The 57671-nt window shown below is 61.3% G+C and carries 48 protein-coding genes and 1 pseudogene (2 of these 49 running past the window's edge); 36 read left to right on the top strand and 13 right to left on the bottom strand.

What is annotated here, in order from left to right:
• On the bottom strand, positions 1 to 185 hold the 5' end (the start) of the coding sequence (locus BMOU_RS00950) for an aldose 1-epimerase family protein (protein ID WP_034873886.1). 769 nt of this gene lie to the left of the window's left edge; the window shows 185 of its 954 coding nt (coding positions 1–185); it begins with the start codon at positions 183 to 185; the stop codon falls past the left edge of the window.
• A 239-nt stretch (positions 186 to 424) separates the two neighbouring features.
• Between BMOU_RS00950 and BMOU_RS00945 the strand changes: the two genes are divergently transcribed.
• Complete coding sequence (locus BMOU_RS00945; RefSeq protein ID WP_034873884.1) at positions 425 to 1444, top strand: 4-hydroxy-3-methylbut-2-enyl diphosphate reductase; 1020 nt, start codon at positions 425 to 427, stop codon at positions 1442 to 1444.
• 23 nt (positions 1445 to 1467) lie between these two features.
• On the opposite strand, the gene ybaK is transcribed toward BMOU_RS00945, so the two are convergent.
• From ybaK to BMOU_RS00930, 3 genes are all read right to left on the bottom strand, one after another.
• Positions 1468 to 2001, bottom strand: coding sequence for a Cys-tRNA(Pro) deacylase (ybaK, locus tag BMOU_RS00940; protein WP_034873883.1), 534 nt, complete (start codon positions 1999 to 2001; stop codon positions 1468 to 1470).
• Between the two features lie 109 nt (positions 2002 to 2110).
• Positions 2111 to 3166 carry a type I glyceraldehyde-3-phosphate dehydrogenase gene (gap, locus tag BMOU_RS00935; RefSeq protein ID WP_034873880.1) on the bottom strand — a complete coding sequence of 352 codons (1056 nt, stop codon included), beginning with the start codon at positions 3164 to 3166 and terminating at the stop codon, positions 2111 to 2113.
• A gap of 159 nt (positions 3167 to 3325) precedes the next feature.
• A complete protein-coding gene (locus tag BMOU_RS00930; RefSeq protein ID WP_034873878.1) occupies positions 3326 to 4075 on the bottom strand; it encodes a thiamine diphosphokinase in 750 nt (249 codons plus the stop codon).
• A gap of 158 nt (positions 4076 to 4233) precedes the next feature.
• On the opposite strand from BMOU_RS00930, the gene asnB reads away from it, so the two are divergent.
• The 16 genes from asnB to BMOU_RS00850 all read left to right on the top strand — a co-directional run bounded on the left by asnB (position 4234) and on the right by BMOU_RS00850 (position 21997).
• Positions 4234 to 6120 carry an asparagine synthase (glutamine-hydrolyzing) gene (asnB, locus tag BMOU_RS00925; RefSeq protein ID WP_034873876.1) on the top strand — a complete coding sequence of 629 codons (1887 nt, stop codon included), beginning with the start codon at positions 4234 to 4236 and terminating at the stop codon, positions 6118 to 6120.
• A 252-nt stretch (positions 6121 to 6372) separates the two neighbouring features.
• The gene (gene infC / locus BMOU_RS00920) at positions 6373 to 7071 is read left to right on the top strand and encodes a translation initiation factor IF-3 (protein WP_034873874.1); all 699 of its coding nucleotides are present in this window, start codon (positions 6373 to 6375) and stop codon (positions 7069 to 7071) included.
• Between the two features lie 18 nt (positions 7072 to 7089).
• A complete protein-coding gene (gene rpmI / locus BMOU_RS00915) occupies positions 7090 to 7284 on the top strand; it encodes a 50S ribosomal protein L35 (RefSeq protein WP_034873872.1) in 195 nt (64 codons plus the stop codon).
• 52 nt (positions 7285 to 7336) lie between these two features.
• Entirely contained in the window at positions 7337 to 7720 is a 384-nt protein-coding gene (rplT, locus tag BMOU_RS00910; protein WP_003839491.1) for a 50S ribosomal protein L20, read from the top strand.
• Positions 7721 to 7827: 107 nt separating this feature from the next.
• The gene (gene xerD, locus BMOU_RS00905) at positions 7828 to 8784 is read left to right on the top strand and encodes a site-specific tyrosine recombinase XerD (RefSeq protein WP_034873870.1); all 957 of its coding nucleotides are present in this window, start codon (positions 7828 to 7830) and stop codon (positions 8782 to 8784) included.
• A 97-nt stretch (positions 8785 to 8881) separates the two neighbouring features.
• Positions 8882 to 9721, top strand: coding sequence for a ParA family protein (locus tag BMOU_RS00900; RefSeq protein ID WP_034873868.1), 840 nt, complete (start codon positions 8882 to 8884; stop codon positions 9719 to 9721).
• Positions 9722 to 9847: 126 nt separating this feature from the next.
• Positions 9848 to 10645, top strand: coding sequence for an NUDIX hydrolase (locus BMOU_RS00895; RefSeq protein ID WP_034873865.1), 798 nt, complete (start codon positions 9848 to 9850; stop codon positions 10643 to 10645).
• Between the two features lie 66 nt (positions 10646 to 10711).
• Positions 10712 to 11992, top strand: a complete 1281-nt coding sequence (gene nadA / locus BMOU_RS00890; RefSeq protein WP_034873863.1) for a quinolinate synthase NadA — start codon at positions 10712 to 10714, stop codon at positions 11990 to 11992.
• Entirely contained in the window at positions 11989 to 13701 is a 1713-nt protein-coding gene (locus BMOU_RS00885; protein WP_081738442.1) for an L-aspartate oxidase, read from the top strand. The genes nadA and BMOU_RS00885 overlap by 4 nt, the downstream gene beginning before the upstream one ends.
• A gap of 18 nt (positions 13702 to 13719) precedes the next feature.
• Positions 13720 to 14604 (top strand): carboxylating nicotinate-nucleotide diphosphorylase, encoded by an 885-nt coding sequence (gene nadC / locus BMOU_RS00880; protein WP_034873858.1) that lies wholly within the window; start codon positions 13720 to 13722, stop codon positions 14602 to 14604.
• Complete coding sequence (locus BMOU_RS00875) at positions 14604 to 15845, top strand: cysteine desulfurase family protein (RefSeq protein WP_034873856.1); 1242 nt, start codon at positions 14604 to 14606, stop codon at positions 15843 to 15845. The genes nadC and BMOU_RS00875 overlap by 1 nt, the downstream gene beginning before the upstream one ends.
• 55 nt (positions 15846 to 15900) lie before the next feature.
• On the top strand, positions 15901 to 17259 hold the full coding sequence (locus BMOU_RS00870) for an MFS transporter (RefSeq protein WP_034873854.1): 1359 nt from the start codon (positions 15901 to 15903) through the stop codon (positions 17257 to 17259).
• 118 nt (positions 17260 to 17377) lie between these two features.
• Complete coding sequence (typA, locus tag BMOU_RS00865) at positions 17378 to 19306, top strand: translational GTPase TypA (protein ID WP_034873852.1); 1929 nt, start codon at positions 17378 to 17380, stop codon at positions 19304 to 19306.
• Positions 19307 to 19433: 127 nt separating this feature from the next.
• Complete coding sequence (locus BMOU_RS00860) at positions 19434 to 19901, top strand: alcohol dehydrogenase (RefSeq protein WP_235143628.1); 468 nt, start codon at positions 19434 to 19436, stop codon at positions 19899 to 19901.
• Between the two features lie 63 nt (positions 19902 to 19964).
• Positions 19965 to 20978, top strand: a complete 1014-nt coding sequence (locus tag BMOU_RS00855; RefSeq protein ID WP_051428839.1) for a prephenate dehydratase domain-containing protein — start codon at positions 19965 to 19967, stop codon at positions 20976 to 20978.
• The gene (locus BMOU_RS00850; RefSeq protein ID WP_034873848.1) at positions 20939 to 21997 is read left to right on the top strand and encodes a prephenate dehydrogenase; all 1059 of its coding nucleotides are present in this window, start codon (positions 20939 to 20941) and stop codon (positions 21995 to 21997) included. Before BMOU_RS00855 ends, BMOU_RS00850 begins: the two co-directional genes overlap by 40 nt.
• A gap of 17 nt (positions 21998 to 22014) precedes the next feature.
• On the opposite strand, the gene BMOU_RS00845 is transcribed toward BMOU_RS00850, so the two are convergent.
• Genes BMOU_RS00845 through BMOU_RS00835 form a run of 3 tightly spaced genes read right to left on the bottom strand, consistent with a single transcriptional unit; the run spans position 22015 to position 25973 of the window.
• Positions 22015 to 22272, bottom strand: coding sequence for a DUF6725 family protein (locus BMOU_RS00845; protein WP_034873846.1), 258 nt, complete (start codon positions 22270 to 22272; stop codon positions 22015 to 22017).
• A 39-nt stretch (positions 22273 to 22311) separates the two neighbouring features.
• The gene (locus BMOU_RS00840) at positions 22312 to 25158 is read right to left on the bottom strand and encodes an ABC transporter permease (RefSeq protein WP_034873844.1); all 2847 of its coding nucleotides are present in this window, start codon (positions 25156 to 25158) and stop codon (positions 22312 to 22314) included.
• A complete protein-coding gene (locus BMOU_RS00835) occupies positions 25155 to 25973 on the bottom strand; it encodes an ABC transporter ATP-binding protein (protein WP_034873842.1) in 819 nt (272 codons plus the stop codon). The genes BMOU_RS00840 and BMOU_RS00835 overlap by 4 nt, the downstream gene beginning before the upstream one ends.
• 105 nt (positions 25974 to 26078) lie before the next feature.
• Between BMOU_RS00835 and xerA the strand changes: the two are divergent.
• From xerA to acnA, 13 genes and pseudogenes are all read left to right on the top strand, one after another.
• Positions 26079 to 27000 (top strand): annotated as a pseudogene (gene xerA / locus BMOU_RS11735) (site-specific tyrosine recombinase/integron integrase).
• A gap of 125 nt (positions 27001 to 27125) precedes the next feature.
• Positions 27126 to 28760, top strand: coding sequence for a peptide ABC transporter substrate-binding protein (locus tag BMOU_RS00825; RefSeq protein WP_034873840.1), 1635 nt, complete (start codon positions 27126 to 27128; stop codon positions 28758 to 28760).
• A gap of 237 nt (positions 28761 to 28997) precedes the next feature.
• Positions 28998 to 30641, top strand: a complete 1644-nt coding sequence (locus BMOU_RS00820; protein WP_034873838.1) for a peptide ABC transporter substrate-binding protein — start codon at positions 28998 to 29000, stop codon at positions 30639 to 30641.
• A gap of 331 nt (positions 30642 to 30972) precedes the next feature.
• On the top strand, positions 30973 to 31899 hold the full coding sequence (locus BMOU_RS00815; protein ID WP_034873836.1) for an ABC transporter permease: 927 nt from the start codon (positions 30973 to 30975) through the stop codon (positions 31897 to 31899).
• A 17-nt stretch (positions 31900 to 31916) separates the two neighbouring features.
• Positions 31917 to 32885 (top strand): ABC transporter permease, encoded by a 969-nt coding sequence (locus BMOU_RS00810; protein ID WP_034873834.1) that lies wholly within the window; start codon positions 31917 to 31919, stop codon positions 32883 to 32885.
• A gap of 20 nt (positions 32886 to 32905) precedes the next feature.
• Entirely contained in the window at positions 32906 to 34915 is a 2010-nt protein-coding gene (locus BMOU_RS00805; RefSeq protein WP_034873831.1) for a dipeptide ABC transporter ATP-binding protein, read from the top strand.
• 67 nt (positions 34916 to 34982) lie between these two features.
• Positions 34983 to 35843 (top strand): exodeoxyribonuclease III, encoded by an 861-nt coding sequence (locus BMOU_RS00800; RefSeq protein ID WP_034873829.1) that lies wholly within the window; start codon positions 34983 to 34985, stop codon positions 35841 to 35843.
• 99 nt (positions 35844 to 35942) lie between these two features.
• The gene (locus tag BMOU_RS00795; protein ID WP_034873828.1) at positions 35943 to 36770 is read left to right on the top strand and encodes a DUF3710 domain-containing protein; all 828 of its coding nucleotides are present in this window, start codon (positions 35943 to 35945) and stop codon (positions 36768 to 36770) included.
• A 23-nt stretch (positions 36771 to 36793) separates the two neighbouring features.
• Positions 36794 to 37522: a DUF3159 domain-containing protein gene (locus BMOU_RS00790; protein WP_034873826.1), complete on the top strand. Its 729-nt coding sequence runs from the start codon at positions 36794 to 36796 to the stop codon at positions 37520 to 37522.
• Positions 37522 to 38787 (top strand): class I SAM-dependent RNA methyltransferase, encoded by a 1266-nt coding sequence (locus tag BMOU_RS00785; protein ID WP_034873824.1) that lies wholly within the window; start codon positions 37522 to 37524, stop codon positions 38785 to 38787. The genes BMOU_RS00790 and BMOU_RS00785 overlap by 1 nt, the downstream gene beginning before the upstream one ends.
• Entirely contained in the window at positions 38784 to 39359 is a 576-nt protein-coding gene (locus BMOU_RS00780; protein ID WP_034873822.1) for a type 1 periplasmic-binding domain-containing protein, read from the top strand. The genes BMOU_RS00785 and BMOU_RS00780 overlap by 4 nt, the downstream gene beginning before the upstream one ends.
• A 104-nt stretch (positions 39360 to 39463) precedes the next feature.
• Positions 39464 to 41926: an HAD-IC family P-type ATPase gene (locus tag BMOU_RS00775; RefSeq protein WP_034874412.1), complete on the top strand. Its 2463-nt coding sequence runs from the start codon at positions 39464 to 39466 to the stop codon at positions 41924 to 41926.
• 71 nt (positions 41927 to 41997) lie between these two features.
• The gene (gene acnA, locus BMOU_RS00770; protein WP_034873820.1) at positions 41998 to 44697 is read left to right on the top strand and encodes an aconitate hydratase AcnA; all 2700 of its coding nucleotides are present in this window, start codon (positions 41998 to 42000) and stop codon (positions 44695 to 44697) included.
• 91 nt (positions 44698 to 44788) lie between these two features.
• On the opposite strand, the gene BMOU_RS00765 is transcribed toward acnA, so the two are convergent.
• Positions 44789 to 45778 carry an AraC family transcriptional regulator gene (locus BMOU_RS00765; RefSeq protein WP_235143627.1) on the bottom strand — a complete coding sequence of 330 codons (990 nt, stop codon included), beginning with the start codon at positions 45776 to 45778 and terminating at the stop codon, positions 44789 to 44791.
• A 160-nt stretch (positions 45779 to 45938) separates the two neighbouring features.
• Between BMOU_RS00765 and BMOU_RS00760 the strand changes: the two genes are divergently transcribed.
• Positions 45939 to 46589 carry a sugar O-acetyltransferase gene (locus BMOU_RS00760; RefSeq protein WP_034874408.1) on the top strand — a complete coding sequence of 217 codons (651 nt, stop codon included), beginning with the start codon at positions 45939 to 45941 and terminating at the stop codon, positions 46587 to 46589.
• A gap of 43 nt (positions 46590 to 46632) precedes the next feature.
• On the opposite strand, the gene BMOU_RS00755 is transcribed toward BMOU_RS00760, so the two are convergent.
• The 3 genes from BMOU_RS00755 to BMOU_RS00745 are packed head-to-tail and all read right to left on the bottom strand — an operon-like array spanning position 46633 to position 50168.
• Positions 46633 to 47928, bottom strand: a complete 1296-nt coding sequence (locus BMOU_RS00755) for an ABC transporter permease (RefSeq protein WP_034873818.1) — start codon at positions 47926 to 47928, stop codon at positions 46633 to 46635.
• Positions 47915 to 49171: an ABC transporter permease gene (locus BMOU_RS00750; RefSeq protein WP_034873816.1), complete on the bottom strand. Its 1257-nt coding sequence runs from the start codon at positions 49169 to 49171 to the stop codon at positions 47915 to 47917. Before BMOU_RS00750 ends, BMOU_RS00755 begins: the two co-directional genes overlap by 14 nt.
• Before the next feature lie 16 nt (positions 49172 to 49187).
• The gene (locus BMOU_RS00745; RefSeq protein ID WP_034873815.1) at positions 49188 to 50168 is read right to left on the bottom strand and encodes an ABC transporter ATP-binding protein; all 981 of its coding nucleotides are present in this window, start codon (positions 50166 to 50168) and stop codon (positions 49188 to 49190) included.
• A 197-nt stretch (positions 50169 to 50365) separates the two neighbouring features.
• Here BMOU_RS00745 and BMOU_RS00740 point away from each other — a divergent pair, with 197 nt between their 5' ends.
• Both BMOU_RS00740 and BMOU_RS00735 read left to right on the top strand, forming a co-directional pair.
• On the top strand, positions 50366 to 51532 hold the full coding sequence (locus tag BMOU_RS00740) for a sensor histidine kinase (protein ID WP_034873814.1): 1167 nt from the start codon (positions 50366 to 50368) through the stop codon (positions 51530 to 51532).
• The gene (locus BMOU_RS00735; RefSeq protein ID WP_034873813.1) at positions 51529 to 52200 is read left to right on the top strand and encodes a response regulator transcription factor; all 672 of its coding nucleotides are present in this window, start codon (positions 51529 to 51531) and stop codon (positions 52198 to 52200) included. Before BMOU_RS00740 ends, BMOU_RS00735 begins: the two co-directional genes overlap by 4 nt.
• A 27-nt stretch (positions 52201 to 52227) precedes the next feature.
• Here BMOU_RS00735 and BMOU_RS00730 read toward each other — a convergent pair whose 3' ends face one another.
• On the bottom strand, positions 52228 to 54336 hold the full coding sequence (locus BMOU_RS00730; protein WP_034873812.1) for a GmrSD restriction endonuclease domain-containing protein: 2109 nt from the start codon (positions 54334 to 54336) through the stop codon (positions 52228 to 52230).
• 280 nt (positions 54337 to 54616) lie between these two features.
• Between BMOU_RS00730 and BMOU_RS00725 the strand changes: the two genes are divergently transcribed.
• Both BMOU_RS00725 and BMOU_RS00720 read left to right on the top strand, forming a co-directional pair.
• The gene (locus BMOU_RS00725) at positions 54617 to 55480 is read left to right on the top strand and encodes a Bax inhibitor-1/YccA family protein (RefSeq protein ID WP_034873811.1); all 864 of its coding nucleotides are present in this window, start codon (positions 54617 to 54619) and stop codon (positions 55478 to 55480) included.
• Positions 55481 to 55576: 96 nt separating this feature from the next.
• Positions 55577 to 56602, top strand: a complete 1026-nt coding sequence (locus tag BMOU_RS00720; RefSeq protein ID WP_034873810.1) for a DMT family transporter — start codon at positions 55577 to 55579, stop codon at positions 56600 to 56602.
• On the opposite strand, the gene BMOU_RS00715 is transcribed toward BMOU_RS00720, so the two are convergent.
• A complete protein-coding gene (locus BMOU_RS00715) occupies positions 56603 to 57331 on the bottom strand; it encodes a GTP pyrophosphokinase (RefSeq protein WP_235143656.1) in 729 nt (242 codons plus the stop codon).
• 135 nt (positions 57332 to 57466) lie between these two features.
• Here BMOU_RS00715 and miaB point away from each other — a divergent pair, with 135 nt between their 5' ends.
• Positions 57467 to 57671, top strand: partial view of a tRNA (N6-isopentenyl adenosine(37)-C2)-methylthiotransferase MiaB gene (gene miaB, locus BMOU_RS00710; protein ID WP_034873807.1) — the beginning only. It continues 1250 nt past the right edge of the window; the window shows 205 of its 1455 coding nt (coding positions 1–205); it begins with the start codon at positions 57467 to 57469; the stop codon falls past the right edge of the window.

Here is a 57671-nt window from a genome sequence, read left to right as displayed (position 1 = left end):
GGGATGAGAATCTGACCGTGGCAGCAGGTCACCACATCATCCGGGCCGAGGGAGACGATGAGGTCCTCGCCTCGATAGGTCAGTTTGCGCAGCGTTGCGCCGAGTTCCGTGACGACCGCCTTATAGTCGCCATGGGAGATGGAGAATTGCTGCCCGGAGCGGGCAGGCAGGTTCTTGCAGGTCATAGATCACTCCATAGTGCCGCTAAACGTATCGATAACGGTTGTTATCGCTAACGGTCAAGTCTACTTCTCTTGAAGGTCGCCACGTCCGTTCGTCGGCGTGTTTTACCGTCCATCCGTTGCCGGGCGGGGAATCGCCGACGATATGGTTGTGCAATGGTCGTGTGTTCATGTGGCCGTGCGCATTGCGCAGGCGGCCGTGCTCTAGTATTTGGTGAAGATGATAGGAAAGGCGGCGACTTATGACCAAACGCATCGTATTGGCGGACCCTCGCGGATTCTGCGCCGGTGTGGATCGGGCGATCCTTACCGTGCAGACGATTCTGAAGGCCGCATCCCCCGCTCGTGGGGATGGTCTGCCACCGGTGTATGTCCGTCGTCAGATCGTGCATAACCGACATGTGGTCGAGGACCTGTCGTCCCAGGGCGCGGTCTTCGTGCAGGAGCTTGCCGAGATTCCGGATGAGGCCGCTTCGGCGGGCATCCCGATCGTGTTTTCCGCCCATGGCGTGTCCCCGGCGGTCAAGGCCGAGGCGGCGGCCCGTGGCATGCATGTGATCGATGCCACCTGCCCGCTGGTGAGCAAGGTGCATCGTGAGGTACTGCGCTTCGTCAAGGAGGGCTTCGAGATCGTCTATATCGGCCATAGGGGGCATGACGAGGCGGTCGGCGTGGTCGAGGAGGCTCCGGAACATGTGCATCTGATCGAACATGAGGACGACGTGGACTCGCTTGATTTTGCCGAAGACACCAAACTGGTGCTGCTTACGCAGACCACGCTGAGCGTCGATGAGACCGCCGGCACGATCGCCGCGCTGAAGCGCCGTTTCCCGTGGCTTGAGATGCCGCCGAGCTCCGATATCTGCTATGCCACGTCGAACCGTCAGGCCGCGGTCAAATTGGTGGCCGGGCAGTCGGATTGCGTGGTGATTGTCGGCTCGGCGAATTCCTCGAATTCCGTGCGATTGATGGAGGTCGCGCAGGAAGGGCTGAACGCGCGTTTCGCACCCGATGCCGCCCCGGATGCGGCTGACGGTCGCGGGCGGGCGCATCGTGTCGATGATGCGGCCGAACTCGACCCGTCATGGTTCGAGGGCGTGGAATCGGTGGGTATCTCGTCGGGCGCCTCCGTGCCCGACGAGCTCGTCTCCGGCGTGATCGAGACCTTGCGGGGCTTCGGCTACACCGATGTGTCCACCATCGAGACCATCAAGGAGAACATGCACTTCGTGCTGCCGTCGGAACTGCGCAAGGCCCGGTGACGTCGCCTTCCCGCCAATGGCGCCTACCAGGTGCCGATGGGGGCGGCCACGGCGCCCAATACCGCGATGAGATCGTTCGGATTGATGCCGATGGAGAATCCGCGTTTGCCTCCGGACAGTAGGATCTCATCATATTGCAGGGCGCTTTCGTCCAGTACGGTCTTATGATGCGTGCGCTGGCCCAGCGGAGAGATTCCGCCCACCACATAGCCCGATTCGCGCATGGCCACCTTCGGGTCGGCCATGGAGGCCTTCTTCGCGCCCACGGCGGCGGCCAGCGCCTTCAAATCCATATGGCCGCTGACCGGAACCACGCCGACCACGCGTTCCGAGCCGGTGTCGGCCATCAGCGTCTTGAATACCCGATGCTCGTCGAAACCGAGTTTGGCGGCGGCCTCAACCCCATAGCCGTCGTCCATATGATCGTTCGAATGTGCGTATTCATAGGTTGTGAATGCGATTCCGGCCTTGTCCAGCTGCACGGTCGCCGGTGTGGAACCGGTGCCCCTCTCATGTTTTTTTCTTACCCATAGCGCTCCATCATAAGGCTTGCGCATGTCCGGTTCCGGCGGGCTGCGAGAGGCGGGGCATACGAAAGGGGCCCCCGCCGCGAAGCGGAGGCCCCTGCAGGAGTTCCTAGGAGCCTAGCGGACTAGCCGCGATCGTTCACTCGGAGATCTCGGCGAAGTACAGCAGGGTACGCACCATGTTGCAGGTGAAGCCGTACTCGTTGTCGTACCAGGAGACGGTGCGGGCCATGGTCACGCCGTCGACGATGTTGACGTCGGTCTGGGTCGGATCGAACACGCCACCGTGGGTGTCGCCGATGATGTCGGAAGACACGATGCCATCCTCGTTATAACCGTAGAAGTCGGTGGCGGAGAAGGCGGCCTTGAATGCGGCGTTGATCTCGTCAGCGGTGACTTCCTTGTTCAGAACGGTGGTCAGCTCGGTGACGGAGCCGTCCGGAACCTGGATGCGCTGGGCATGGCCCTGCAGCTTGCCGTTCACGGACGGAACGACCTTGCCGATGGCCTTGGCGGCGCCGGTGGAGTGAGGAATGGTGTTGATGGCGGCGGCGCGGTTGTTGCGAGCCTTCGGGAAGCGCGGGCCGTCGAGGATCATCTGGGTGCCGGTGTAGGCGTGGATGGTGGTCATGAAGCCGGCCTTGATGCCCCAGTTCTCGTCCAGCAGCTTGACCATGGCGGCCATGGAGTTGGTGGTGCAGGAACCGGCGGACACGATGGTGTCGTCGGCCTTCAGGATCTCGTGGTTCACGCCGAACACGACGGTCGGGGTGGTCTCGTCCTTGGCCGGAGCGGAGATCAGGACCTTCTTGGCGCCAGCGTTCAGGTGGGCCTGGGACTTCTCGGCGGAGGTGTAGAAGCCGGTGCACTCGAGCACGAACTCGACGCCGTCGTTCTTGACCCACGGGATGTTGTTGGCGTCCTTCTCGGCGTAGACCTTGTATTCCTTGCCATCGACCACGATGGAGTCTTCGGTGGAGGTGACCTCGACCGGGGTGCCATCGTCATGACGGAAGGTGCCATGGGTGCTGTCGTACTTCAGCAGGTAGGCCAGCATGGACGGGGTGGTCAGATCGTTGATTGCAGCGACCTCAATGTCACCGGCCTGGCCGCCACGGGCCTGCAGCTCGAAGATGCGGCGGAAAGCCAGACGACCGATACGACCAAAGCCGTTGATACCAATCTTAACTGTCATGTAATTCTCCCTTTGGGGTAGGCCACACATGCGCGGGGCGCAATGAAGCCATTGTTTACCAACACCGCCCACTTTAGTGCGTCACCTGTACTTAGGGCAACGCATGGCGGGAGTGTGTTTCAGAAAACGACGCCATTTGCGTGAACGCTAACGGTAGGTTTATCGGCGTCGGCATCGTTCGGACAGAACGGAGGAGACCTCCGTATCGAGCGCACCCAGGTCACCCTCGAAGTCATGCAGCCGGGTCACCTGCGGCAGCGGGGCCTCAGCCGGGAACGTCACGATCAGCGTACCGTGTTCCACTTCGATGCGTGCGGGTGCACCATCTAGGAACTCGTTGCTGACGCCATTGACGCGGACGTTGCTCATGGTCGCATGCTCAAGTTCGTATTTGAGTCCCGGCTCGCTGACCCCCGTGGACACGTCGGAATGGGAGAACACCGAGACCATGCGGCCAGGCTTCACGTCGTTGGCGGGAAAGGAGAGCGTGCCATCGCAGATCGCGGTGATGATCGTGCCGTCGCCATGCAGATAACCGCTCGCCCCACGCTCGGCGAGCAGCGCCATGAGCTGGATGTTCGAGATGGTGTGGTCGATGCGCCCGCCGAGCGCACCGAAGACATGGAACTCGCGAGCGCCGTGGGCCCAGCCGATCTTCAGGGCCGACAGCAGGTCGGGGTCATCCTTTTGCGCGGGCAGGGCGACCGTGCGTCCGCCGTCCGCGGGCCGTGCGCCCTTGAGGGAGTCGAAATCGCCGACGACCACATCGATGCCGATGCCGAGGTCGCGTGTATGGTCGAGACCGCCGTCCGCGGCGATGACGAAGGCGCCGTCCGGAACGAAGGGGGTCTCCCGGTAGTATTCCCCGGCGGCGAAGATGACGCAGGTGCGCGAATCATGTGTGGTCATATCCGACAGTGTAGCCAGTCGTTGCGTCGGATACGGTGGCGGGTGGCTATCATGGGAGCGCGCATACCTTTCGGGAGGTCCTGAGGTCGGAGCGACACAGCTTGCGCACATACGTTTGGTAGCCTGTTATCTAGTTTCTTCGAAGGGATTATGCAGTTATGTGTGGAATCGCCGGATTCGTCAACGACATGCCTATCGATGTCAAGTGCCCGACCCTGCAGCGGATGACCGATATCATCGCGCACCGTGGTCCGGACAGCGAGGGGCATTACATCGATGAGCATGTGGCTTTGGGCCACCGCCGCCTGAGCATCATCGATCTGGGCGGAGGCCGGCAGCCGATCTACAACGAGGACGGTTCGCTGGTCATCACCTTCAACGGCGAGATCTACAATTACCAGCCGTTGCGTGACGAGCTGGTCGCCGCGGGCCACACCTTCACCACCAAAAGCGACACCGAGGTGCTGCTGCATGGCTATGAGCAGTGGGGCGTCGATCTGCTGCAACGCGTCCGTGGCATGTTCACCTTCGTGATCTGGGACAGGAACAGGCGCGAACTGTTCGGCGCCCGCGACCATTTCGGCATCAAGCCGTTCTACTATGCCAAGATGAACGGTACGTTCATGTACGCCTCGGAGATCAAGAGCCTCCTGCAGCATCCGGATTTCGTCAAGGAGCTGAACGCCGAGGCGCTGAAGCCGTACATGACCTTCCAGTATCCGGCGATCGGCGAGACCTTCTTCAAAGGCGTCTACAAGCTGCCGGAAGGCCATTACTTCACCTATCGCGACGGTGAGATGAGCATTCACCGGTACTACGACGAGAACTTCCGGGAGGGCGGTCAGAAGCTGGGCGAGCTGGTGGATTCCATCGACGACACGGTATGCGGTTCCGTCAAGGCCCACCAGATCGCGGATGTGGAGGTGGGGTCCTTCCTGTCCAGCGGCGTGGATTCCAGCTATGTCGCCGCCGTGGCCCGCCCCGAGCACACCTATTCCATCGGATTCGGCAAAGGTACCTATAACGAATCGCAGCAGGCCGGCGAGCTGGCCGAGCTGCTCAGCCTGAACAACACCGCCGAGGCGCTGACCGATGAAGAGGCGTTCGCGGCGTTTCCACGCATCCAGTGGCATCTGGACGAGCCGGACTCCAACCCAAGCTGTGTGCCGCTGTATTTCCTGTCGGCCCTGGCCGCAAAGGATGTCAAGGTCGTATTGAGCGGTGAAGGCGCCGACGAGCTGTTCGCGGGATATATCGATTACGGCGTGCATACCAAATACAAGCCCATCAAGGTGCTGACCCGCTGGCTGACCCATCTGCCGGCCGGTGCGCGCCATGCGATCGCACGTTTCTGCAAGGGCAGGACGTTCCCGGGCGCATGGCATTTGTATGCGAACCTCGCCCCGGCCGAGGAGAGCTTCATCGGCCAGGCGCGCGTGTTCGAGGAGGAGCAGTCGGAGCGGTTGCTCAAGCCCGAATACCGCAAGGCCCCGAGTGTGCAAAGCATCGTCGATAAGACCTACGCCCGTGTGGAAGGCAAGGGGCTGAGCGAGCTCAAGAAGAAGCAATACCTCGACATGCACCAGTGGATGCCCGGCGACATTCTGCTCAAGGCCGACAAGATGACCATGGCCCATTCGCTCGAGTTGCGCGTGCCGCTGCTCGACAAGGAGCTGATGGCGGTGGCCGAGCAGGTGCCCACCAAGTACCTGATCAATGACGAGAACACGAAGTTCGCGTTCCGCCAGGCCGCTGGCCGTCATCTGCCCAAGGAGTGGTATGACCGCGAGAAGCTCGGCTTCCCGGTGCCGATCAAGAAATGGCTGCGCGAGGAGAAGTTCTACGCATACGTGCGTTCCGTGTTCGAACGCGACTATGTCGGCCGGTTCTTCGATCAGGACGCCTTGCTGAAGATGATCGACGACAACTACGCCGGCAAGACGGACGACCGTCGCAAGATCTGGACGGTGTACTCCTTCCTGACCTGGTACGACGTGTATTTCGTGCATGACGGCACCAGGCCGGAGGTCATCGCCATCGACTGAGCGTCGTATGCGACACGCGCCGGTCCCGGGGTGTGGTATTATCTACAAGGCTTGAGAAATCAAGAAAGCGGGACATCCCCACCTGGAAGCCTTTCAAGGCCTCGGGTTCAGGCATCAGCCTTTCGCCGGTCGCCGGCGATGCGCGTGGATTGATTATCGACGCATGGTCATACGGATATGTCGTGTGGCATGGCTTGCCATGGATCGCGGAGCTTGGAACACTGCCAGTCGGGGATTTCCGTCGAACGGAACATGAGGATTGGAGTCATCATCAGCGACGAACCACGCATTAACGACGAGATTCGCGTCTCCCAGGTGCGTCTGATCGGCCCGAATGGCGAACAGGTGGGAGTCATCGCGACTTCCGTCGCACTGAACCTGGCAAAGGAAGCGAACCTCGATCTCGTCGAGGTGGCGCCCAACGCGAAGCCTCCGGTCGCCAAGCTTATCGACTACGGCAAGTTCAAGTACAACGAGAAGATCAAGGCACGTGAGGCGCGTCGTAATCAGAGCACGGCGGAGATCAAGGAGATCCGCTTCCGCCTGAAGATCGACGATCACGATTTCGAAGTCAAGAAGGGCCATGTCGTGCGCTTCCTGAACGGCGGAGACAAGGTCAAGGTCACCATCATGCTGCGCGGTCGTGAACAGTCCCGACCGATCGGCGGCGTCGAGCTGCTGCAGCGCCTCGCCCAGGAAGTGGAGGAATACGGCACCGTCGAATTCGCTCCGAAGCAGGAAGGCCGCAACATCATCATGACGCTTGCGCCGAAGGGCAAGAAGGTGCACGCCCAGTCTGAGCAGCGTCGTCGCGGCGATCAGTCCCGTGCCGAACGCCAGGCCCGTCAGGCGGCACGTCTGGCGGCCAAGCAGGAGGCCCAGGCTCAGGCGGCGGCCGAAGCCAAGGCCGCGGTGGCATCCGACAAACCGAAGACTTCCGAAACGAAGTAACAAACAAGGAGGGCAGCAATGCCGAAGATGAAAACTAATTCCGCCGCTTCCAAGCGCGTCCGCGTGACCGGTTCCGGCAAGCTGATGCACGCTGGTTCCGGCATGCGCCACAACCTCGAGCACAAGTCCGCTCGTAAGCGCCGCGAACTGAAGGCCGATGGTGTTCTGGCCGCTTCCCAGAGCAAGAACATGAAGAAGCTGCTCGGTCGCTGAGCATAGCGAGAGCTGACAAGATAAGACTTAATAGAAAGCTGAGGAATCAAATATGGCACGTGTCAAGCGCGCAGTGAACGCCCACAAGAAGCGTCGCGTCGTTCTCGAGAGGGCCTCCGGCTATCGCGGCCAGCGCTCCCGCCTGTACCGTAAGGCCAAGGAGCAGCTGCTGCACTCCTTTACCTACAACTTCCGCGACCGCAAGGCTCGCAAGGGCGACTTCCGCAAGCTGTGGATCCAGCGCATCAACGCCGCGGTCCGCGCCGAGGGCATCACCTACAACCGCTTCATCCAGGGCCTGCACCTCGCCGGCATCGAGCTGGATCGCCGCGCTCTGGCCGAGCTGGCCGTTTCCGATCCGGAGACCTTCAAGGCCATCGTCGAGCAGGCCAAGGCCGCTCTTCCGGCTGATGTGAACGCTCCGAAGGAAGCCTGAGCTTTTATGGACTGACGTCGCATCGACGTATATGATGACCTCCGCTCCACCGGGCGGAGGTCTTTGCATATCGGATCCGAAACAGGATGAAGACCGAAAGGAACGGCATGGATGGTGGTGAGCGCCTGGTCAGGCAGTTCCTCGCGCATATCGATGTGGAACGGGGACTGTCCAAGGCCACGGTCGGCGCATACGGCTCCGATCTGCACAAGTACATGACCTGGTTGGGCGAACATGGCATCCGTGATCTCGACGACGTCACCACACGGTATGTCGAGGACTATGTCGCCTCGCTCGACGATTCGGGGGAGAGCGCCCGTAGCAAGGCACGCCGACTGGCCAGCATCCACGCCTTCCACCGTTTCGCCCTCAGCGAGCATGCCGTGCATGATGACGTCGCCGCGCGGGTCAAGGCGCCTAAGGGCGCAAGCACCCTGCCGGATGTGCTTTCCGTCGATGAGGTGATGCGACTGATGGACTCCATTCCCGTCTCGCAGGGGCACGACGGAGGCCAGGACGCGTCATCCGGTGCCGCCGACGACCCGGTGATGCTACGCGACAGGGCGCTGCTCGAATTCATGTATGCCACGGGATCGCGTGTCTCGGAGGCGTGTGGCGCCAATCTCGACGACATCGATCTGGACGGCAAGGTGGCGCGTCTGATGGGTAAGGGCTCCAAACAGCGTCTGGTGCCGGTCGGAGGCTTCGCGTGCGAGGCGCTGCGCAGATACCTCGGATTCGGGCGGCCCGTTCTGCAGGCCAGGGCCAAGGGACCGGCCGAACGCAGGGCGATATTCCTCAACAAGCGCGGCAAACGGCTGTCACGGCAGTCGGTGTGGGAGATCATCCGGGATGCCGGCGAACGTGCGCACATCACCAAGCCGCTGCATCCGCATATTCTGCGCCATTCCTTCGCGACGCACCTGATCCAGGGCGGTGCGGACGTGCGCACCGTACAGGAACTGCTCGGCCATGCCAGCGTGACCACCACGCAGATCTATACGCACGTAAGTCCCGAGAATCTCATCGAGGCGTATCTGACCGCGCACCCGCGTGCGCGCTGAATATGACGGACGATGTCATTGCCGGATTGGACGATGGGCGTGCGCTAGCATGGGAGCAGTTGAACTTTGACACAAGGATGTTGGTAAGGTAAACAGTATGCCTACGGATTTGCTTGGACGTGATTATGAGACGTTTGCCGCTCCGGAACCATTGCAGCAGCATGGTCCGGCGCGGGTCATCGCCATGTGTAACCAGAAGGGCGGTGTGGGCAAGACCACCAGTTCCATCAACATCGCCGGGGCATTGAGCCAGTATGGCCGTCGTGTGCTCATCGTCGATTTCGATCCGCAAGGTGCGGCGACGGTGGGTCTGGGCATCAACGCCAATGCGGTGGAAGACACGGTGTACACCGCATTGTTCAATCCCCGCATGGATGTGCATGCCGTGATCCAACATACGGATTTCGACAATCTTGACATCATGCCGGCCAACATCGATCTGTCCGCAGCCGAGGTGCAGCTGGTCACCGAGGTCGGTCGCGAGCAGGTGCTTGCCGGTGTGCTTCGGCAGGTGAAGGACGAATATGACGTGATCATCGTCGACTGCCAGCCGTCGCTGGGCCTGCTGACGGTGAACGCGTTGACGGCCGCCGACGGCGTAATCATTCCGGTCGCCGCGGAATTCTTCGCGTTGCGTGGCGTGGCCCTGCTGATGCAGTCCATAGAGAAGGTGCAGACGCGCATCAACCCGAGTCTTGAGGTGTATGGCGTGCTGGTCACGATGTTCACGCATACCCTGCACTGCGAAGAGGTGTTGCAGCGCATCTATGAGGCCTTCCAGGGCAAGGTGTTCCATTCGGTGATCTCGCGGTCCATCAAACTGCCGGATTCCACGGTGGCGGCCGCACCGATCACCATCTACGCGCCGAACCACAAGACCGCGAAGGAATATCGCGAAGTGGCGCGTGAGCTGATCTCCAAAGGCATCGTCGCCTGATTCGTCATCTGCCGTCCAGCCCCGTCAGCGGGGCTTTTTCATATGTGGACACAACTTATAGTCATGTTGACCATAAGTGATACACTGGTGCCTCGGAACAATTCGGACTGACGAATCGAGGCCGCTATGATCATGGGCAACGTCTCGGAAAGGCGCAGGCAACCTCCACAGGTCGGCGTATCCGTGGTGATTCTTGCTCTCGGGCCCGCCGCACAGGCGGATGACCGGACCGATCAGACCCGCAATGCACTGTGGATGCCCCTGGTCAGACGCGTGCGCCAACCGTTCCTTGGGCAATGGGCCCTGCCGGGCGGCGACCTGCGCGCCGGCCATTCGCTCGAGCAGTCGGCCTATGCGGCGTTGGAATCGACCACGTCGTTGCATCCGCACTATCTCGAGCAGCTCTACACCTTCGGCGACCCATCGCGATCCCACGGAGGCCTGCCCATGGTCTCCATCGTCTACTGGGCGTTGGTCGGCAGCGTGGGTGAGGAGGTCGGGTTCGCCGACGGCGACAACGTTTCGTGGTTCCCCGTGGACCATCTGCCGGAACTCGCCTTCGACCACCGCGCCATCGTCGACTACGCCATGGAACGGCTGCGCGGCAAAATCGAATATCCCGACATCGTCGCGCGCCTGGTGGGCGACCGTTTCACCCTCAGCCAACTCCATGACGTCTACGAGGCGATCGCAGGGGAGGGCATCGACCTGGCGAACTTCCGCCGTAAGATGCTCGCCTCCGGTCTGCTCGAGGACACCGGCGACAAACTGCGCGTCGGCCGTAACCGGCCGGCCACGGTCTACCGCTACAAGCAAGGCGTGGCTCAGCCGGCACCATGGAACGTCGCCGACACGAGGCCCTATTTCGCCGCGTCCGATAGTGATCCGCAGGATGATGCGCTCTCCGCGCTCACGACGGTCTGACCTTCGGCACGGGGTCTTACGGATCCGTACCAACATGACAAGAAGGATAAGAGAGGGGAATGCAGCATGGCTGCAACACTGTCGTCGCCATCCGTCGACGAGATCATCGCCCGGCTGGGTGCGCAAGGCACCTGCGACTCCGGACTGGCGCAGGATCCGTGGCATTTCGATACCGTCCGCCCCAGCTATGGTCCGGGGGCGTCCATGTTCGATCCGCTACCGGACAATATGCCCCGACAGCGGGTGCTTCCGCAGGAATATCGTGAATCCTCCGGTGAGCAGCTGCAGGAGCGTATCAGGGATGCCAAGGCCAGACTTGGCGGGAAGATACTGATTCTGGGGCATTTCTACCAACGTGACGAAATCATAGTGCATGCCGATTTCGTCGGTGACTCCTTTCAACTCGCCAAGCATGCGGCCGAGCGACCGGATGCCGACCACATCGTGTTCTGCGGCGTGCATTTCATGGCCGAAACCGCCGACATCCTTTCCATGCCCGAGCAGAGCGTGACCCTGCCGAATCTATCTGCTGGCTGCTCCATGGCCGACATGGCGAATATCGACCAAGTCGAGGATTGTTGGGAGCAGCTCGGCGCAATCTGCGGTACCCGGCCGGATGCCGATGGCCGGCGGCAGATCGTACCGGTCACCTATATGAATTCCGCGGCCTCGTTGAAAGCGTTCTGCGGCCGTAATGGCGGCATCGTATGCACGTCATCCAATGCGCATGCCGTGCTCGAATGGGCCTTCGCCCGCGGTAAACGCGTGCTGTTCTTCCCCGATCAGCATCTGGGACGCAACACCGCCCGTGCCATGGGCATCTCGCCCGATCGGATGCCGCTGTGGGACCCGTACAAACCCTCCGGCGGTGCCGCGGATCCGGCCGTTTACGACAAGGCGGCGATGATCCTATGGAAGGGATTCTGCTCCGTGCATCAGCGGTTCACCGTGGAACAGGTGGAGCGTGCGCGCAGGGCATATCCGGGTGTGAAGGTGATCGTGCATCCCGAGTGCTCCATGAACGTGGTCGACGCTGCCGACGGTACCGGCTCCACCGCCTATATCGTCAAGGAGATCGCCAATGCCCCTGCTGGTTCGGCGATCGCAGTCGGAACCGAAATCAATTTGGTGAACCGTCTGGCCGCGCAACACCCCGACAAGACCGTGTTCTGCCTTGACCCCGTGGTCTGTCCCTGCTCCACGATGTACCGAATCCACCCGGCCTACTTGGCATGGGCGTTGGAAAGCATCGAGCGGGGCGATATCGTCAATCGCGTTACCGTCGACACCGACACGGCCGGTGAAGCGAAGGTGGCATTGCAGCGCATGTTGGAGGTGCATCCGTGATCGTCGTGATCGGATCAGGCGTGGCCGGATTGTGTGCGGCGCTCGCCGCGGCCGGTGATAAGCGGTTGGGAGGCGAAGGACTGTCCGGCACCGGATATGCGGGCATGATCCGACCTGATGACCGTGCCGCCGATGATGTGCTGTTGGTATGCAAGGACGATCTCATGGAGTCCAACACCTTTCATGCGCAGGGTGGTGTGGCTTCGGCCATCTTCGGCGACGATGCCCCCGCATTGCATGCCGCGGACACCATGGCCGCCGGTCATGGACTGTGCGACCGTGCCGCCGTCGATGTGCTTACGGATGAGGGGGCCCGGCGTGTACGTGAACTGATTGCGGCGGGCTGGCATGTGGATCGTGACTCGGAAGGTAACGTACTGCGTGGATTGGAAGCGGCGCATTGCCGTTCCCGAGTGGTGCACGCCGGTGGGGATGCCACCGGTAAAGTGCTGGAACTTGATATCTGCGCCATGGCACGATCCAATCCGCGCATCACGGTGCTCGAGCATGCGTTTTTGGACGATCTGCTGATACGGGATGGCCGAATCGCCGGCGTCAGGCTGTTGACATGCGATGGCGAAGGCGATGCCGAAGCACGCATCATCGGTACGAACCGTGTGATTCTCGCCACCGGAGGCGCGGGTGAACTCTATCCGTACACTACCAATCCGGCCGTCGCGACCGCAGATGGTCTTGCCGCCGCATTGCGTGTCGGAGCCCAAGTGGCCGACCTGGAGTTCTACCAATTCCATCCGACTGCGATGGCGGTGGGTGAGCATTTCCTCGTGTCCGAGGCCGTGCGTGGCGAAGGCGCGGTATTGCTCGACGAGCATGGGCATCGATTCATGACCGACATCGATCCACAGGCGGAACTCGCACCCCGAGATGTGGTTGCTCGTGCCAACTTCCGCGTCATGCAGGCACAAGGTGGCAAACCGGTTATGCTCGACATGTCTCCCATGGTCAAAAGACATTCCGATTTGGCGTTATTTCTGCGCAGACGGTTCCCGACCATTGACGCCTATACGCGTTCGCTCGGCTTCGATTGGAGCAAGGAGCCGATTCCTGTAGCGCCGGCCGCACATTATTGGATGGGTGGCATCCGCACCGACCTGTTCGCGCGCAGCAGCATTCCGGGTCTGTATGCGGCGGGAGAATGCGCCCGCACCGGCGTACAAGGGGCCAACCGGCTCGCATCGAATTCGCTGCTTGAAGGCATGGTATATGGATATCGGGCCGGTCTCGCCGCAGTACGGGATGAGGATGATACCGTTTGGCGACCGCAGGATCTCATCAATAGTGAAATCGTCGGACTGCCGGTTGCGCAACGGCCCATGATGTTGCGCATGCCGGTGGTCCAGGCAAGTCCGGATGCGCCTGGCAGGCACCATCCATGGAACCGCGAACGGATCGAGCATGAAATGTGGAGGCATGTCGGCGTGATCCGCGACGGCGATGGGTTCGATGAGGCGGCGAACTATCTGTCGGATGCGCTTGCCATGGCGAATGATGGAGCGACGTGCGCGGCCATGACGCGCAATAATGCGGAACGCATCACAATGCTGGAAAACCGCAATCTGCTCACCGCAGGCTACGTGGCGACCATTGCGGCACGAAACCGTTGCGAATCACGCGGCGCGCATACACGTCAGGATTATCCCAAGCGCAATCCGACCATCGCGCATTCCATCGCGTATCAGTTGGCATAGCGGAAGGGACCGTACGACATGCTGACCCGCCAGATCATTCGAAAGGCCATAAGGGCCGCCCTTGAAGAGGATGCTCCCTACGGCGACATCACCTGTGCCATGACGATTCCCGTCGAGGCACGGGGCAAGGTGCGTCTTGTAGCGCGCGAAAATGGCGTTATGAGCGGCATCTCAATATTCGCCGACGTATTCAGGGAGCAGAATCCGGGCATCGTCATCGTTCCGGCCATCACTGACGGCGATGCCTTCACCGTGGGACGGACCTTGGCGGAGATTTCGGGACCGGTACGCGATCTGCTCACCGCCGAGCGTGTGGCGCTGAATTTCGTGCAGCATATGAGTGGCATCGCCACCATGACGGCCGCCTTTGTGCACGCCGTGGCGCAGGCGGAATCCGTCCATAATCGCCACAGACCCCGCACCTATGCCCATACGCGAATCGCCGACACACGTAAGACCATACCGGGACTGCGGTCCTTCGACAAATACGCGGTTACTTGCGGAGGTGGCTTCAATCACCGGTACGGTCTTTCCGACGCGGTGATGATCAAGGACAACCATGTGGCGGCCCTCCATGACCAAGGCATCGATATGGCCGAGGCCATCCGGCATATTCGCGAGCGGGTGGGGCACACCATGCATATCGAAGTGGAGGTGGACCGCCTTGACCAGATCGGTGCCGCGCTCGCGGGCGGTGCCGACACCATCATGCTTGATAACTTCTCCGTAGAGGATATTCGCAAGGGAGTGGAACGTATCGATGGCCGCGCCATAGTGGAGGCCAGCGGCAATATGACGATCGAGCGTGTACCTGCGGTTGCGGCCGCCGGCGTCGACGTGATTTCCGTAGGAGCCCTCACCCACAGTGTGCGCAGCATTGATCTGGGATTGGACTGGGACTGATGGAGCTGTACCTGGATGCGGCTTCCACGGAGCCGGTCGATCCGGATGTCATCGGCGCGATGATGCCATTTCTGACCGAAGCCTACGCAAATCCGATGAGCGTGCATGGTGCCGGCCGTACGGCCGCCCGGGCCCTTGAAGCGGCGCGGACTTCGCTGGCAGCCGATTTGGGCGCGCGGCCGGATGACGTGGTGTTCACATCAGGCGGCACCGAGGCCGACAATCTCGCGGTCAAGGGTATTGCGATGGCGCGTATGAAGATGCTACGCGAAACCCTTGGTGGGCGGATCCGCCCTCGCATCATCATATCGTCGGTCGAACATCCGGCGGTGCTTCGGTCGGCACAATGGCTGGAACGCTGGTTTGGGTGCGAGGTGGTGACGATTCCGGTCGATGGGCAGGCGCATATCGATGTGAACGCGTTGCGGCATGCCCTGACGCAGACCGAATTACCCGATCAGGGCGGGATACGCAACCGCACCGTTCTGGTGTCCTCGATGCTGGCCAACAACGAGGTCGGTACCATCGAACCGATTGACGAGATAGTGCGTATCGCCCACGGCCATGACGTTCCCGTGCATGTGGACGCGGTGCAGGCGGTCGGGCAGATTCCCATCCGCATGCGCGAATGGGACGTGGATGCCCTCAGCCTGTCCGGGCATAAATTCGGCACGCCGAAAGGATTGGGTGCGCTATTGATACGTGCACGGGTGCCTGTGGAACCGCTTATCAGCGGTGGAGAGCAGGAGCGGGGTCTGCGTTCCGGTACGCAGAACGTGGCTGGGGCGGTCGCACTTGCCATCGCACTGCATGAATCGACCGTGCGTATGCGTAACCGATATCGGCGGCTGATTGCATCAAGGAACCGTCTGATCGACGCCGTTTTGCGTGTGGAGCCGAATGCCCGGCTCACCGGCGATCCGGAGTGCCGGCTGCCGGGGCATGCTTCCTTCGTCTTTCCGGGAGTGTCCGGAGAGGCGCTGTTGGTCGATTTGGATGCACGCGGCATCGCCTGTTCGTCGGGATCGGCCTGCGCCGTCGGACGACATGAGATCCCCAAGACATTGCTGGCGATGGGCTACGAGCCGCAAGTGGCGAAATCCGCCGTCCGTATGACCTTCCGGGAACCTTTGGAACGGGCGGAGATCAATCGGATCGCAGCTGCGGTGGAGGAGTCCTGCACAACATTGCGACGCTCATCGGAGCCTCGGGGCACCGCGCCCACCATGCAGGCGCGGTAGGCGATCGCCTGATTCGTTTTTCGGAAATAACAACCAAGGGAAGAAGAGGATATTTATGGCAACTGTTCAATCGACGGTCGTGAATTCAGCGGCAACGCTTACCCGCAACGAACGGCTTGACAGACTGCCGTTCAACAAGGCGCACCGCAAACTGCTGGTGGCCTCCGGCATCGGATGGGCGTTCGACGCCATGGACGTCGGCCTGGTATCGTTCGTGGTCGCCGCCATCGCAGCCGACCCGCATTTCGATCTGACGGCGACGGAGAAAAGCTGGGTACTGTCCATCGGCTTCGTCGGCATGGCCATCGGCGCGGCGCTTGGCGGATATGTGGCCGATCGAGTCGGTCGCAAGACGGTCTTCTCCGCGACATTGGTGATTTTCGGCCTGGCCAACGGCGGCATGGCGTTGTCGTGGTCGCTGGCGGCATTGCTCATCGCCCGACTGATCATCGGCCTGGGCCTCGGCGCCGAGCTTCCGGTCGCTTCGACGCTCGTCTCCGAGTTCTCGCCGACCAAACAACGTGGCCGCATGACGGTGCTGCTGGAATCCTTCTGGGCCGTCGGCTGGATCGTGGCCGCATGCATCGGCTACTTCGTGATCCCGAACACCGGGGACTGGGGCTGGCGCTGGGCATTGCTCATCGGCGCGCTGCCATTGCTGTACGCCATCGTGACGCGCATGCACATTCCGGAATCCGTACGATTCCTGGAATCCAAAGGCCGTGAACGTGAGGCCGAGCGGGCCGTGCGCTATTTCGAACAGGCCGGTGGCGTCGAACCGGTGGCCTCGCCGAAGGGCCGGCCGCTGCCGAAGATCGGGACCCGCGAACTGTTCGGCGGGAAGTACATCGCCCGTACCGCGGCGATCTGGGCCACGTGGTTCTTCGTGAACTTCTCCTATTACGGGGCCTTCACCTGGATGCCATCGCTGCTGGCCGACCAGTTCGGTTCGTTGACCAAATCGTTCGGCTATACGCTGGCCATCGCCATCGCGCAGTTGCCGGGCTACTTCCTGGCCGCATGGCTGGTGGAGATCTGGGGCCGACGCAAGACGCTGAGCATCTTCCTCGCCGTGTCCGCAGTGGCGGCGTTCGCATTCTCCCAGGCCGGTTCCGTGGCCGCCGTGCTCTGCTTCGGCATGCTGCTGTCCGCCTCGAATCTTGGCGCATGGGGCGTGCTGTACGCCGTAACGCCGGAAATCTACCCGACCCGTCTGCGTGGTGCGGCTGCGGGCGCGGCGGCGGCATGCGGCCGCGTGGCGGCCATCATCGCACCGCTGCTCATGCCGTGGTTCCTGACGTTGTCGGGCGGCAACAAGGCTGTGGCCTTCAGCGTGTTCGCCGTGGCGTTCATCCTCGCCTGCGTGGCGGCCCTATGCCTGCCCGAGCGTACCGGCAAGGAGCTCGAAGACTGATGTCGCGTCTGTCGTAATGCTTCGCTAGGATTGGTTCGGTTTGTGTGTAAGTGCAGATAGATAACCAATCACGTACCGAACGGTTACGCAAAGAACAGCAATATTAAGAGAGGTTTCGATGGCGGTTCGCGGCGATATTCGAAATGTAGCTATTGTGGCACACGTCGATCATGGCAAGACCACCCTGGTCAATGCCATGCTTCAGCAGTCCCACGTGTTCAACGAGCGTGAGGAAGTGCCGGATCGTGTCATGGACTCCAACGATCTGGAACGCGAAAAGGGCATCACCATCCTTGCCAAGAACACCGCCGTGCAGTACACCGGCCCGTTGGCCGCCAAGTACGGTCATCCGGAAGGCATCACCCTCAACATCATCGACACCCCCGGACACGCCGATTTCGGCGGTGAGGTCGAGCGTGGCATCTCCATGGTCGATGGTGTCGTGCTGCTGGTGGACGCTTCCGAAGGCCCGTTGCCGCAGACCCGTTTCGTGCTGCGCAAGGCCCTTGAAGCCAAGCTTCCGGTTATTCTGTGCGTGAACAAGGTGGATCGTCCGGACGCCCGTATCGAGGAAGTCGTCGGCGAGGCCTCCGACCTGCTGCTGGGTCTGGCGCAGGACGTCATCGAAGAGGGCATCGACCTCGATGAGGATGCCCTCTTCGACCTGCCGGTGATCTACTGCGCCGCCAAGGCCGGCTACGCCTCCGACAACCAGCCCGAGAACGGCGGTCTGCCGGACAACGACGATCTCGAACCGCTGTTCGAGGCCATCATCAAGAACATTCCGGCCCCGGAATACGAGGAGGGTGCGCCGCTGCAGGCCCATGTAGCCAACATCGACTCCTCCGACTTCCTCGGACGACTCGGCCTGGTGCGCATCTACAACGGCGTGCTTGAGAAGGGCAAGACCTACGGCCTGTCCCGTGTGGACGGCTCCATCGAGAACTTCCGCGTTTCCGAGCTGCTGCGTACGCAGGGTCTGGAGCGCACCCCGGTCGATTCCGCGGGCCCTGGCGACATCGTCGCCGTGGCCGGAGTGAACGACATCATGATCGGCGAGACCATCGTCGACCCGAACGATCCGCGCCCGCTGCCGCTCATCCATGTCGACGATCCGGCCATCTCCATGACCTTCGGCATCAACGACTCGCCGCTGGCCGGCACCGAGGGCAAGGACCACAAGCTCACCGCCCGTATGATCAAGGATCGTCTGGATCGCGAGCTCATCGGCAACGTGTCCATCAAGGTGCTGCCGACCGAGCGTCCGGATGCCTGGGAGGTCCAGGGTCGTGGCGAGCTCGCTCTGGCCGTGCTTGCCGAACAGATGCGGCGTGAAGGCTACGAGCTGACCGTCGGCCGCCCGCAGGTGGTCACCAAGACCATTGACGGTGCCATCAACGAGCCGATGGAGAACACCACCATCGACGTGCCGGAGGAGTATATGGGTACCGTCACCCAGCTCATGGCCGATCGCAAGGGCCGCATGGACAACATGACCAACCACGGCACCGGTTGGGTGCGACTGCAGTTCACCGTGCCGTCCCGTGGCCTTATCGGCTTCCGCACCGCCCTGCTGTCCGCCACCCGCGGCACCGGCATCGCGGCCTCCATCTCCGCAGGCTACGCTCCGTGGGCCGGCCAGATCGTGACCCGTCAGAACGGTTCCATGGTCTGCGACCGCAAGGGCGTCGCCACCCCGTATGCCATGCAGCGCCTGCAGGCCCGCGGCAATTTCTTCGTCGAACCGCAGTCCCCGGTGTATGAGGGACAGGTCGTCGGTGTGAACAACAAGCCGGACGAGCTGGATGTGAACATCACGCTCGCCAAGCACATGACCAACATGCGTTCCTCCACCGCCGACGTGCTGGAAACCCTGACCCCGCCGATCAAGATGAGTCTTGAGGAATCCCTGGATTTCGCCAACGAGGATGAGTGCGTGGAAGTCACTCCGGAGTCCATCCGCATCCGCAAGATCATCCTCAATCGTGAGGATTGGTACAAGTGGCGCGCCAAGCAGCGTCGCCAGAACAATCAGCAGGGCAAGTGATCGCTGATTGAAAGGGGAGAGATGCGCGGATGCGCATCTCTCCTTTTCCTTTCCTGTGCGAGGGGTATACAGTGAGATGGAATCGTTGCGGTGGAATGGTTAAGGAATGAGGCGGATAGTGGCGAATATGACACGGAACGATGATCGCGGACTGCTGCCATGGTCGCATCGGCAGCCGGTGCCGATACGGCTCCTCATCGATCTGCTTTCCGGCGCGGCCGTCGGCGCCGTCGGCACGATGGCCCACCGTATGGGCGCTTCGATGAACATCCCGTATGGCTTGGTGCTGGCCTTCCTCATCGTGATCCTCTCCACATGGTGCGCCCGCTCACGTGACGGCATCGTCGGACTCGCATTGCACCTCATCAGTTCGTCGCTGGTGGTATGGACGGTCATGGCAGGCTATGGTCCGGGCGGCGACGCCCTGATCCCGGTCGGTTTCGGCAGTGAGGCGAACCTGCCGTTCTTCAGCAACTACGCCGGCTACTGCTGGCTGTACGGCGTCGTGCTCATTCCATGCATCATGCTGCTGCTGCCAAAACGCTGGTTCGTCATGCCTCCTCGTACGGACGAGGACGCCCAACCGATGGAATAGCGCCGCATTGCGGGCCACCGCTACGGTAAGGTGCAGGGAGGCATGGAAAAGGAGCGGAAAGATATGAATGCACGGAAGCTGTTCTATCTTGGGCCCCAAGGCACGTTCACGCATCAGGCGGCGGTCAACGCGGCCGAACTGTTGCAATCGTCCGTACCCGAGGGTTTTGACCTCATCGCCTGTGACGGTGTGCCGCAGATCATGCAGGCCGCGCAAAATGGCGAAGGCTGGGGCGTCATCGCGTGGGAGAACAACGTCGAGGGCTATGTCGTGCCGAATCTCGATGCTCTGATCGACGCACGGGATCTGGTCGGCTTCGCCCGCATCGGCGTGAACGTCGAATTCGACGCCTACACGATGCCCGGCGCCGGATTGGAGGACGCCCACGTCGCCGCGGCTCACCCGCATGGCCTTGCACAGTGCAGGCGATTCATCGCCGAACATCGTCTTGACCCGGCGCCGGCATCATCCAACGCCGCCGCCTGCCGTGACCTTAAGCCTGGCGAGATCGCACTCGGACCACGTATCTGCGGCGATCTGTATGACATCGAACGAGTCGGCAGCGCGGTACAGGACTATCAGGGTGCGCGCACCGAGTTTCTCGTGCTGGCCCGCCGGGAGGAGGTCGCTGCTTTGCTGGAACGGCCGAAATCCCAAGCCGATGTGGATTATGAATCGGTGCTGACGCTCATCCCCTTGGTCACCGGCCCGGGCGTGCTTGCCGATCTGCTGGACGTGTTCCGCGATGCGGGACTCAACATGACCAGCTTCATCTCACGCCCGATCAAAGGGCATGACGGCACCTACAGCTTCATCGCCACATTCGATGCGGCACCGTGGGAGCAGCGGTTCCACGACGCGCTCGTGGAGATCGCCGAACATGGAGACTGGGCCAAGACCCTGGCCGTCTACCCGCGCAGGGAACGGCCAAGCCCGCCGGTGACCAGCTGGATGCTGCCGCAGGGCGGAGTACGCCTTGATGACAGGCATCTGCCCGAGGATTGGCAGAACGACGGTACGGTAAGAAGGGAGCTGATGTGGCGAAGCAACGTATCGCAATCGTGGGATTGGGCCTGATCGGAGGTTCGCTGGCACGTAGGCTCGCCAACGCAGGCTGCGATGTGACGGCCTGGAACCACAACGACCGCCCCTATGCGACCGCCGAGGCGGACGGCATCGTCTGCACACCGACGCTGGCGGCCCTGGCCGACGGCAAACCCGATGTGCTTGTGCTGTGCAATCCGCTTAAGGCCATGCCGCAGATTCTCGGCGTATTGAAGCCGCTGATCGACCAGACCGCGACCACGCTCACCGATGTCGGCAGCGTCAAGGGCATGGTGCGTGACCAGGTGAAGGCCGTCGGACTGGAGGGCTGCTACGTCGGCGCGCATCCGATGGCCGGCAACGAGCTGTCCGGCTGGGAATCCTCGGATCCCGCACTATACGACGATGCATTGTGGGCCATCACCGTGGACGACCATACTGATTATCGGCGGTTCCTTGCCGTCGCGAAGATGGTCACCGATGCCTGCGCCAATCGTCTGATCGTGCTTGACGATGCCACGCATGATCGTTGCGCCGCCTTGATCTCGCATATGCCGCACGTCATCGCCACGGCCATGATCAACGAGCTTGTGGTCAATCCGAATCGCAATATCGCCGCCGCGCTCGCCGCGGGGTCCTGGCGTGACATGACCCGTGTGGCGCTGACCGATCCGGAGCGCACGCGTGCCATGGTCGAAGAGGATGCGGCCAACGTGGAGCTGCTGTTGCGCAATATGGCCAACCGTCTGACGCTGATGGCTAATGTGCTGCACGGCGTTCAAGCTCAGGGCGTCGGAGCATTGCAGACCGTCGCCACCCAGGAAAGCGACGCCAGGGAGATGACTCGTTTCTTTGCGCAGGGGCAGCCGTTCCGCGATTACAGGGCCGCCATGCAACGGTCCGGCTCCCAGAAGGATCGCGAGACGATTCCGCTTGAGATCCCTACGGAAGGTTGGCAGCAGATGCTGCTGGAATCCGCCCGCAGGGGAGAGCACATCATCCGCTTCACCGATGACCATGCGGTTGACGTCCAGATCCGTTCCGCCGTGTGACGCTCGGCGGAACGGCGTTACGGCCGTGGACGGGTCATGGAACGTTCGGGGATCGGTTTGATCGTGACGATCGTGTCGGCGGGAATGCCGACACGCTGCGCGGGACGTGAGCCATTGGCGGTCGCGTCCCGCAGCAGCTCCAGCGTCTGACCGTCCCAGGAGCGCACGTGGCCGACGAAATCGCGGAATTTCATGCGTTGGTCGGTCGGATCCACTCCTTCGCAGATACGCACCACAATGCGTGCACCGGTAGGAATCTCATGTGGAATCGGCATATCGTCCCCTTCGTTGAACCGTTTACCGCCAGTCTAGACCTATTCGCTGGCCACGGCATCGAGGACGGGCTGCCTGAGGGCGCGGGATGCCGGCGAGATGCTGGAGACCAGGCCGACCACGATTGACAGCGCGAGGAAGATCAGCAACTGCGTCCACGGAACCGCAAGCGTCTCCAATCCTTCGGAGGCGTAGACGGCGCGAATCACCACGCCGGCAGAGACACCGACCGCCAATCCCATCACCGTGCCGAACACGGAGATGACGGCCGCCTCGATGCCGAGCATGCCACGCACCTGCCCGCGTGACGTGCCGATGGCCCGTAACAGACCGATCTCCCTGGTACGTTCCGATACATTCAACGCCAGCGTATTCACGATGCCGAAAATCGCAATGATGATCGACAATGCCAACAGCGCATACAGAATCATGAGCACCTGGTCGATCAGCGAACTCATCGTCGATTTGTATTCGTCGCGGTCGAACACCGAAATCGTGTAGTACTTCTTCACGGCGTTCTTGATGTTCCGCTTCACCGTTGCGATGTCGGTGCCGGCCTTGGCCTTGACGTACAGGGACATGGGGAACATGGTCTGCTTGTTGCCGATTTGCTCGGCGATGTCATCGTTGAGCATCACATTGTCGCGATACACGGAATTCGACACGATCGCACCGATCTTGATCGTCTTGTGCGTGGTCTCCTTCTTCGTTCTGACCAATGTCTGCGGATCGATATTCTGCGCATCGGCGGTATACTGCTGGATCTCGTTCGTCTTGGCCTGCGCCCCCGCCAGATCACCGGATGCGGCCATCCGTTGCGCCTCGTTCTGCAGCTCCTGCACATGCGCCTGTACCTGGGCCTGGTAATCGGCCTGGGCCTGCTCGGTGGCCTCCTTGTCGACCACCGTGTTCTCGGCGGAGACCTCGACCCGGTCTCCTACATGCCAACCCCGGTCTTCGGCGATGTTCTTGCCGACCAGCAGCTCGCCGTTCCTCAGTGCCTTGACGGCATCGCCTTCGGTGGTCTCCGCGGCGAACACGTCGGTGAACAGGTGCGTCTGCGTGGCGAATGTCACGCCACCGGCGGATCGGCCATCATACTTGACACCGGTCAGCAGACGGTTCGTGGTGACCGTTTTGACGCCGTCGGTGTTCCTGATGTCGGCTATGGCCTCATCGGGCAGCCGCCCGAAGGATGCGGAGGTCACGGCGAAATCGGCTTCGAAGCCGTTGTCCACCAAGGAATTGACCGAGGCCTTCGCCGACGAGGCCACCACGCCGAGGCAGCTGACGATCGCGACGCCTACGAACAGCGCGGCGGCGGTATTCGACGTGCGTCTCTTGGAACGGGAGATGTTGCGCGTCGCGAGCCGACCGGTGACGGTGAAGATCCTCGACGGCAGCCAGCCCAATATGTTGCCGGCCGGGGAGACGAACGCCGGTCCGGCCATGATCACGCCGATCACGATCAACGCCGCGCCGATGCCGAGCGGCCAGCCGATGGAGATGTGGTTCACCGCATCCCATGGCGTCGGACCATCGCCGTCCGTTGCGGCCATGGCACAGGCGAACGCCCAGCCGCCGAAGCCGAGCACCACCATGATCGTGCCGGCGATGCCACGCAGACGTACCGGCTTTTCCGGGTTCACCGTCTCGTTCATCGCCTGAATCGGCGGGGCAAGCGCGGCGTTGCGCGCGGGCAACGCCGCGCCGACCAACGTGACCAGCACGCCCACGATCAGGCCGATCACCATATCGGAGATGGACGGATCGGCGGCGCCGGTCAGTGGCAATCCCATATTCGCCAACCCCATGACGATCAGCCGCACCATGCCCCAGCCGAGCGCGATGCCCACGCCCGAACCGACCAGGCCGAGCAGCATCGCCTGCACGATCACCGTGGAGAAGACCTGTGCCGGCGAGGCACCGATGGAACGCAGCAGCGCATATCCGCGCATCGACTCACGTACAATCATCGAGAAGGTGTTCGCAATGATGAACGAGCCGACGAATAGCGCGATGACGGCGAAGATGAGGATCAGCGGCTGGATGAAGCCGAGCGAATCCTGCGTGGCCTTGGTGGAATCGTCGCGGTACTCATCCCCGGTGACGGCGTGCGCCTGGGAGTCCTTGGGCAGCGCCTTGTTGATGCGGTCCGCCAGCCGTTGTTGTTCGGACTCGCTCAACGGCGTGGTCGCGTTTCCGTAGACGCAGATCTGTGCGGTCTTGTCGGCATCGTCCGATTGCTTGTCGGATTGCGCCTTGGCCACGCTCGGATCGACGCCGATGATGATGGCGCCCGCCTGGCTTGCGGAGGTCGAGAAGATGCCGCTGACCGTCACGTCATGCGGGCCGTCGGAGTAGACGATCTTCGCCTTGTCTCCCACCTTGAGGCCGGATCGTTCCGCAGCGAAGGAATGCAGGGCGATCTCATCCTCGCCTTGCGGATACGTGCCGGAGGTGAACTTGGCGGAACGCCACGGGGCCGAGGCACTGATGCCGATCGCCATCGAGGGCGAGCCCATGGTGGTCACGGCGTCGCCATGGTTGTCGACCAATACCACGCCGGTAAGCGAGTAGACCACGCGCGCCGATGAGACTCCTTTCACCTTGGCGATGTCGTCGGCAAGGTTCACATCGATGGCGTTATAGCTTGCCATCGACGAGCCCGATGCGAGCAGCGTCGAACCGCTCTTGGTCTGTTTGGCGCCACGTACGTACACATCATGGTCGGCGTTGGTGGCCATCATCTGCGAGACCTGGCTGTCGAGCATCTCACGGAAGCAGAACGAACCGACCACGAAGCTCACGCCGAGCGCGATGGCCACGATCGACATGATGAAGCGGCTGAAATGACTTCTTGCGTCGCGCAAACCGATACGAATCATGCCTGGGCGCCTTCCGTCGAGGTGGCTTCGGTGTCGGCGTCGTCGTCCGCGAACACCTCGAGAATCTCGGCGTAGGTGGGATGGCTCATATCGCGGGTGATTTCGCCGTCCGTCAGCACCAGCACGCGGTCGGCGAAGGAGGCGGCACGCGGGTCATGCGTGACCATCACGATGGATTGGCCGTAATCGCGCACGGAATCGCGTAGGAACCCCAGAACCTCACGGCTGGAACGTGAATCCAGATTGCCGGTCGGTTCGTCCGCGAAAATCACCGAAGGACGCGCCATCATCGCGCGGGCGCAGGCGACGCGCTGCTGCTGGCCGCCGGAAAGCTGACTCGGTCGATGGGTCAGCCGCTGTTCAAGGCCGACCACGTCGACCACCTGCTTGAACCAATCGCGGTCGATGGGGCGTTTCGCGATCTGCAACGGCAGGAGGATGTTCTCTTCGGCCGACAGCGTCGGCACCAGATTGAAGGATTGGAAGATGAAGCCGATCTGTTCGCGGCGTAGATTGGTTAGCTGCTTCTGATTCATGGACGAAACCTCGAGGCCCTCCACGAAGACCTGGCCGGAAGAGGGGGAGTCGAGTCCCGCCATGCAATGCATCAAGGTGGATTTGCCTGAGCCGGAGGGCCCCATGATCGCGGTCATTTCACCGCGCATGAACTCCACATCCACATGATTGAGGGCGGTGACCTGATTGTCTTTGCCGCCATAGTTTTTCGTCAGATCGATGGCCCTTGCCACGATTCGTTCATCGACCCCGTTGCCGGAATCGCCCTGCTGCCGGGTCTGTACCGAGTGACGTGCCATGATACCGCCTGTCTGTTAGGGGGAATGTACCCAATAAAGTCTATCGGCAGAAGGTCTCATAATGGAAGGGATGTCAGAGGGAATTCACGAAAAGAGGCCATGATCATGCGATTCGCGGATACGATTAACGCCTTCGATGCCTATCTGAAGGCTAATCGCGGACTAAGCGACAATACGCGCAAAGCGTACCGCGGCGATCTCGAGGAATGCATGACGCAGCTGGAGATGTTGGGATGCGAGGATCTCAACGAAGTGACCATAGAGGACCTGCGTATGTGGATGTCGCAATCCTCGAAACGGCATGCGAGAAGTAGCATGGCCCGTAAAACCGTTGCGGTTCGGGGGTTTTTCTCGTGGGCGCATGAGCACGGCGTGACGAACGCCAATCCGGCGGCCATGCTGATGACGCCGAAGATCCCGGATACGCTGCCCGCCGTGCTCAGCGAATCGCAAGCCGAGAAGCTGATGGACTGCGTTGACGGGCGGCCGCCGGAATCGCAGAAAAAAAAACGTCAGGAGGCAGGCCGTCGGCCTGCGCGATGCGGCGATGCTGGAGGTGCTGTACGCCACCGGCATTCGCGTCGCCGAACTGGTCGGACTCGATGTGCAGGACGTGGCCTTCGACAACCGTACGATGAGGGTCACGGGCAAGGGCAGCAAGCAGCGTGTGGTGCCGTTCGGCGTGCCGGCGGAGCGATCCATCCGACGTTGGCTTGAGGACGGACGCCCCCGTCTGGTTCGGGCACGGTCGGCGGACGCGCTTTTTCTCGGCGCGCAAGGCAACCGCATCGACCAGCGTGTGGTCAGACAGGTGGTGCATGACTGCGCGCAACGTGCAGGCATACCCGACATCAGCCCGCATGCGTTGCGCCACAGCGCGGCGACGCACCTGCTCGATGGGGGAGCGGACCTACGGCAGGTGCAGGAGCTGCTGGGGCATTCCTCGCTCAAAACCACGCAGCGATACACCCATGTTTCCATCGAACAGCTCAAGTCGAGATACGGGCAGGCATTCCCCCGAGCCTGAGCCGTCGATCGGCCATGACGATGTACGCGTGCTGCGAAATCGAGCCACGGCCCATGTTCCCACGATGTATGAAAGAGCCTGCGGCCTTCGGACCGCGCTCCATGCGTATATGAATCGAGGGAATAATGAAACAACACAGGCTTGTGGCCTTCGCATCGGCGCTCGCACTGCTGGCCATACCATTGGCCGGTTGCGGCGGTTCCGGTTCCGGTTCCTCGGCGGCATCGAACATCATCACCGCCTTCAACTCCGAACCGGCCAATCCGTTGATTCCGGGGGACACCAACGAATCAGGCGGAGGCCGCCCGATCGACCTGTTGTTCGCCGGTCTGATTTCCTTCGACAACGACGGCAAGGCCCAGAACGAGGTGGCCGAATCGATTACCGCGAACGATGATTCCTCCCAGTACGACATCAAGCTCAAGTCCGGTTGGAAGTTCACCGACGGCACCGATGTGACAGCCGAGTCCTTCACCAAGGCATGGAGCTACACGGCCAACGCGAAGAACGCGCAGCTGTGTTCGGGGTTCTTCGCCAACATCAAGGGCTATGACAAGCTGCAGGATGCCGACAACCTCAAGGGCGACGAGCAGCTCGAGGGTCTGAAGGTGATCAACGACCACGAATTCACCGTGGAACTGAGCCAGCCCGATTCCGTGTTCCCCATCAAGGTGGGCTATTGCGGCTTCTATCCGCTGCCGGAATCCTTCTACAAGGATCCGAAGGCCTTCGGCGAGAAGCCGGTGGGCAACGGTCCGTACAAATTCAGTTCATGGACCCATGACCAAGAGCTGAGCGTCGTGAAGAACACGGCCTATCACGGCAACCGCAAGGCGAAGAACGACGGCGTGACCTTCCGCACGTACACCGATCCGGCCGCCGCCTATGCCGATGTGCAGGCCGGCAACCTCGACGTGCTCGACACCATTCCGTCCGCCGACGCCAAGGTCTTCCAAACCGATTCCTCGGTCCAGCCGTACAACAAGGCCGGATCCGTGCTGCAGACCGTCACCATCCCATCGAACCTCGAGCACTGGCGGACCTCCACCGAAGAGGGGCAACTGCGTCGGCGGGCGCTGTCCATGGCCATCGACCGGAGCACCATCTGCAAGAAGGTGCTCAACAATCTGGGCACTCCGGCCGATTCCTTCACCTCGCCGAAGGTGCCGGGCTATTCGGGCACCATCGAAGGGCATGAAAACCTTGAATACAATCCGACGAAGGCCAAGGAGCTGTGGAAGCAGGCCGAAGCCATCTCCCATTATGACGGAAAGCTGCAGTTCTTCTACAATTCCGATGGCGGCGCCGGTCCGGTGTATGACGCCATCGTCAATTCCGTGAAGAACGTGCTCGGCATCGACGCGGTCACCAGTCCGATCCCCACCTTCCAGGAATTCCGCAACGATGTGAACGCCCGCACGCTTGCAGGAGCCATCCGCACCAGCTGGCAGCCGGACTACCCGTCCCCGCAGGACTATCTGGTGCCGTTGTATGATTCGTCCTCCGCGGACGGCAACGGTTCCAACGACGGCGACTACAAGAACGCCGACTTCGATGAGCTGTGCGCGCGTGCGGCTTCGACCGGAGATGAGGACACCGCGAACGACCTGTACCGGCGGGCGCAGCAGATCCTGCTCAGTCAGCTGCCGTCGATTCCGCTGTATTACAGCGATGCGGCAGGCGTGGCGTCGAAGGATGTGAAGAACTTCACCATGACCTGGCAGAACATCCCCTCATATCATGAAATGACCAAACGCTGATCTTCCGGATGATTCCGGCGGCCGGTCCCACACGGCCGACCGCCGGACTGACCCCCTTTTTCTACCCTTCTCCACACTGTGTTCCGGAGACGCCACATTGTTGTCCTTTAAGTAGGGAACAATGGTTCTCTACCAGTGAAAATCAGGTGGGCGCTGAAGCTACGCGCGTCAACGTCCACCTTGTTTTTTACTCAAGGACCGCAATGGTCCGAACATAACGAATAGGAGAATGATTTCATGAAGAAGAAGGCTTTGGCTTTCGCCGCCGCGGCCTGCGCGCTGGGCATGCTGCTCAGCGGCTGCGGCGCTTCCAATGACGCCGCCTCCAGTGGCGACAACATCATCACGGCTTACAATTCCGAGCCGCAGAACCCGCTCATCCCGGGCAACACCAACGAGACCGGCGGCGGCAAGCCGGTCGAGCTGCTGTTCTCCCGCCTGATTTCCTTCGATGCCAAGGGCAATGCTTCCAACGAAGTGGCGGAGTCCATCGAAGCCAACTCGGATGCCACCCAGTACACCATCAAGCTTAAGAAGGGCTGGAAGTTTACCGATGGCACTCCGGTGACCGCCGAGTCCTTCACCAAGTCGTGGAGCTACACCGCCAACGCGAAGAACGCGCAGAAGTGCGCCTCCTTCTTCTCCACCATCAAGGGCTATGACAAGCTGCAGGACGCCGACAACCTCAAGGGCGACGAGCAGCTCGAGGGCCTGAAGGTCGTCAACGACAACGAGTTCACCGTGGATCTCAACCAGTCCGACTCCGTGTTCGCCATCAAGGTCGGCTACTCCGCCTTCGCCCCGCTGCCGGAATCCTTCTACAAGGATCCGAAGGCCTTCGGCGAGAATCCGGTGGGCAACGGTCCGTACAAGTTCCAGTCCTGGGATCACGACAACGAGATCGTGCTCGTGAAGAACCCGGATTACAAGGGCAACCGCACCCCGAAGAACGACGGCGTGACCTTCAAGGTCTACACCAAGGACGAGGCCGCCTACGCCGACATCCAGTCCGGCTCCCTCGACGTGATGGAATCCGTGCCGTCTTCCGCCACCAAGACCTTCGAAAGCGATTCCACCGTGCAGGCCTACAACAAGGCCGGCTCCGTGATCCAGCAGTTCACCATCCCGTCCAATCTGAAGCACTTCGAGGCCGGCACCGAGGAGGGCACCCTGCGTCGTCAGGCCATCTCCATGGCCATCAATCGCAATAACATCTGCGAGAAGGTGCTCAACGGCACCGGCACGCCGGCCAGCGATTTCACCTCTCCGCTGACTCCGGGCTACAGCGACTCCCTCAAGGGTTCCGACAACCTGAAGTACAACGCCTCCAAGGCCAAGGAACTCTGGGAGCAGGCCAACGCCATCAGCCCGTGGACCTCCGATGACAAGCTCACCTTCGCCTACAATGCCGACGGTGGCCACGAAACCATCTACACCGCCGTGGTGAACTCCATCAACAACACCCTCGGCTCCGAAGTGGCCGCCACCAACCCGTACCCGACCTTCAACGACTACCGCACCGCGGTGTCCGACCGCAAGGTCCAGGGTGCGTTCCGCAGCGGCTGGCAGCCGGACTACCCGTCCGCCGAGAACTATCTGGTCCAGAACTTCTCCTCCTCCGCCGCCGATGGCAACGGTTCGAACGACGGTGACTACAAGAACACCGAGTTCGACGATCTGTGCAATCAGGCCGCAGCCGCCCAGACCACCGACGAGTCCAACAAGCTGTACCAGCAGGCCCAGGAAGTGCTGCTCAACGACCTGCCGGCCGTTCCGCTGTACTACGCCAACGCCTACGGTGTGGCCTCCACCAACGTCTCCAACTTCGAGATGAATTGGCAGAACCTTCCGGTCTACGAGAACATGACCAAGAGCAAGTGAACCTGATCCGCTGATCGGTTCCCACCACTGACAAGGAGGGGACGGCCATACGCCGTTCCTTCCTTGTCGGCATTTATGGCCATAATCGTTGCGGGAATAAGAAAGGACCGGGAAACAGGACATCCAGGGGTAGGATGCCGGTCCGTGGGGTGTTTTCCCAGCTTATTTTCATAAACCTACAATATAAAAGCACCTTGGTGTGAAACTAGTAGACTTAACGGCTAGTAGACTTAGCGGGGCGAGTTGTCAGCCGGCCCCGTGCAGGGTCTTTATTTGATAGAGACCGATAGCCAAATGGCTGGCTTAAGAATTGAGTAATAAGGAGAAACCAATGGGCAAGTATCTTCTGCGACGCATTCTGCAGATGATCCCTGTGGTTCTCGGCACGACGCTTCTGGTGTACGCCCTGGTGTTTGCGCTGCCGGGCGACCCAGTCAAGGCCATGTTCGGTGATAAGCCGGTCAATGAAGCGGTTGCCGCCCAGATCCGTGCCGAATACAACCTGGACAAGCCGTTCATCATCCAGTATCTGCTGTTCCTGAAGAACGCGCTGACCCTCGACTTCGGCAAGACCTTCTCCGGACAGCTGGTCATCGACCAGATCGGCCGTGCCTTCCCGGTCACCATCAAGCTCGCGCTGATGGCCTTCGTGTTCGAAGCAGTCTTCGGTGTGATCTTCGGTGTGATCTCCGGCTTGAAGAAGGGCAAGTGGTGCGACACCGTCATCCTGATCTTCTCGCTGCTGCTCATCTCCGTACCGACTTTCGTCACCGGCTTCCTGGCCCAGTATTTCCTTGGCGTCAAATGGCATCTGCTTCCGGTCACCGCCGGCTCGAATCCGGGTTTCATCGATCTGCTCATGCCGGCGATGGTGCTCGGCTCCGTATCGATGGCATACATCATCCGATTGAGCCGTGCGGAGATCTCGTCCAACATCGCGCTCGATTACGTACGCACCGCACGTGCGAAGGGCATGGACAACAAGTCCGTCATGCTGCGCCACGTGCTGCGCAACTCCATGATCCCGGTCGTGACCTACCTCGGGCAGGACCTTGGCGCGCTCATGGGCGGCGCCATGATTTCCGAAACCATCTTCAACGTGCACGGCATCGGCTATCTGACCTATCAGAGCATTCTGAAGGGAGAGGGCAACCTGGTGGTATCCATCGTGACGTTGCTCATGCTGATCTTCGTGGTGTGCAACCTGCTGGTCGACATGCTCTACGCCGCCCTTGATCCTCGAATCCGGTACGCGTGAGTTGTGGAGGATAAGAAATGACTGACATGAACGAAACCAATCTTTCCACTGCGTTGCCGGGGCAGGAGCGCTACGTGGCCCCGCTCGAGGAGACTCCGCTCAAAGCCGTTGATTCCATCGACGAATCAGCCCCCGCCTCGAGCATGTGGTCCGATGCGTGGCGTACCTTGCGGCGCAACCCGCTGTTCATCATCTCCGGGCTGCTGATCATCTTCATCATTTTCGTGGCGCTTTTCCCGGGCGTCCTGACCAAGCAGAACCCGAACTACTGCAATCTCGACAACTCGCTTGACCCGTCATCCGCGGGCCATCCGTTCGGCTTCGACCTGCAGGGCTGCGACGTATACGCCCGCGTGGTCTACGGCACCCGCACCTCCTTGAGCGTCGGCGTGTTCGCCACGCTGCTTGTGGTGCTGCTGGGCACCCTGATCGGTGCGGTCGCCGGCTTCTTCGGAGGCTGGGTCGATGCCGTGCTGAGCCGTCTGACCGACATCTTCCTCGCATTGCCGATTCTGCTTGGCGCCATTGTGGTGCTGCAGATGTTCAAGACCAGCGATTCCATCTGGAAGATCATCCTCGTGATGGCGCTGTTCGGCTGGACCTCCGTGGCACGCATCGCCAGAGGCGCGGTGCTGGAGGCGAAGAACCTCGAATTCAACACCGCATCCACGGCCCTGGGTTCCACGCCGGGACGGAATCTGTTCCGTCACATCCTGCCGAACTCCCTGGCGCCGATCATCGTGGTCGGCACCACATCGCTGGCCACCTACATCGTGCTCGAGGCGACGCTGAGCTTCCTCGGTGTGGGCCTGCCGACCACCACCGTCAGCTGGGGTGGTGACATTTCCCATGCGCAGTCCATTCTGCGCACCAACCCGATGGTGCTGTTCTATCCATCCGCGGCATTGGCCATCACCGTGCTGGCCTTCATCATGATGGGTGACGCCGTCAAGGACGCCCTTGATCCGAAGAGCCGTACGGCCTGAGTGTAAGTGAGGGATATTCGATGACTGACGTGAATACCGAAAACAAGCTTGAGGCCATGCAGCGCGCCAACGGGCCGTTGCTCGAGGTCAAGGATCTTCAGGTGGACTTCACCACCGACGAAGGCCATGCCGTACATGCGGTGCGCAATTCCTCCTTCAGCGTATATCCGGGCCAGTGGGTGGCGATCGTGGGCGAATCCGGTTCCGGCAAGTCCACCTCCGCCATGGCCGTGCTGGGGCTTCTGCCGGGCACGGGCCATGTGGTCGGCGGCTCCATCAAGCTCGACGGTCAGGAGATCTCCGGCCTGAAGCAGAAGGACTACGACAAGCTGCGCGGCTCCAAAATGGGTCTTGTGCCGCAGGACCCGATGAGCAATCTGAATCCGGTGTGGCGCATCGGATCTCAGGTCAAGGAGGCCCTTGTCGCCAACAACATGGACATCGACCATGAAAAGCGCTCCGAATTCGCCAAGGCCCTGGCCGGCGAAGGCATGGAGCTCAAGGGCGATGATGACGAAACCTTCCTCGGCTCCAAGGAACTGCCGGAACTGTTGGCAACGGCCAGGCAGGCCCTGGTCAACATCGGCAAAACCGGCGAGGATCTCGACAAGACCATGGCGTACTTCACCGAAGAGTGGGTACCGGGCTCCGAAACCCGTTGGCGTGTGGCCGACGATCTGATCAAGGCCGGTGTGGCGGACGATGATGCCTGGTATCTCGCCAAGAAATATGTGATCGGTTCCACCATGGACGATCGCATCGCAGGACTGCTGTCCGAGGCGGGATTGCCTGATGCCGCCACCCGCGCACGCCAGTTCCCGCATGAGTTTTCCGGCGGTATGCGCCAGCGTGCGCTGATCGCCATCGGTCTGGCATGCCGCCCGGAACTGCTCATCGCCGATGAGCCGACCTCCGCGCTTGACGTGACCGTGCAGAAGAAGATCCTCGATCATCTGCACATGCTCACCGATTCACTGGGTACCGCGGTGCTGTTCATCACCCACGATCTGGGTCTGGCCGCCGAACGCGCCCAGCACATCGTGGTGATGTACAAGGGCCAGGTCGTCGAATCCGGTCCGTCCCTCGAAGTGCTGCAGCATCCGCAGCATCCATACACCAAGCGTTTGGTTGCGGCCGCGCCATCCCTGGCATCGCAGCGCATCATCTCCGTCAAGGAGCATGGCGGCGACGCGAAGGCCGTAATGGAGCATACGGTGAACGAATCCTCCCTGGAAAACGGCGAGGCCATCATCACCGTCGACCACCTGACCCGTGAGTTCAAGCTTCCGCGCCGCAAGGAGATGTTCAAGGCCGTCGACGACGTGAGCTTCTCCATCAAGAAGGGCACCACTCTGGCGATCGTGGGCGAATCCGGTTCCGGCAAGTCCACCGTGGCCAACATGGTGCTGAAGCTGCTCGAACCCACTTCCGGTACCGTTACCTATGCGGGCAAGGACATTTCGGCATTCAAGGGCAAGGAGCTGCTTGACTTCCGACGTCACGTGCAGCCGGTGTTCCAGAACCCGTACGGTTCGCTCGACCCGATGTATTCCATCTACCGTTCCATCGAGGAGCCGCTGCGCATCCACGGCATCGGCGACAAGAACAGCCGCACCGCCCGCGTACGTGAACTGCTCGACATGGTGGAGCTGCCGGAATCCGTGATGAGCCGCTATCCGAACGAGCTTTCGGGCGGTCAACGCCAGCGCATCGCCATCGCGCGAGCCATGGCCCTTGATCCGGACGTGATCGTCTGCGACGAGGCCGTATCCGCATTGGATGTGCTTGTGCAGGATCAGGTGTTGCGTCTGCTCAACGACCTGCAGGCCGAAAAGGGCCTGAGCTACCTGTTCATCACCCACGATCTGGCGGTCGTCCGCCAAATCGCCGATGAGGTGGTGGTGATGCAGCATGGCAAGCTCGTGGAACATGCCACCACCGACGAGGTGTTCGACCATCCGCAGATGCAGTACACCCGAGACCTGCTGGACGCCATTCCCGGCGGCAAGCTGCAACTCGGTCTCGACTGACTCCGCTTGTGAAGAGAACCTCCCTTGCCGAAGGGAGGTTCTCTTGTATCTGAGCTAGGCTGGCGCTATGACGATCAGCATTACGACTTCGAACGTGAACGGAATCCGTGCGGCCAAACGCAAGGGCATCGAGACCTGGGCCGGCAGGAATACGCCCGACATCTGGTGCATGCAGGAGGTGCGCGCGCCACAGAACGAGATCGATCCGATTTTCGATGAGTTCGGATTCGAATACTCCACCGCCGGTAAGATCGCCGACCAGAGCGAGCTGGATCGGCTGAACGAGGTCTGCCGCGTCAAGGGCCGTGCCGGAGTGGGACTGCTCGCAGCGCTACCGGTCGTGGACAAACGTTACGGACTTGCCGGACTTGACGAGGATGTCGATTCGGGCCGATGGATCGAAGCCGATGTCAAAACCCCGCAGGGCTACGTCATCACCGTCGTGAGTGTGTACGTACACGCGGGCAACACCGACGACCCGCTCAAGATGAAGCAGAAATACCGTTTTCTCGACGCCATGCTGGTGCGTATGGGGCAACTGCGCGACGAGGCGGCACACGGCGGACGCCAGGCCGTGCTGTGCGGCGATTTCAACATCGCGCATACCCCGCTCGACATCAAGAACGCCAAGGCCAACGAGACGCACGCCGGATTTTTGCCCCAGGAGCGTGCCTACGTCGACAAATGGCTGGGTGAGTTGGAATTCGTGGATGTGATGCGCAGCCTCGCGGGCGACATCCAGGGCCCGTACACCTGGTGGAGCCAGCGCGGTCGCGCCTTCGACAACAACGTCGGCTGGAGGATCGACTACCAGTTCGCCACGCCGGAACTGGCCGAATCGGCTTGCGGATTCGTCATCGACAAGGCCCCGACCTACGATAAACGCTGGTCCGACCACGCGCCCCTGACCATCACCTACGACATCTGAACCGGAAAATCGGGGGAGACCAGACCCGAATTCCCAGCTCATATTAAGCGTGGGTGCTAGGCTGGTCACGGTTGCAACCGTTACGAAATGAGGAACATCATGGGATTGTTTGGATTCGGCAAGAAGAAGCGCCAGAGCGAGGATGCTCAGCAGGCCGCCGAAGAGAATGAGCAGGCTGTGGACGAGGCCGCCGCCCAGGCCCAGGAGGTCATGGACCTGCCTGAACCGTCCGCCGTGTATGAGGGGCGTGGCAATGAGCGTGGCCCCTGGGATGTGAACGACGAGGATGTGCCTGATTATGACGACTATCTTGATTTGGGATCCTACTATCTGCCGTTCCTGCAGGGCATCGAGTTGCGCGTGAAGGCGAATCGCGCCACGCAGCAGGTGCTCGGCTCCACCATCACCTACGGCTCCTCCAGCCTGGAAATCGAGGCGTTCGCCGCCCCGAAGACCATGGGACTGTGGGATGATGTGCGTGCGGACCTGATCGAGGCCAACAAGGCCGCTTCCGAAGTCGACGGCGTGTTCGGCACCGAGCTGGCGTTGCCGGTTGTGGTCAAGGGCGGCCGCAAGGTGATGACACGCATCGTGGGCGTCGACGGTCCGCGCTGGATGCTGCGTGGCATCTTCTCCGGAAAGGCCGCCACCGATCCGGAGCATGACGAGACCAAGGCATTGAACAGGTTCTTCGCGGATGTCGTGGTGGAACGCGGCGATGACCCGCTCGCCCCACGCGACCTCATTCCGATGCATCCACCGGTCGCGCCGGCCGAGCGCAAGGCCGCCAAGGAGGCCTTCGAGCAGGAGGGGAACGACGGGAAGACGGATATCCCGGGCAAGCCGAAGGGACCGTTCGACTCCGATCATCAGGTCGAGGTCAAGACCACCCTGTCCCGTGGCCCGATGTTCTCCGAAGTGCGCTGACAGACGGTTTTCATCTTCAGGCAATGGCTGAAACCAAGAAACGTACCGGCCTCGGCGCTCTTGCCGACGCCGGCAGCGACGATGACTTCTCCGTAATCGACGCCATCGGCGGTCCGCGCGGCGTGGCCGAATCGATGGTGCCCGGCGTCGTGTTCGTGGTGCTGTTCGTCACCACCGCCAATCTGCAGCTGACCATCGGCATCTCCGCCGCACTGGCCGTGCTTCAGGTAATCGTGCGTCTGTTGCAGCGTCAGTCGGTGATGGGCGCCGTCAGCGGCCTGCTCGCCGTAGGCATCTGTCTGATTTGGGCGTGGCAGAGCCATGAGGCGCGTAACTATTACATGTTCGGCTTCCTGACCAACGCGTTCTACATCGTGCTGCTCTCGGTGTCGCTGATGGTACGTGTGCCGGGGCTGGGCCTGGTCATCGAATTCATCCGCACGCTGCCCACCGAGCATTTCCGCGCATGGCTGACCGATTGGAGATCGGACAAGGCGCTCAATCGTGCCTATACGATCATCACCGTGCTATGGATCGCCGTATTCTCGTTGCGTCTGGTCGTGCAGGTGCCGTTGTATGTCACCAATCATGTCGGCTGGCTCGGCACCACCCGTCTGCTGATGGGCATTCCGTTCTGGGCGCTGGCGATCTGGGTCTCGTACCTGATCGTCGCCACGCCGATGCACCGACATAAGGCCCTGTCCGAGGGATCCGGCCAAGGCAAACATGATTCCATGGAGGAACAACACTGATGGAAGCGACCATCCGCATCGAACGATACGCCGACCAAGGGCGTTGCGTGGGCCATATCGATGGAAGGGTCATTTTCGTGCGCTTCGCATTGCCGGGCGAATTGGTCCGCGTGAGACTCGACGAACCGCACGACAGGGAGGAGCGCTTCTGGACAGGTGAGGTCGTGGAGGTGTTGGAGACCAGCGAGGATCGGGTCGAACCGATATGGCCGCTGGCCGGACCCCTTGCCATGGGCGGAGGGGTCGGCGGCGCCGATCTGGTGCATGTGAGCCTCGCGGGACAACTCAGATGGAAGGCCAGCTCGATAGGCGAGCAGATGCTGCGGTTGGGGCATACGGCGGTGGACGTGCCGATCGAGCGCATGCCGGAGGATGAGTCCGAACGGGGACTGCATTGGCGCACACGCATCGAAATGATCGCCGACGCCGATGGGCGCCCGTCCATGCGTCGGCGCGGCACGCACGTTCGTGTGCCGATCGACACGATGCCGTTGGCCAGCCGGGCGTTGCTTGACGTGGCCGAACGCGAGCATGTGTGGGACGGTGGGTTCACTCCCGGCTCGCAGATCAGGATCTCCGTGCCGGAGCCCCGCGATGGCGCCGAGATCGACGACAATTATGCGGTGCTGGTGGATGGCGACGTGGCGGCCGGCACTCGTGGACTGACCGAAAAGGTCACCGTCGCCGGCCGGGATTTCGAATACAGCGTCGATGCCGGCGGATTTTGGCAGATGCATCGTCAGGCGCCGGTCGCGCTGACCAATTACGTGGTTGCAATGGTCCGGAGTGAGCTGAATGGCGCCAAATCGGCCTGCTTGTGGGACTTGTATTCCGGGTCGGGCCTGTTCACCCTGCCCTTGGCCTCTGTGGTGGCGGAACGCACGCGCATGCTGAGCGTGGAAGGCGGCAAAACGGCCGTACGCAATGCGCAACGCAATCTGCGACATATCCATTTGGGCAATGTGGATGTTCGTGCCGGTGATGTGGCGAAGACCTTGGCCAACGTGCGCAACGATCTGGCCAGGCCCGACGTGGTGGTGCTTGATCCGCCGCGGGCCGGTGCCCGCGCCAAGGTGTGCGGGCAGATCGCCGCTTCCGAGGCGCGCAGCGTGATCTACATCGCCTGCGATCCGGCGAGCCTTGCACGCGATACCGCCGTCTTTGCCGGTCTCGGCTATGGATTGGCCGGCATTCACGCCTTCGACATCTACCCGATGACCCATCATGTGGAGACCGTCGCATTGTTCCGAAGGCATGAGCGGTGAATGGCAACACGATACGACGTGCAGGCAGGGGAATGCTGACGATCATGCTGGCGGCTTCCCTGGCCGCCTGCACGCCGCCGAACGGGGCCGTGGGGGATACGCAATCGCAGGATTCCGCGGTCGCCCATATCGGTCCCGATCGCGCCGATACCGAGGTGGCGTTCATCGGCTCGCAGGACATTGACGCGGATGGCCTGGCGCTGGACGCCTTGGAACAGGGGAGATTCAAACCGATATATATTCCCGTCACCGGTACCGTCGATGCGCAGCAGACGGCCATGCAGGGCGTACGTGACATGACGCAGCGCAAGGTCGACATCATCATCGTTGGGGGTATGGATGTGACCGATTCCAATCGCGGTGACTGGCAGGCGGCGTTGCGGTCCGCCCGTGAAGCGGGAATCGCGGTGGCGTTGCTTGATCCGGTGCATGCGCCGGAAGACGGCAAGCTGTATGCGGCCACCCTTACCGTCGACGGTCGCAAGGACGATGCGATTCCCCTCGCCGATGCCGTGATGACGATCAGCAACAACGATCCGCATGAACGTGACATGTCCGTCACCACGCGGTAGGGACGACACGGCGTTTTCCATGCACAAGGAATGGAACGGTTATTTCACCGTGCTTTCACAGGATGATCCGGTATGGGTGGGCCGGTGGCGGTAGGCTGTCAAGCATGAGTGCAAGTCCTTCCATGCCCACAATCAGCGAATCGGGTCTGACGGCTGCCGAGGCCAGGGCCCTTGCCGCAAGCGGACAGGCCAATGCCGTCAAATCGTCGACCTCACGTTCCTTGGTCGATATCATCCGTGCGAACGTGTTTACGCTGTTCAACGGCATCATTCTCGCCGCCATGCTCATGGTGCTCGTCACCGGTTCGTGGAAGGACGCCGTTTTCGGTTTCGTGATCATCATCAATACCGGCATCGGCATCATCACCGAACTGAAGGCGAAGCGTACGCTCGACAGGTTGTCTATTCTTGTCGCTTCGGACTATCTGGTGCGTCGCGACGGCACGGACGTCGAAGTGCCGCACAATGAAATCGTGCTCGGCGACCTCATGTGGATCCGGTCGGGCGAACAGGTGCCCGCCGACGCGCGGATCGTGCACACATGGGGCCTGGAGCTGGACGAATCCATGCTCACCGGCGAATCCCGCACCGTACGCAAAGGCGACGGCGAACGGATCTATTCCGGCTCCACGGCCATCTCCGGCATGGCGTTGGTGAAGGTCGAGGCGGTTGGCGAGCACAGCTATGCCGCCACGTTGACCGCACAGGCGAAGGTCTACAAAAAGACCGTCTCCGACCTGAACAAAGGCATCAATACGATTCTGAAGTTCATGACCTTTCTGGTCGTACCGTTGTGCGTACTGCTCATCTGGTCGCAGATTCATGCCGTAGGCGGCTGGAACACGGCGGTTTCGACCGGGCAATGGCGTTCCGCGGTCGTTTCCGCCGTGGCCGGCGTGGTCGGCATGATTCCGGAAGGACTCGTGCTGCTCACCTCGCTGAACTTCGCGCTCGCCGCAATCCGGCTGGCACGCAGGAACACGCTTGTGCAGGAGCTTGAATCCGTGGAGACGCTCGCTCGTGTGGACTGCCTGAATCTTGACAAGACGGGCACCGTCACCGACGGCGGCATCATGCTCAACCGTATCGTGCCGTTGACGGATGCCGCGGATGAGCGGCGGATCAAACAGGCGTTGTTCGACCTGTCGAACGAAGGCCAGCCGAACGGCACCGGGCAGGCGGTCCTTGCGGGGCTGGGGGAGCAGGGCTTCGCCCCGGGCACGGTCATGGCGCGTGTGCCGTTTTCATCGGCGCGTAAATGGAGTTCGATATTCGACGGCGACGCCGTATGGACGATGGGCGCGCCGGAGGTCATCATCTCGCACCTCGACGGCGATCACTCCGGCATGCTGGAGCAGGTCAATGACTTTGCCGACGACGGCAATCGAGTGCTGCTCATCACACGTCTCGACGGAGCTGCCCCGGCCGATTACGAAACCGATCCGAAACTCGATTCCGCTTCGCGCCCGGTCGCGTTGGTGCTCTGTTCCGAACACATCCGGGACGATGCCGAGGCGACGCTCGCCTGGTTCCGCGAGCAGGGCGTGCGTTGCCGCATCATCTCCGGAGACAACCCCGTCACCGTTGGCGCGATCGCACGGAAAGTGCGATTGACGGGCGAGCGGGAACCGGTGTCCATGGATGCGCGCGAACTGCCGAACGACGTCGGGGAACTGGCTCGAGTGCTCGACGACGTGGATGTGCTCGGCCGTGTGTTGCCCGACCAGAAGAAGGCCATCGTCCAGGCGCTGCACATGACCGACCATGTGGTGGCCATGACCGGTGACGGCGTGAACGATGCGCTCGCCATCAAGGAGGCCGACCTCGGCATCGCCATGGGTAATGCGGCGCCCGCCACCAAGGCCGTGGCGCAGGTGGTGCTCGTCGATTCGAAATTCTCGCACCTGCCCGACGTGGTGGCCCGGGGGCGCCAGGTTATGGCCAATATGGAACGCGTGGCCAGCCTGTTCCTCGTCAAAACCGTGTATTCCGCGCTGATTTCGCTTGGCGTGGTGCTGACGCAGATTCCGTTTCCGTACCTGCCACGGCACATCACCTACATCGGAGGGCTTACCATCGGCATGCCGGCGTTCATTCTGGCGCTTGCGCCGAACACGCGCCGGTATATTCCGGGATTCCTCAAACGCGTGGTGAGCTTTGCGCTGCCGGGAGGCATCGCCACGGGCCTGTCGATTCTATGCACGTCATGGCTGCTGCCGATGTTCATGGGATGGAACGTCCAGCATTCGGGCACCCAACTGGCCATGTTGCGTGGCGTCAACGCCATCATCCTGCTCATGATGGGGATCTTCGTACTGGCGCGGGTGGCGAGCCCCCTGAACTCGTGGAGGGGCGCATTGGTGCTGGCGTTCGCCGCGGCCGGTGTGATCGGCATGTTCGTGCCGTTCGTCGCGCGTTTCTTCGCGCTCGTCGTACCGACGGGGGAGATGCTGCGCGCCACCATGGTCGCGTTGGCGCTGTCGGCCATCATGTTCGCGCTGTGCATCTGGATCGTGCCGAAAGTGTTGCGTATTGTCCCACACTCCAAGAAGACACGCCAGAGCTGAATTAACCTCCCTGTATCGTTGACGACGGATAATTAGCTGTTGTTATACATCCTAGAAAGCTCGGAGGAAGCATGTCTGTGCGCGACGACCAGCTGGACATCTTGAAGGTGGACGGCAAGGATTACGACTATTACCGCATCGCGGATTTGCCGGGTATCGATCATCTGCCGTATTCGTTGAAGGTTCTCGTCGAGAACCTCGTGCGCAACATCGACGGCGCCAATATCACGGATGATCATGTCAGGGCACTGCTGGATTGGGATCCGGCGGCACAGCCGAGTCACGAGATCCAGTTCACCCCGTCCCGCGTGGTCATGCAGGACTTCACCGGTGTGCCGTGCATCGTCGATCTCGCCACCATGCGCGACGCGGTCAAGGATCTGGGCGGCGACCCGGAGGTCATCAACCCGCAGGTGCAATCCGATATGGTCATCGACCATTCCGTGCAGATCGACAAGTACGGTGTGGCCGATGCGGTCGAGCAGAACATGGACATCGAATACCAGCGTAACGGCGAACGTTACCAGTTCCTGCGCTGGGGTCAGCAGGCGTTCAGGAACTTCCGTGTGGTACCGCCGGGGACCGGCATCATCCATCAGGTCAACATCGAATACCTGGCCAAGGTCATCATGACCAAGGCCGCCGAAGACGGCCGTGAGCTCGCCTACCTCGATTCCTGCGTGGGTACCGATTCGCACACCACGACCGTCAACGGTCTGGGCGTGCTTGGTTGGGGCGTCGGCGGCATCGAGGCCGAGGCCGCCATGCTCGGCCAGCCGATCTCCATGCTCGTGCCGCGCGTCGTCGGCTTCAGGCTTACCGGCTCCATTCCGGAGGGCGTCACCGCCACCGACGTGGTCCTGACCATCACCGACATGCTCCGACAGCACGGTGTGGTCGGCAAGTTCGTGGAATTCTACGGCGAGGGCATCGCCTCCGTACCGTTGGCCAACCGTGCCACCATCGGCAATATGGGTCCGGAATTCGGCTCCACCTGCGGCATCTTCCCGATCGACGGCGTCACGCTCGATTACCTGCGTCTGACCGGCCGCTCCGAAGAGCAGATCGCGCTCGTCGAGGCGTATGCCAAGGCCAACAAGCTTTGGGGTGACACCACCGACCCGAACTATGTGGAACCGCAGTATTCCGAATACCTCGAGCTCGATCTCGGTACCGTCGTGCCGTCCATCGCGGGGCCGAAACGCCCGCAGGACCGTATCGTGCTGGCCGAATCCAAGACCAGGTTCGCCGAGACCCTACCTGCATACGAGACCGACAGGACCGTGCAGGAGCCGGTTGCCGTCTCCACCGATTTCCGCGGCGACTTCGACATCACGAACGGCGATGTGGCCATCGCCTCCATCACCTCCTGTACCAACACCTCCAACCCGTCCGTCATGATCGCCGCCGGTCTGATTGCCCGCAACGCGCATGCCAAAGGGCTTAAGCCTAAGCCGTGGGTCAAGACCTCGCTCGCTCCGGGCTCCCAGGTCGTGGCCGACTATCTGAAGGCCGCCGGCCTGCAGGACGATCTTGACGCGCTCGGCTACCAGCTGGTCGGCTTCGGCTGCGCCACCTGCATCGGCAACTCCGGCCCGCTGCTGCCGGAGATCTCCGAAGCCATCAACGCCAACGACCTGACCGTCACCTCGGTGCTGTCCGGCAACCGCAACTTCGAAGGACGCATCAGCCCGGACGTCAAGATGAACTATCTGGCATCCCCGCCGCTGGTCATCGCCTACGCGCTCGCCGGCACCATGGACTTCGATTTCGAAACCCAGCCGCTTGGCAAGGACGGTGACGGCAACGATGTGTATCTCAAAGACATCTGGCCGACCAACGAAGAGGTCGCCGCCGTGGTCGACGGTACCGTCAATCGCGAGATGTTCCTTAAGGACTATGCCTCCGTATTCGAGGGCGATCATCGCTGGAAGGGCCTCGACGTGCCGGAAGGCGAGCTGTTCGCATGGGATGAGCACTCCACCTACGTGCGTAAGCAGACCTTCTTTGACGGCATGAAGGCCACCCCGGATCCGGTCGAGGACATTCACGGCGCCCGTGTGCTCGCATTGCTCGGCGACTCCGTGACCACCGACCATATCTCCCCGGCAGGCGCATTCAAGGCCACCAGTCCGGCCGGCAAATACCTGACCGATCACGGCGTCGAACCGAAGAACTTCAACTCCTACGGTTCCCGCCGAGGCAACCACGAGGTCATGGTGCGCGGCACGTTCGGCAACATCCGCCTGAGGAACCAGTTGCTCGCCTCCGTAGGCGAGGAAGTCACCCCTGGTGGCTTCACCTATGATTTCCTAGCCAAGAAGCCGACCACGATCTTCGAGGCGTCCCGCGACTACATTGACAACGATGTGCCGCTGGTCGTACTGGCGGGTAAGGAATACGGCACCGGCTCCTCGCGTGACTGGGCGGCCAAAGGCACCGTCATGCTGGGCGTCAAGGCCGTCATCACCGAGAGCTTCGAACGCATCCACCGCTCCAACCTGATCGGCATGGGCGTGCTGCCGCTGCAGTTCCCGGTGGGCGAATCCTACGAGAGCCTCGGTCTCAACGGCACCGAAACATACGACATTTCCGGCATCGAGGCGCTCAACGAGGGTTCCACTCCGAAGACGGTTCACGTCACCGCCACCCACGCGGACGGTTCCAAGACCGAGTTCGACGCGGTCGTGCGCATCGATACGCCAGGCGAAGCGGACTACTACCGCAACGGAGGCATTCTCCAGTACGTCCTGCGCAATCTGATGAAGTAGGCGAAGACGGAGGTCCGGTCCGATAGCGGTGCGGGCTTCGTGGATCGGTCACCGATCCACGAAGTCCGCACCATGATTGCGGCCAAAGATCCTATCCTTCGAATCCCTTGCGGTATTCGAATGGCGTAACGTGCATGACACGCCGGAAGGTGCGTGTGAAGAAACTGGCTGATGCGAAGCCCGATCGGTCGGCGATGCTGGCGATCGGCAGACGGGTGGATCTCAACAGTTCCGCGGCGGCGCGCACACGCACGTCATTGACGAATTCGATCGGCGTCTGCCCCAGTAGGTCACGGAAGATCTTGGCGCAGGTGGTGCGGCCGACCGACCCGGCGGCCGCGATCTGGTCGAGCGTAATCGGACGCACGTAATGTTGCTGTACATAATCGACCATCGCCCGCAGAACATCGATATGCGGGTCATGCGTCATGGCGGAAGTCCGCGATTCGCCGGCATGGCGTTGTCGTGAGACATCCATCAGTTCCCGGGTGAGCGCATAGAAACAGCTGATGACCGTCAACGATGCAAGATCGTCCGTCAGCATCATGCCGGCCGCGGTCTGTGGAACGGTGCGTGGGGTTTCCAGTGCATGATCGCCGAACTTGGCGGAATGCACCTGGTCGAGCAGCCGTACGACACGGTCCCCGGCCCCGTCGTGTTCGTCGAACACCACATACGGCAGTGAGGAATCGGCGACCAGCGGCGCCACGAATCGTTCGTGGATCGCCGTCAGGGCACCCATTCGGGACGGGTTGAGCAGACTGCAGGAGAACTCGCAATCGCTGCCATCGTCGGAAAACCCGTAATGCAGCTGACGTGAGTTGACGAAAATCGCCTGTCCTTCCTCAAGACGGATGATTTCGCCGCTCACGAAATATATCATGTGTCCGCGGAAGATGCGCGTGAATTCAAGGTCGATATGCCAATGGCATTCGGCCCGCATGTTCGGGTATTGGTGCAGGAGGGAATGCTCTGTGAACGATAGGAACATCGGAGCATCATACTGCACCATCTCCGCCCCATTGGGTTGCCGTCCCCAAGAGGTGATCGGCATGACCTCATCGATGTCCAGTTCGCCCATACCCTCTCCGTGGTGGTAAATAATGCTAATTCTATGGTTGATACTATAACGAGGGACGGCAATGACGAAATCGAAATGTCGTGTAATGGATACCAGAGAACATCAAACGATTGACCTACCTGTTTTCAGGCGTAGCAAGGAGCGATATATGACGATGGACATGGCCCGGAAGACCATCCAACCGGCAAAGGACGAATGGGAACGCATGCTTTCCGGTGAACTGTATGTGGCCGATAGTCCACAGCAGCAGGAGGCGAACATGCGCAAGCGCCGCCTTGTGCAGGCCATCAACACATCGCAATACGATGCATTCAAGGAACGGGAGGAACTGTTCCGCGAACTGTTCGGATCGCTCGGCAAAGGCTGTTTCCTGGAGCCGCCGTTCAATTGCGACTACGGCTGCAACACCTATATCGGCGACAACTTCTATGCCAACATGGATTGCATCTTCCTTGATGTCGCAAAGATCACCATCGGCGATCGCGTCTTCTTCGGGCCGCGCATAGGACTGTACACGCCATACCATCCAATCGACGCCGCAGTGCGTTCCTCCGGTCCGGAAGGCGCCCGTCCGATCACCATCGGCAGTGACGTCTGGTTCGGCGGCAACGTGGTCGTCGGCCCCGGTGTCACCATCGGCGACGATGTGGTGATCGGGGCCGGATCCGTGGTGGTCAAGGACATCCCCTCGCATTCGGTGGCCGTAGGCAATCCATGCCGTGTCATTCGCAGAATCACGGATGCAGACCGTGAGTACTGGGAGGGCAAGGCCTCCGAATACCGTGCGTGGAAGGATTCGCTCAATGGCTGATGTGGTGCGGGCGGATTCATGAACTTCGCGCCATGGAATCCCTCTACTTCGCCAGCTGCGTGGTGGAGGGGGAGGCCAGCGTCGGACGGGTGCGTCGGATGCGGCCCAACGCCAGACCAAGGCAGACGAACGCCACGCCGAACAGTGCCACCAGGCCGATCGACGACGCCCATGCACCGTAATCCACTCCGGTGCCCGAAGCCGTGCCAAGTCCAAAGGCGTTGTCGATGGACACGCACAGCCACCATCCCGGCAGGAACTCGCCGATCACAATCATCGGTTCAGGCATCATGTCCACCGAGAACGACATGCCCGACGTGAACATGGTGAGCAGTCCGAACACGTTCACGAATCCGTTCACCGCCATCTCTGAAAGAACGACCGAGCCCAGCAGGAACCCACAGGCGATGGCCATCAGCGTGTACACCAGCAGCGAGATGAACGACAGTCCGACATTGACGATCGTCAATCCCTCAAACGACACTCCTGCCATCTTCATCAGCAGGAATGTCGCAGCGGTGTAGCCGATGCATACCAGCAGGCCGAATGCGCAGCATGTGGCCACCTGCTGCAGTTCCAGCGACACGGAACGTTTCGGTGACGCATAGAGTCGACGGCGGATCTCGCTTTCGTTGAATGTGCCGATCACCAGGAACGTGCATATCGTCATGACCAGCAAGAGAGGGTACAGGGCGGATTTAATGGTACCCGCGAATGCGGAGGCGGCCGGTTTGACGGCATCGGCATCGCCAGATGCCACGTGGACGACGGCGACGGATGACTCCTTGGCGTCCTTGCGTGCGATGCCCAACACCGTCTGTGCGGCATCAGGCACGGTGCGCTCGCCGGAGGGAAGCCCCAGATACGAGGTGCGTGTCAGCGAAAGAAACTCGTTGACCTCCAACTGCGCCAATGAGCCGGAACCGGAGGTGTAGCTCACCACCGTCTCGATGACGGGCTGCGTGGCAGCGCCGTCGGTGTCGTTCAGGTACCGCTGATACCGTTCGGCGAACCCCCTCGGCACGATGGCGATCAGATCGACGTAGTTCGAGGCGACGGCCTGCTGCAATGATTCGGCATCGTCCGCGATTTCGACGATCTCGCTATCCGTCGCCAGATAGGAACGCAACGAAGATGCCAGATCGTCGGTGTCCGCGTCGCGATCGATCACGGCCACGCGGGCGGTGTCAGGCTGATACACGGTATCACCGGCGCTGCGCGAGGCACGCATGGTCTGCCAGCTGATGCCCAGCATCATCGCGCCGATACATACAAGGTAGATGACCACATAGAGCTTGCGAGCCCCGAGAATCCGCAATGCGGCCTTACAGGTATTCATAGCGTTGCCTCCTCAGGAAAGCGACCGCTGCGGTCAGGCAGATCGCGCTCATGGCAAGCAGTGTGCCGAGGGTTCTGAACAGCGGTGCGAAACTGTCGTAGTAGAGAATGTCGTAAAAGAGGTTCGTGATCTGCTGGGCCGGATTCATGAGACTGAGCAATGGCGCACGCCGGGCGATCATGTCGCTCAAGTCCATGGCGAACGAGCCATACAATCCGGAGAAGATCGACAGCACGCAGGAGATTGTCGTGCACAGTCCGTGTTTGGCGCCGGTCGGCATCTTCGGTAGGGCGCCGATGAACGTGCCGAATGCGCTTGCGGAGAATGCCGCCGCCGCACAGGAACCGAATGCCGCCCATTCACGTCCGCCGAGCGATATGCCGCAGATGAAGTGGATGTACAGCATCGCGACCGCCAGGCTGAGGAACGAACAGAACCAGCTGGCCAGGAATCCGGCTGCGAGCTGCTTCCATTTGGCTAGCGGCGCCACGGAACGGCGGATGCCCAGCGCCGACAGATTCGCCTGCGCCATAGTCACCGCGTTCACGGCGAAACTCATCGCCATCAGCGCGGTCATACCCAGCAATGCGTAATAGTATCGGGCGGTTCCGTCCGGCTTGAAGTTCGTGAGTTTCACCTCCTTCGTGTACCCGGAGGACGCACCGATGCTTGAGGCCAGCCGTCTGTCCATCATGGCCGTCGGATTGGTGGCGAGAATGTCGGCGACGGCCATGTCGTTGCGATTGTACAGATCGACGATGTTGTTCAGCATGGTCAGCGAGATGCCCAGACTGCCGCTGTTGGCCATCACATCCGTGGCGTTGCTTTGCGTGGATTCGCTGACCGCCATATGCAGCCGGCCGTCGGAGTCGGCGTACAGGTAGCCTTGCGCCTTGCCATCGGCGAGCAGCCTGTCGGCGGAGGCCCTAGACGTTGTCGAGACGACGTTGATGAGTTTCGGCATGCCATCGTCGTCGTCGGTGACCCTGCCCTCCATGCCGCTGCCGGAGGATCCCTTACCCGTCGAGATGCCGTCGACCAGCGTCTGCAGGCCGGGGTTCGCCTTCCAGTTCGCGTTCTCGATCACCGCCATGTCGAAGGTGTGCAGTTTGTAGCTTTCGGAGATGTTGCCGAACATTCCGTTGAACATGGTGGCCAGGATGATGGGGAAGGCGAACAGCCAGAACAGCTGTATTTTCTGGCGAAAATGCAGCTTCAAAGTAATCAGCAGCGTCTGCAACATGTCGATCACGCACCTTTCAGTCGCGCAACGCCGTGCCGGTCAGCTCAAGGAACACGTCGTTGAGCGTCGGCTGGCGTGAGGTCAGATGGCCGATGTTCGTGCCGCTCGACTCGAGTATGTTCAGCACATCGATGAGGTTATGCTCGCCATTGCGGCAGCGAACGGTCAGCTCGCGACCGTCGTAGACGGCCTCCAGCACGAAGGGGAGGTCACGTAGTCGCTTGAGCATGGCCGCGGTGTTCGAACCGTCCGCGGCCCCTCCCAGATTGGCGGTTTCCACGCTGATCCGTTCGCCGGTGTCGATCATGGCTTTGAGCTCATCGGCGGTGCCGAGCGCGAGATGCCGGCCGTGATCCATGATGAGGATGCGGTCGCAGATCTGCTCCACCTCCTCCATGTAATGGCTGGTGTAGATCACGGTCGCGCCTTCACGGCTGAGCTGCTTGATGCCTTCGAGAATCGCGTTGCGGCTTTGCGGATCCACGGCCACGGTCGGTTCGTCGAAGAAGATTAGGTCCGGCCTGTGCGCGATGCCGCATGCGATGTTAAGGCGGCGCAGCAGACCGCCCGACAGTTTCGACGGGCGAAACCCGCGGTAATCCCGCAGACCTACGAAGTCCAACGCCTCGTTCACCAGCGTATGCCGGCGGACTTTGTCGGCGACATACAGCGAGCAGAAATAATCGATGTTTTCCTCGACGGTGAGCTCGTTGAATACGGCGATGTTCTGCGGCACGATGCCGATGCGGCGCTTCAATGCGTAGCTGGTCGGGCCGATGGGTTCGCCGAATACGCGCACCGTGCCCGCGTCGAACGTGAGCAGCGCGAGTATGCAGTTGATCGCCGTGGTCTTGCCTGAACCGTTCGGCCCGAGCAGGCCGAAGATCTCGCCCTGACGCACATCGAGGTCGAAATAGTCGAGCGCCAGCATATCGCCGTAACGTTTGACGAGATGCGACACCTTCACCGCGCTTGCGGTGGAATGATCCTCGTTCATGGAATGCTCCTTATCTCGTTGGTTCCATTCTCATCCGGGGGAATGCCCCGACACAGTGTGCGAAATCATGTTGTTCGTGCCGCCCGTCACGGTCCGCCATGACAATTGTCATGTTCATGCCGCGGCGTTCCCGAAAAGCGGAGCGCGTGCATTACGCTTGAGGCAGGTGTATGACGACGAGGCGGAACAGGTAGGGTATGCGGCGGCTGATATTCCAGGGTCTGCTCATGGTTATGGGCGTGGTTCTTGGCATCGCCGTGATCGGCGATGTTCCCCGGCAGCTGGTCTATGCGGTGGTGCTTGCCATCTGCTGTGCCGCCGTCGGCGAATATACGCGATTCGGCATCGCCGCGATTGCCGTGATCGTTTCGTTCTCGCTCGGTGCGGTGTGGTACCCCGGGATGTGCTGGCTGTTGCCGGTGGTCGCGGTGGATGCCGCGGCGATTCGTGATGATGGCCCGTTGCGCCGTATGGCACGGTCAGGCATGAGGAAGTGCGTGACCCTGTGCGTTCGGTGGTCTTGGACGATTCCTCTCGCGGGTCTTGCGATTCGTAAAAACACGGCTGGTCTTGCATGGGACCGGGAATGGATTGCGGTATTGGCCATGTTGGCCATGCTGGGATTCGGCATCGGACTGCAGCTTGTGCGGTTCGATGATCTGTCCCTGCAGGCCAAACGTCTGCAGGATACGAGACGAAACCAGATTCGGCAGCTGCGCAATCGGCTCTCTGAATCCGAGGAGGATCGCGCGGCCTCGGTTCGGTCGGCCATCCTATCGGAACGCACCCGTATCGCCCGTGAGATCCACGACAATGTCGGGCATCTGCTGACCCGTGCCATCATGCAGTCCGAGGCATCTCAGGTGGTGGCGCGGATATCCGGTCAGGATGCGGCCGCAAGGGGCTTCGAGGATATTCATGCGACGGTGAACGAGGCCATGACCATGGTGCGCAGGTCGGTGCATGACCTGAAGGACAGAGGCACCGATTTCACCGCGCAGATCGGTGCCGCTTCACAGGCGATGGGTCTCGAGGTGGTGCTTGACAATGCCATCGATGATGCGCCTGCGGCGGTCGCGCGATGCTTCGCCACCACGATCCGGGAGGCGCTGAACAACACCGTCAGGCACAGCGATGCCAAGACCGTGCATGTCACGTTACGCGACATGCCGGCATTGTGGCAGCTGGTCGTGCAGGATGACGGCCATGCCATATCGACGGAATCCCATGACGATGGGGGCATCGGCCTTGCCGATATCGAGGAGCGTGCCCGAGCCTTGGGCGGTAGCGCCGTCTGCGGGCCGTATCATGGGGGATGGCGGGTGTTCGTGTCGGTTCCCAAGTCGAAGGAGGCATCATCATGAAGGTCGCCATTGCCGATGATGATCCGATCGTCTGCTCGTCGTTGGCGACGATTCTGGCGGCGACCGGTGCCGCGGAGGTTCCCTGGACCGCGAATAGCGGCGAAATCGCCATGTCCAGGTATGCCGAGGATGCTCCCGATGTGCTGCTCATCGATGTGCAGATGCCCGGTATGGATGGCTTGACCGCTTCCGAGCGCATCCTGCGTACCCATCCGGATGCCCGCATCCTGGTGTTGACCACGTTCGCGGATGAGGCGTATATCGCCAAGGCCATGGAGATTGGCACGAAAGGCTATCTCATCAAACAGGACGTCTCCTCCGTCATCCCCGCGGTGCAGGCCGTCATGGCGGGGCAGGTCGTCATGGGTGCGGAGGTCCTCACGAAGCTGCGTCTCGTCAATGGAGGGGCGCAGACGGTGGTGCGGCCGAACGAATCGGGAAGGCCGCAGGGTTTAGGGCGATATGAGGTTCCTGACAGATTCGCGAACCTCACCGACCGTGAGCATGATGTGGTGGAGCTGGTCGCCGAGGGGCTCGACAACCGCGAAATCGCGGCGAAGCTGTTTCTGAGCGAAGGTACGGTGCGCAACCGCATCAGCGATATTCTCGCCAAAACCAACATTTCGAACCGTACGAAGCTTGCCGTCGAATGGCTTGCCTGCCATTGACGACGCCGTGGCGCCGCACCAGGACCGTCAGCGTTTCCTGAGACGGTAGGCCTTCCAGACGTCGCTGAGCTTCTGGCCGTTCGAGGTGCGTTTCCATACGGTGAGCCCCGCGCTGCTGCCGCCGACCGCCCGGGCGGCGGCGGTAGGGGAGGCGTATTCCTGCCCGTCATCCATGCGCAACCTGCCCTCGGCGGTGACGGTCGCCACCCAGCGCTCGCCCTTGCGCGGACGGTCCCAGACCAGCGTTTCGCCGGGAATGAGCAGTCCGGCCTCCAGAATCTGCATAATGGTCACACGCTTCGAGGTCGGTGTCTTGGCCTCGGTCTTTCTGGCGAGGAATTCCTCGCTTACCGTGGACAGGTCGGTACGTTCCGCATCGTAGCGGATATTCCAATGGTCGGCGATGAGCCGGATGGTCTCATCCTGGCGGAATTGCAGGGTCTGAGGCGTGCATTGCGCGATGTCGGCGAGTTGTGCGGTCAGGGGGAATCGCCTGGAGCTTGCCGACAACAGCATGCGGTCGCGGCGTTCCTCATAGGACGCGAGTGGCGCGAGCTGGCGTTCGTTGGCCTGGCTGAGTGCAAGATTGCCGATGCGGTTGGCCCAGTGGTCGCGCACGGCTTCCGGCCAATCGGCGAACGACGAGCCCGCAGTGACCTGTTCGGGCATGATCGCAACGGCGTTGAGGCTGCGCGGGCGGGTGATGCGCAATCCCGCCTGCTGTTCGTTCGCGCGGATCAGAAGCAGACGCTTCATTGCGGGACTGGTCTGCAGTTCGCCGCGTAGATGGGCCAGTGCGGAACGGCGGTCATCATCGGTGATGAGGAATCCGCGGATCTGCTGCAGGGTGTACCCCCGTTCGAGGTCGCGGATGGCGCTCGCCGAACGTGTACGTCGGTAGAGCGGGCCTTGCCGGTTGAGGCTGTCCACGCCGGTGACGCGTTCCAGTGCGGCGAGGACATCGTGCAGTCGTGCCATATCGTGCAACTGCAGGTCCTCGCCGTTTTTCCCGCCTGCGGCGATGCCTCCCGTATGCGTACCGGTCTTGGAGAACACTCGGGCGTCGGCACTGCCGAGATTGCGGATGGAATTGACCAGCGCCCACATGGCGACCGGCTTCCAGTCGGTGGTTTGATAGTCGCCCAGCGCCACAAGCTGCCCGACCACGTCATCCGGCAGGTTCGCGTCGGTGGGCCTGCCGATGATAAGCCATGCGTTGGCGTAGGGCGCCAGTACGTCGTCGATGAACGAAATGACGTTCTGGTTCCTGACATACGGCTTGAGCACGTCGTTGCGGAACCCCTCGAGCAGCTGCGTGCAGACAGCCTTGTGCGAGACGATCAGGTGCAGGTCCGAGAAGAACTCCTCCAGCAGCTGCGAATCGTCGCCGAGCGGATCCATGATTTCGTCCCAGCGAGTCGCGTAGACGGTACGTGCGGCCGGCGAGATGGCGGCGACCGACTTCGCCTTGAACACGTCGGATGCGGTCAGGGGAACGCCTCGCATGTTCATCACGTCGAAGATGCGATGCGCCCCGGCCAGATCGTCGGTGGTCACGATCACCAGCGTGACCTCGTTGACCAGATACGAGGCGAAGCGGCGTCGGTCGTGGTCCTCCATCTTCGCGAGCTCGTCGAAGACCTGCCGCGTGTTGACGGCGATGTTGCGCTGCGCGTTGGATTCGATGTCGCCGTCGCGCAGATCGAACAGCCCTTCCAAATCGCCCTCCTGCACATACATGCGGAAGAAGTCGGTGTCGCGCTCGCGCAGTTTCAGACGTGGCTGCGCCTTGATGCCGCGTAGTTTGTCGCCCGGTTCGAGAATAAGCTCGTTGAGACTGTCGATGAGATCCGGGTCGGTTTCCAGCTCGCGCAACACGGAGATGATGATGGACAGCGAGATGAGGCGTTGCTGCCCGTCGATGACCTGGTACCTGGTCGAACCGTCCCTGACGAGAATCAGCGAGCCCAGAAAGTAGGGGCTGCCCGGATTCGTGCAGGCGTCCTGCAGGTCGCTCACCAGTTGCGCAACGTTCTCCGCCTGCCATGTGTAGGCCCGTTGGAAGGAAGGGATGGTGAACTGGTAGTCGGAGGTGAACACCTTGCCCAAAGGCTTTTCCATGGCACTGATCGACATGCTGACCTTCCCGTCGAAAACGTTTCCTCCCAGTCTAGATGGGGCCATTGTTCCGTATGTGTCGGAGGGGGTGGCCGTGGCGTGTCGGAATGCGGCTGCGGGGAATCGCGACGTTGCCGGCGGACGTCGTTCTCCACACCGCCCGGCGTATCGCCATTGCCGTGCGTCATTGACGAAGAAAGTCCGGATTTGTGCCGATTCCGTCATATTGATATGAGATATTCATGAAATAGTCAGAAAAATCCCGTACCGTTATGCGTAATCGAGATAAGGAGCGATTATGACATTCGGCCAGCAGCCCCAGGGCGGCAACACCCCCAACAACAATATCAACGGCCAGCAGCCGCAATACCAATATCAGTACAATGCGCAGCAGCCGCAGTCCGGTCAGTCCGGTCAGTCCCAGTACCAGCAGTACGGCTACGCGCAGAACGGCACGGCAGCCATCAACACCCAGGCGACCTACGCCTATGAGGAGGCCCAGCGTGTCTCCGTGGTCCGCGCCTACGGCGAGATGACCATCGGTCTGCTCGTCACCGCCGTGGTCGCCATCGTCACGCAGATGACCGGCCTGTACATCACGCTCATCCAGCACACCGGTATCTTCGGCGTGTTCGCGCCGGCGATCGTCCAGATCGCATTGGCCATCTACCTTGGCGCCCGCATCACCAGGATGACGCCTTCCACCGCACGTGTCATGTTCTACGTGTATGCCGCGCTCATGGGCTTCACCCTGAGCATCATCTTCGCCGTCTACGATCTTGGCACCATCGGCATCTCGCTGGCCTTGTGCGCAGGATTCTTCTTCGCGCTGACCATGCTCGGACGCACCACCAAGTTCAATATGCTCAAGGCGGGACCGGTCCTGCTTGCGGGCCTTATCGTGCTCATCATCGCCGAAGTGCTGTTGGCCATCTTCGCGCCGGGCAACACCACCCTGATGGTCATCTCCGCCATCGGCCTTGTGCTGTTCGCCGGCATGACCGTCTACGACGCCCAGGCCACCCGTGCCCTGTTCGCACAGTACGCGGGCGAAGGCCCGGACATGATCAAGAAGATCTCGATTCTATGCGCGCTGAATCTGTATCTTGACTTCGTGAACATGTTCCTCTACATCCTGCGTCTGCTTGGCGGCCGTGACTGAGACCCGCGGCGCGGCGACTTCGCATTACGCTTCGGCCTGACCAGAATATGGTCAGGCCTTTTTGTTGGTAAACAGCCTGCTTTACGGTTGTTCCTCATGCAGAGCAAAGAGATCGGCGGTATGGCCTGCCTGGTGTTGACGGCCATGATCTGGGGGTTCGCCTTCGTTTCGCAGGTGCAGGGCATGGCTTCCGTGACGCCCCTGTTCTTCAACGCCACGCGATTCACATTGGGGGCCGTGTCGTTGCTGCCGTTGCTGTGGCTCAGACGTGGCAGGGCCTCGGCCAGGGCCTGCGGGGCATGTGACGCGGGCGGGCGGCCCGTTCTTGAACTCGGAGATGGTGCAACCGTACGCCTGCCGAAATGGGCGGCCAATCCCGTAGCGGTCAGCGTCATCTGCGGCGTGGTGCTCTTTTCCGCCAGCACGGTGCAGCAGTACGGTGTGCTCTACAGCGGTTCGGCGGGCCGTTCCGGCTTCATCACCGCCCTGTACATAGTCATGACGCCGCTGCTTGCCTTCGTGGTGCTGCGCAGACGCGTCCATCTGGGCGCCGTGGTCAGTGTGGCCATAGCCGTGGTCGGTTTCTACCTGCTATGCGTCACCGATGGCTTCGGGTCCATCACCATCGCCGATGTGGTGCTTCTGTTCACCGCCGTGCTCTTCGCCGCGCACATTCTTGTCATCGATACATTCGGTCGGAACATGGATGTGATCGTGCTTTCGTTCGGCCAGATCGCCACGACCGCCGTGTTGAGTTGGGTCGGGTCGCTTGTCGAAGGATCCATCGACTGGGCGGGGGCGGGCCGGGCATGGTTCGCCATAGTCTACGCGGGGGTCGGATCGGCGGGCATCGCCTACACGCTGCAGGTGGTCGGGCAGCAACTGGTGCCGCCCACCCGCGCATCCGTGATCATGTCCCTCGAATCGTTCTTCTCCGTGGTCGGCGGCGCGCTGCTGCTTGGTGAGGTCATGACGATGCGCGCCTATTTCGGCTGCGCGCTGATTTTTGTGGGAACCGTACTCGCGCAGATACCGGCCAAGGTGCCGGTTGGAATACCGGGGCTGCGCAAGCCTGCGCAACCGGATGGCGAAATGCGCGTCGCCGGCCGGCGCAGGCGATGATCAGCTGGTCTTCGGGGCCTCGCCGACCTGCGGTGCGCCGTTGATGTCGCGATGGATGTTCTGCATCTGCGTTTCGATGTTCTGCAGGCTGCGTGCGCAATCGAGCAACGTCTGCGAATGCTCGGACAGCTTGGCATCCGGAAGATCGGTCTTGTAGCGCAATGCATGTTCCAGACTCGCCCAATAGTCCATGGCGATGGTGCGGAACTGCACCTCGACTGGTGTGTAGTGCGGGCCGGAAGACAGGAACACCGGCACCGCATAGATCACATGCAGCGAACGATAGCCGTTCTGCTTGGGACTCCTGATATAGTCCTTGACCCGCAGGACCTGGATGTCGTTCTGCGCCGACAGATAGTTGGATACGGAATACACGTCGTCACGATAGTTGCAGATCACGCGGATGCCGGCCACGTCGAATAGGTTGTCCTTGATGGCATCGACGCTAAGCGGCAGATCGCGCCTCTTCAGTTTGCCCAGAATGGAATTGACGGATTTCAGCCGGCGCTCCATATGATGGATCGGATCGTGCGAGAAACGCACCTGGAACTCCGAATCGAGAATCTCCAGTTTGGTGCTGATCTCGTACATGGCACCCTCATACACTTGCATCTGATCGATGAATTCGGTGACCTGATCGGCGGGGAACTCCCCCTTTCCAAAGTCCACGTTTTTCAATCTGGCGGTGAGATCGGTGGTGTTGATGCGGCTCTGTCTATCAAGTATCACGGGCAATAGTGTACCCACGGCACCCCTAACGACACTGGGAAAACCCGGGGAGGCGCCCTCGTATTCACGTAATCGCCATGATTTCCGTCGCCGTCCGCCGGTCTCTGGGCGGCCCTGCCGATAGCATGGTGCGTTATGAATGAAGACATGATGACCGAGGCGGAGCGTGCCTCGAAACTGGCTGAACCGGCCGCCGATACAGCCCCCGTGCGAGGGAAGGGCGTGTTCTATGTGCATACGCTCGGATGCCAGATGAACGTGCATGATTCCGAGCGCATCGCGGGTGTGCTCGAGCAGGCCGGCTATGTTCCGGCCACTGAGGAACAGTACATGGATCACG

The sequence above is a fragment of the Bifidobacterium moukalabense DSM 27321 genome (genome assembly GCF_000522505.1).
In the GTDB taxonomy this organism is placed as follows: domain Bacteria; phylum Actinomycetota; class Actinomycetes; order Actinomycetales; family Bifidobacteriaceae; genus Bifidobacterium; species Bifidobacterium moukalabense.
This window is presented reverse-complemented; position numbering and strand designations above follow the sequence as displayed.

Excerpts from the sequence above, each read along its gene's own strand:
- BMOU_RS00815 (WP_034873836.1), top strand. The coding sequence starts at position 30,973 with ATGGGCAAGTATCTTCTGCGACGCATTCTGCAGATGATCCCTGTGGTT.
- BMOU_RS00765 (WP_235143627.1), bottom strand. The coding sequence starts at position 45,778 with ATGGGCGAACTGGACATCGATGAGGTCATGCCGATCACCTCTTGGGGA.
- ybaK (WP_034873883.1), bottom strand. The coding sequence starts at position 2,001 with ATGCGCAAGCCTTATGATGGAGCGCTATGGGTAAGAAAAAAACATGAG.
- BMOU_RS00855 (WP_051428839.1), top strand. The coding sequence starts at position 19,965 with ATGAATGCACGGAAGCTGTTCTATCTTGGGCCCCAAGGCACGTTCACG.
- BMOU_RS00750 (WP_034873816.1), bottom strand. The coding sequence starts at position 49,171 with ATGTTGCAGACGCTGCTGATTACTTTGAAGCTGCATTTTCGCCAGAAA.
- BMOU_RS00870 (WP_034873854.1), top strand. The coding sequence starts at position 15,901 with ATGGCAACTGTTCAATCGACGGTCGTGAATTCAGCGGCAACGCTTACC.
- typA (WP_034873852.1), top strand. The coding sequence starts at position 17,378 with ATGGCGGTTCGCGGCGATATTCGAAATGTAGCTATTGTGGCACACGTC.
- BMOU_RS00895 (WP_034873865.1), top strand. The coding sequence starts at position 9,848 with ATGATCATGGGCAACGTCTCGGAAAGGCGCAGGCAACCTCCACAGGTC.
- BMOU_RS00930 (WP_034873878.1), bottom strand. The coding sequence starts at position 4,075 with ATGACCACACATGATTCGCGCACCTGCGTCATCTTCGCCGCCGGGGAA.
- BMOU_RS00775 (WP_034874412.1), top strand. The coding sequence starts at position 39,464 with ATGAGTGCAAGTCCTTCCATGCCCACAATCAGCGAATCGGGTCTGACG.
- BMOU_RS00845 (WP_034873846.1), bottom strand. The coding sequence starts at position 22,272 with ATGCCGATTCCACATGAGATTCCTACCGGTGCACGCATTGTGGTGCGT.
- BMOU_RS00790 (WP_034873826.1), top strand. The coding sequence starts at position 36,794 with ATGGCTGAAACCAAGAAACGTACCGGCCTCGGCGCTCTTGCCGACGCC.
- BMOU_RS00755 (WP_034873818.1), bottom strand. The coding sequence starts at position 47,928 with ATGAATACCTGTAAGGCCGCATTGCGGATTCTCGGGGCTCGCAAGCTC.
- BMOU_RS00725 (WP_034873811.1), top strand. The coding sequence starts at position 54,617 with ATGACATTCGGCCAGCAGCCCCAGGGCGGCAACACCCCCAACAACAAT.
- BMOU_RS00720 (WP_034873810.1), top strand. The coding sequence starts at position 55,577 with ATGCAGAGCAAAGAGATCGGCGGTATGGCCTGCCTGGTGTTGACGGCC.
- BMOU_RS00800 (WP_034873829.1), top strand. The coding sequence starts at position 34,983 with ATGACGATCAGCATTACGACTTCGAACGTGAACGGAATCCGTGCGGCC.
- rplT (WP_003839491.1), top strand. The coding sequence starts at position 7,337 with ATGGCACGTGTCAAGCGCGCAGTGAACGCCCACAAGAAGCGTCGCGTC.
- infC (WP_034873874.1), top strand. The coding sequence starts at position 6,373 with ATGAGGATTGGAGTCATCATCAGCGACGAACCACGCATTAACGACGAG.
- BMOU_RS00810 (WP_034873834.1), top strand. The coding sequence starts at position 31,917 with ATGACTGACATGAACGAAACCAATCTTTCCACTGCGTTGCCGGGGCAG.
- BMOU_RS00740 (WP_034873814.1), top strand. The coding sequence starts at position 50,366 with ATGCGGCGGCTGATATTCCAGGGTCTGCTCATGGTTATGGGCGTGGTT.
- nadA (WP_034873863.1), top strand. The coding sequence starts at position 10,712 with ATGGCTGCAACACTGTCGTCGCCATCCGTCGACGAGATCATCGCCCGG.
- BMOU_RS00875 (WP_034873856.1), top strand. The coding sequence starts at position 14,604 with ATGGAGCTGTACCTGGATGCGGCTTCCACGGAGCCGGTCGATCCGGAT.
- BMOU_RS00785 (WP_034873824.1), top strand. The coding sequence starts at position 37,522 with ATGGAAGCGACCATCCGCATCGAACGATACGCCGACCAAGGGCGTTGC.
- BMOU_RS00760 (WP_034874408.1), top strand. The coding sequence starts at position 45,939 with ATGGCCCGGAAGACCATCCAACCGGCAAAGGACGAATGGGAACGCATG.
- xerD (WP_034873870.1), top strand. The coding sequence starts at position 7,828 with ATGGATGGTGGTGAGCGCCTGGTCAGGCAGTTCCTCGCGCATATCGAT.
- acnA (WP_034873820.1), top strand. The coding sequence starts at position 41,998 with ATGTCTGTGCGCGACGACCAGCTGGACATCTTGAAGGTGGACGGCAAG.
- rpmI (WP_034873872.1), top strand. The coding sequence starts at position 7,090 with ATGCCGAAGATGAAAACTAATTCCGCCGCTTCCAAGCGCGTCCGCGTG.
- BMOU_RS00825 (WP_034873840.1), top strand. The coding sequence starts at position 27,126 with ATGAAACAACACAGGCTTGTGGCCTTCGCATCGGCGCTCGCACTGCTG.
- BMOU_RS00840 (WP_034873844.1), bottom strand. The coding sequence starts at position 25,158 with ATGATTCGTATCGGTTTGCGCGACGCAAGAAGTCATTTCAGCCGCTTC.
- BMOU_RS00805 (WP_034873831.1), top strand. The coding sequence starts at position 32,906 with ATGACTGACGTGAATACCGAAAACAAGCTTGAGGCCATGCAGCGCGCC.
- BMOU_RS00730 (WP_034873812.1), bottom strand. The coding sequence starts at position 54,336 with ATGTCGATCAGTGCCATGGAAAAGCCTTTGGGCAAGGTGTTCACCTCC.
- BMOU_RS00835 (WP_034873842.1), bottom strand. The coding sequence starts at position 25,973 with ATGGCACGTCACTCGGTACAGACCCGGCAGCAGGGCGATTCCGGCAAC.
- nadC (WP_034873858.1), top strand. The coding sequence starts at position 13,720 with ATGCTGACCCGCCAGATCATTCGAAAGGCCATAAGGGCCGCCCTTGAA.
- BMOU_RS00945 (WP_034873884.1), top strand. The coding sequence starts at position 425 with ATGACCAAACGCATCGTATTGGCGGACCCTCGCGGATTCTGCGCCGGT.
- asnB (WP_034873876.1), top strand. The coding sequence starts at position 4,234 with ATGTGTGGAATCGCCGGATTCGTCAACGACATGCCTATCGATGTCAAG.
- BMOU_RS00795 (WP_034873828.1), top strand. The coding sequence starts at position 35,943 with ATGGGATTGTTTGGATTCGGCAAGAAGAAGCGCCAGAGCGAGGATGCT.
- BMOU_RS00900 (WP_034873868.1), top strand. The coding sequence starts at position 8,882 with ATGCCTACGGATTTGCTTGGACGTGATTATGAGACGTTTGCCGCTCCG.
- gap (WP_034873880.1), bottom strand. The coding sequence starts at position 3,166 with ATGACAGTTAAGATTGGTATCAACGGCTTTGGTCGTATCGGTCGTCTG.
- BMOU_RS00735 (WP_034873813.1), top strand. The coding sequence starts at position 51,529 with ATGAAGGTCGCCATTGCCGATGATGATCCGATCGTCTGCTCGTCGTTG.
- BMOU_RS00745 (WP_034873815.1), bottom strand. The coding sequence starts at position 50,168 with ATGAACGAGGATCATTCCACCGCAAGCGCGGTGAAGGTGTCGCATCTC.
- BMOU_RS00860 (WP_235143628.1), top strand. The coding sequence starts at position 19,434 with ATGACACGGAACGATGATCGCGGACTGCTGCCATGGTCGCATCGGCAG.
- BMOU_RS00820 (WP_034873838.1), top strand. The coding sequence starts at position 28,998 with ATGAAGAAGAAGGCTTTGGCTTTCGCCGCCGCGGCCTGCGCGCTGGGC.